The organism is Pseudomonas sp. GW823-FHT06E10 (assembly GCF_058794995.1).
In genome coordinates this window covers 115,344-173,014 of the sequence record NZ_JBXAHJ010000013.1, presented here as the reverse complement: position 1 = coordinate 173,014, position 57,671 = coordinate 115,344, and the positions used below count along the sequence as shown (strand labels likewise).

Annotated in this window: 44 protein-coding genes, 1 other RNA gene and 3 pseudogenes (2 of these 48 cut by a window edge); 29 read left to right on the top strand and 19 right to left on the bottom strand. The window is 58.8% G+C overall.

What is annotated here, in order from left to right:
• Positions 1 to 770 carry the 5' portion of an AraC family transcriptional regulator GliR gene (gene gliR / locus AC1Q6Y_RS20970; RefSeq protein WP_492625081.1) on the bottom strand. It extends 259 nt beyond the left edge of the window, so only the first 770 of its 1,029 coding nucleotides appear in the window; the start codon lies at positions 768 to 770; the stop codon falls past the left edge of the window.
• Between the two features lie 210 nt (positions 771 to 980).
• On the opposite strand from gliR, the gene AC1Q6Y_RS20965 reads away from it, so the two are divergent.
• From AC1Q6Y_RS20965 to AC1Q6Y_RS20940, 6 genes are all read left to right on the top strand, one after another.
• Positions 981 to 2,576 (top strand): FAD-binding oxidoreductase, encoded by a 1,596-nt coding sequence (locus AC1Q6Y_RS20965; RefSeq protein WP_492625080.1) that lies wholly within the window; start codon positions 981 to 983, stop codon positions 2,574 to 2,576.
• Positions 2,577 to 2,581: 5 nt separating this feature from the next.
• Complete coding sequence (locus AC1Q6Y_RS20960) at positions 2,582 to 4,177, top strand: glycerol-3-phosphate dehydrogenase/oxidase (protein WP_223502865.1); 1,596 nt, start codon at positions 2,582 to 2,584, stop codon at positions 4,175 to 4,177.
• Between the two features lie 20 nt (positions 4,178 to 4,197).
• Positions 4,198 to 5,766, top strand: coding sequence for an FGGY-family carbohydrate kinase (locus AC1Q6Y_RS20955; protein WP_090453000.1), 1,569 nt, complete (start codon positions 4,198 to 4,200; stop codon positions 5,764 to 5,766).
• 239 nt (positions 5,767 to 6,005) lie between these two features.
• Positions 6,006 to 7,295, top strand: a complete 1,290-nt coding sequence (locus AC1Q6Y_RS20950) for a phospholipase (protein ID WP_492625079.1) — start codon at positions 6,006 to 6,008, stop codon at positions 7,293 to 7,295.
• Positions 7,296 to 7,355: 60 nt separating this feature from the next.
• The gene (locus AC1Q6Y_RS20945) at positions 7,356 to 9,311 is read left to right on the top strand and encodes a DUF1302 domain-containing protein (RefSeq protein ID WP_492625078.1); all 1,956 of its coding nucleotides are present in this window, start codon (positions 7,356 to 7,358) and stop codon (positions 9,309 to 9,311) included.
• A gap of 134 nt (positions 9,312 to 9,445) precedes the next feature.
• Positions 9,446 to 10,819: a DUF1329 domain-containing protein gene (locus AC1Q6Y_RS20940; protein ID WP_492625077.1), complete on the top strand. Its 1,374-nt coding sequence runs from the start codon at positions 9,446 to 9,448 to the stop codon at positions 10,817 to 10,819.
• Between the two features lie 205 nt (positions 10,820 to 11,024).
• On the opposite strand, the gene AC1Q6Y_RS20935 is transcribed toward AC1Q6Y_RS20940, so the two are convergent.
• Both AC1Q6Y_RS20935 and AC1Q6Y_RS20930 read right to left on the bottom strand, forming a co-directional pair.
• A complete protein-coding gene (locus AC1Q6Y_RS20935; protein WP_429520837.1) occupies positions 11,025 to 11,729 on the bottom strand; it encodes a methyl-accepting chemotaxis protein in 705 nt (234 codons plus the stop codon).
• Positions 11,730 to 11,930: 201 nt separating this feature from the next.
• Positions 11,931 to 12,809 (bottom strand): annotated as a pseudogene (locus AC1Q6Y_RS20930) (methyl-accepting chemotaxis protein); the annotation flags it as partial.
• A 394-nt stretch (positions 12,810 to 13,203) separates the two neighbouring features.
• Here AC1Q6Y_RS20930 and pmrG point away from each other — a divergent pair.
• The 13 genes and pseudogenes from pmrG (at position 13,204) to AC1Q6Y_RS20865 (ending at position 30,260) form a co-directional block, all read left to right on the top strand.
• The gene (gene pmrG, locus AC1Q6Y_RS20925) at positions 13,204 to 13,875 is read left to right on the top strand and encodes a lipopolysaccharide core heptose(II)-phosphate phosphatase PmrG (protein WP_492625076.1); all 672 of its coding nucleotides are present in this window, start codon (positions 13,204 to 13,206) and stop codon (positions 13,873 to 13,875) included.
• Between the two features lie 31 nt (positions 13,876 to 13,906).
• Positions 13,907 to 14,734, top strand: coding sequence for a phosphatase PAP2 family protein (locus tag AC1Q6Y_RS20920; protein ID WP_492625075.1), 828 nt, complete (start codon positions 13,907 to 13,909; stop codon positions 14,732 to 14,734).
• A 513-nt stretch (positions 14,735 to 15,247) separates the two neighbouring features.
• On the top strand, positions 15,248 to 15,511 hold the full coding sequence (locus AC1Q6Y_RS20915) for a hypothetical protein (protein ID WP_492625074.1): 264 nt from the start codon (positions 15,248 to 15,250) through the stop codon (positions 15,509 to 15,511).
• Between the two features lie 343 nt (positions 15,512 to 15,854).
• A pseudogene (locus AC1Q6Y_RS20910) lies at positions 15,855 to 15,988 on the top strand (IS5/IS1182 family transposase); the annotation flags it as partial.
• Positions 15,989 to 16,070: 82 nt separating this feature from the next.
• On the top strand, positions 16,071 to 17,990 hold the full coding sequence (locus AC1Q6Y_RS20905) for a type I restriction-modification system subunit M (protein ID WP_492625073.1): 1,920 nt from the start codon (positions 16,071 to 16,073) through the stop codon (positions 17,988 to 17,990).
• Positions 17,987 to 19,339, top strand: a complete 1,353-nt coding sequence (locus AC1Q6Y_RS20900; protein ID WP_492625072.1) for a restriction endonuclease subunit S — start codon at positions 17,987 to 17,989, stop codon at positions 19,337 to 19,339. The genes AC1Q6Y_RS20905 and AC1Q6Y_RS20900 overlap by 4 nt, the downstream gene beginning before the upstream one ends.
• Complete coding sequence (locus AC1Q6Y_RS20895; RefSeq protein WP_492625071.1) at positions 19,336 to 20,286, top strand: GIY-YIG nuclease family protein; 951 nt, start codon at positions 19,336 to 19,338, stop codon at positions 20,284 to 20,286. Before AC1Q6Y_RS20900 ends, AC1Q6Y_RS20895 begins: the two co-directional genes overlap by 4 nt.
• A 110-nt stretch (positions 20,287 to 20,396) precedes the next feature.
• Positions 20,397 to 22,043, top strand: coding sequence for a hypothetical protein (locus AC1Q6Y_RS20890; protein ID WP_492625070.1), 1,647 nt, complete (start codon positions 20,397 to 20,399; stop codon positions 22,041 to 22,043).
• Positions 22,036 to 24,585: a phospholipase D-like domain-containing protein gene (locus AC1Q6Y_RS20885; RefSeq protein WP_492625069.1), complete on the top strand. Its 2,550-nt coding sequence runs from the start codon at positions 22,036 to 22,038 to the stop codon at positions 24,583 to 24,585. Before AC1Q6Y_RS20890 ends, AC1Q6Y_RS20885 begins: the two co-directional genes overlap by 8 nt.
• A 40-nt stretch (positions 24,586 to 24,625) precedes the next feature.
• Positions 24,626 to 27,814 carry a type I restriction endonuclease subunit R gene (locus AC1Q6Y_RS20880; protein ID WP_492625068.1) on the top strand — a complete coding sequence of 1,063 codons (3,189 nt, stop codon included), beginning with the start codon at positions 24,626 to 24,628 and terminating at the stop codon, positions 27,812 to 27,814.
• A gap of 280 nt (positions 27,815 to 28,094) precedes the next feature.
• Positions 28,095 to 28,307, top strand: coding sequence for a hypothetical protein (locus AC1Q6Y_RS20875; protein WP_492625067.1), 213 nt, complete (start codon positions 28,095 to 28,097; stop codon positions 28,305 to 28,307).
• Positions 28,273 to 28,860: a restriction endonuclease subunit S gene (locus AC1Q6Y_RS20870; protein ID WP_492625066.1), complete on the top strand. Its 588-nt coding sequence runs from the start codon at positions 28,273 to 28,275 to the stop codon at positions 28,858 to 28,860. The genes AC1Q6Y_RS20875 and AC1Q6Y_RS20870 overlap by 35 nt, the downstream gene beginning before the upstream one ends.
• A 5-nt stretch (positions 28,861 to 28,865) precedes the next feature.
• Complete coding sequence (locus AC1Q6Y_RS20865; protein ID WP_492625065.1) at positions 28,866 to 30,260, top strand: N-6 DNA methylase; 1,395 nt, start codon at positions 28,866 to 28,868, stop codon at positions 30,258 to 30,260.
• A gap of 198 nt (positions 30,261 to 30,458) precedes the next feature.
• Here the strand turns inward: AC1Q6Y_RS20865 and AC1Q6Y_RS20860 are convergent, their stop codons facing one another.
• The 13 genes and pseudogenes from AC1Q6Y_RS20860 to AC1Q6Y_RS20800 all read right to left on the bottom strand — a co-directional run bounded on the left by AC1Q6Y_RS20860 (position 30,459) and on the right by AC1Q6Y_RS20800 (position 45,193).
• On the bottom strand, positions 30,459 to 32,111 hold the full coding sequence (locus tag AC1Q6Y_RS20860) for a DUF6119 family protein (RefSeq protein ID WP_492625089.1): 1,653 nt from the start codon (positions 32,109 to 32,111) through the stop codon (positions 30,459 to 30,461).
• Between the two features lie 265 nt (positions 32,112 to 32,376).
• Complete coding sequence (locus AC1Q6Y_RS20855) at positions 32,377 to 32,652, bottom strand: hypothetical protein (RefSeq protein ID WP_492625064.1); 276 nt, start codon at positions 32,650 to 32,652, stop codon at positions 32,377 to 32,379.
• Complete coding sequence (locus tag AC1Q6Y_RS20850; RefSeq protein ID WP_492625063.1) at positions 32,649 to 33,629, bottom strand: integrase domain-containing protein; 981 nt, start codon at positions 33,627 to 33,629, stop codon at positions 32,649 to 32,651. The genes AC1Q6Y_RS20855 and AC1Q6Y_RS20850 overlap by 4 nt, the downstream gene beginning before the upstream one ends.
• Before the next feature lie 951 nt (positions 33,630 to 34,580).
• On the bottom strand, positions 34,581 to 35,570 hold the full coding sequence (locus tag AC1Q6Y_RS20845) for a tyrosine-type recombinase/integrase (RefSeq protein WP_492625088.1): 990 nt from the start codon (positions 35,568 to 35,570) through the stop codon (positions 34,581 to 34,583).
• A 48-nt stretch (positions 35,571 to 35,618) separates the two neighbouring features.
• A pseudogene (locus AC1Q6Y_RS20840) lies at positions 35,619 to 35,838 on the bottom strand (integrase arm-type DNA-binding domain-containing protein); the annotation flags it as partial.
• Between the two features lie 187 nt (positions 35,839 to 36,025).
• Positions 36,026 to 36,422, bottom strand: a transfer-messenger RNA (tmRNA) gene (gene ssrA, locus AC1Q6Y_RS20835).
• A 94-nt stretch (positions 36,423 to 36,516) separates the two neighbouring features.
• Positions 36,517 to 36,795 (bottom strand): PA2433 domain-containing protein, encoded by a 279-nt coding sequence (locus tag AC1Q6Y_RS20830; RefSeq protein ID WP_492625062.1) that lies wholly within the window; start codon positions 36,793 to 36,795, stop codon positions 36,517 to 36,519.
• A gap of 334 nt (positions 36,796 to 37,129) precedes the next feature.
• On the bottom strand, positions 37,130 to 37,402 hold the full coding sequence (locus AC1Q6Y_RS20825; RefSeq protein WP_492625061.1) for a PA2433 domain-containing protein: 273 nt from the start codon (positions 37,400 to 37,402) through the stop codon (positions 37,130 to 37,132).
• Positions 37,403 to 37,594: 192 nt separating this feature from the next.
• Positions 37,595 to 40,405 (bottom strand): FAD-binding and (Fe-S)-binding domain-containing protein, encoded by a 2,811-nt coding sequence (locus tag AC1Q6Y_RS20820; RefSeq protein WP_492625060.1) that lies wholly within the window; start codon positions 40,403 to 40,405, stop codon positions 37,595 to 37,597.
• Entirely contained in the window at positions 40,402 to 41,073 is a 672-nt protein-coding gene (locus tag AC1Q6Y_RS20815) for a LutC/YkgG family protein (RefSeq protein WP_150812845.1), read from the bottom strand. Before AC1Q6Y_RS20815 ends, AC1Q6Y_RS20820 begins: the two co-directional genes overlap by 4 nt.
• Positions 41,070 to 42,527, bottom strand: a complete 1,458-nt coding sequence (locus AC1Q6Y_RS20810; RefSeq protein WP_090453019.1) for a LutB/LldF family L-lactate oxidation iron-sulfur protein — start codon at positions 42,525 to 42,527, stop codon at positions 41,070 to 41,072. Before AC1Q6Y_RS20810 ends, AC1Q6Y_RS20815 begins: the two co-directional genes overlap by 4 nt.
• Entirely contained in the window at positions 42,524 to 43,348 is an 825-nt protein-coding gene (locus AC1Q6Y_RS20805; RefSeq protein ID WP_492588596.1) for a (Fe-S)-binding protein, read from the bottom strand. The genes AC1Q6Y_RS20810 and AC1Q6Y_RS20805 overlap by 4 nt, the downstream gene beginning before the upstream one ends.
• Positions 43,349 to 43,498: 150 nt before the next feature.
• Positions 43,499 to 45,193, bottom strand: coding sequence for a lactate permease LctP family transporter (locus tag AC1Q6Y_RS20800; protein WP_057716490.1), 1,695 nt, complete (start codon positions 45,191 to 45,193; stop codon positions 43,499 to 43,501).
• A 261-nt stretch (positions 45,194 to 45,454) separates the two neighbouring features.
• On the opposite strand from AC1Q6Y_RS20800, the gene AC1Q6Y_RS20795 reads away from it, so the two are divergent.
• Entirely contained in the window at positions 45,455 to 46,222 is a 768-nt protein-coding gene (locus tag AC1Q6Y_RS20795; protein WP_492625059.1) for a GntR family transcriptional regulator, read from the top strand.
• A 115-nt stretch (positions 46,223 to 46,337) separates the two neighbouring features.
• Here AC1Q6Y_RS20795 and smpB read toward each other — a convergent pair whose 3' ends face one another.
• Positions 46,338 to 46,820, bottom strand: coding sequence for an SsrA-binding protein SmpB (smpB, locus tag AC1Q6Y_RS20790; protein WP_008057382.1), 483 nt, complete (start codon positions 46,818 to 46,820; stop codon positions 46,338 to 46,340).
• 118 nt (positions 46,821 to 46,938) lie between these two features.
• Between smpB and AC1Q6Y_RS20785 the strand changes: the two genes are divergently transcribed.
• The 3 genes from AC1Q6Y_RS20785 to AC1Q6Y_RS20775 are packed head-to-tail and all read left to right on the top strand — an operon-like array spanning position 46,939 to position 49,091.
• Positions 46,939 to 48,342 (top strand): sodium-dependent transporter, encoded by a 1,404-nt coding sequence (locus tag AC1Q6Y_RS20785; RefSeq protein ID WP_492625058.1) that lies wholly within the window; start codon positions 46,939 to 46,941, stop codon positions 48,340 to 48,342.
• A gap of 7 nt (positions 48,343 to 48,349) precedes the next feature.
• Positions 48,350 to 48,784: a type II toxin-antitoxin system RatA family toxin gene (locus AC1Q6Y_RS20780; RefSeq protein ID WP_057716487.1), complete on the top strand. Its 435-nt coding sequence runs from the start codon at positions 48,350 to 48,352 to the stop codon at positions 48,782 to 48,784.
• Positions 48,777 to 49,091 carry an RnfH family protein gene (locus AC1Q6Y_RS20775; RefSeq protein WP_492625057.1) on the top strand — a complete coding sequence of 105 codons (315 nt, stop codon included), beginning with the start codon at positions 48,777 to 48,779 and terminating at the stop codon, positions 49,089 to 49,091. Before AC1Q6Y_RS20780 ends, AC1Q6Y_RS20775 begins: the two co-directional genes overlap by 8 nt.
• Before the next feature lie 61 nt (positions 49,092 to 49,152).
• Here AC1Q6Y_RS20775 and AC1Q6Y_RS20770 read toward each other — a convergent pair whose 3' ends face one another.
• Positions 49,153 to 49,680, bottom strand: coding sequence for an outer membrane protein assembly factor BamE (locus AC1Q6Y_RS20770; RefSeq protein ID WP_057716485.1), 528 nt, complete (start codon positions 49,678 to 49,680; stop codon positions 49,153 to 49,155).
• Positions 49,681 to 49,777: 97 nt separating this feature from the next.
• Between AC1Q6Y_RS20770 and fur the strand changes: the two genes are divergently transcribed.
• Positions 49,778 to 50,182 (top strand): ferric iron uptake transcriptional regulator, encoded by a 405-nt coding sequence (fur, locus tag AC1Q6Y_RS20765; protein WP_003197684.1) that lies wholly within the window; start codon positions 49,778 to 49,780, stop codon positions 50,180 to 50,182.
• Between the two features lie 76 nt (positions 50,183 to 50,258).
• Here fur and recN read toward each other — a convergent pair whose 3' ends face one another.
• Entirely contained in the window at positions 50,259 to 51,932 is a 1,674-nt protein-coding gene (recN, locus tag AC1Q6Y_RS20760) for a DNA repair protein RecN (RefSeq protein ID WP_492625056.1), read from the bottom strand.
• A 240-nt stretch (positions 51,933 to 52,172) separates the two neighbouring features.
• Here recN and grpE point away from each other — a divergent pair, with 240 nt between their 5' ends.
• The 5 genes from grpE to carA form a co-directional block, all read left to right on the top strand.
• Positions 52,173 to 52,739 carry a nucleotide exchange factor GrpE gene (grpE, locus tag AC1Q6Y_RS20755; protein WP_015093431.1) on the top strand — a complete coding sequence of 189 codons (567 nt, stop codon included), beginning with the start codon at positions 52,173 to 52,175 and terminating at the stop codon, positions 52,737 to 52,739.
• A 65-nt stretch (positions 52,740 to 52,804) separates the two neighbouring features.
• Positions 52,805 to 54,757 carry a molecular chaperone DnaK gene (gene dnaK, locus AC1Q6Y_RS20750; protein WP_224795452.1) on the top strand — a complete coding sequence of 651 codons (1,953 nt, stop codon included), beginning with the start codon at positions 52,805 to 52,807 and terminating at the stop codon, positions 54,755 to 54,757.
• 295 nt (positions 54,758 to 55,052) lie between these two features.
• Entirely contained in the window at positions 55,053 to 56,177 is a 1,125-nt protein-coding gene (gene dnaJ, locus AC1Q6Y_RS20745; protein WP_150812840.1) for a molecular chaperone DnaJ, read from the top strand.
• Positions 56,178 to 56,187: 10 nt separating this feature from the next.
• On the top strand, positions 56,188 to 56,991 hold the full coding sequence (dapB, locus tag AC1Q6Y_RS20740) for a 4-hydroxy-tetrahydrodipicolinate reductase (protein WP_057716481.1): 804 nt from the start codon (positions 56,188 to 56,190) through the stop codon (positions 56,989 to 56,991).
• A gap of 259 nt (positions 56,992 to 57,250) precedes the next feature.
• A protein-coding gene (carA, locus tag AC1Q6Y_RS20735) for a glutamine-hydrolyzing carbamoyl-phosphate synthase small subunit (protein WP_046038697.1) crosses the window boundary here: on the top strand, positions 57,251 to 57,671 show its 5' portion. It continues 716 nt past the right edge of the window; 421 of the gene's 1,137 nt are visible here — the first part of the coding sequence; the start codon lies at positions 57,251 to 57,253; the stop codon falls past the right edge of the window.

Genomic DNA, 57,671 nt, shown 5'->3' with positions numbered 1-57,671 from the left:
ACCTGCTCCTTGCGCGGCAGACCTTCCTTGAGCAATTTTCGCAGGATGCTTTTGACCCGCTGTTCCAGCGAAGCGTCCTCCAGTGTGGCCATCAACCCCTGGGCATGTTCTTCCAAGGTGCGCAGCAATTGCGCATCGGCCTGGCGCAATGGCAACTGCAAATACGGCAATGGGACAATCAGCGCCGAATAAGGCTGGTCGAACAGTACCGGACAGTCGAAGAACTGCTCGTACTGTGCCAGCGTCGTGTCGGCCGGACAGGCATGTTCCAGCCAGACGGCAGCCGGTGACATTTGCGTGTCGGCGATCCAGCGCGCGTATTGCAGCCAGGAACCGAGCACGTTTTCCACCAGGTGTCGGCGAATTCGCGGGCGTTGATGGCGGCATGACCAGATCAGGTGCACGTCGCTGCCCTGCACCTCGGCGCGGCTGACGCCCATGTCTCCCACCAGCTTCTCGAACGGCATGATGCGGCTCATGGCGTCGCCCAGTGTCGCGCAGTTCATGGTGATGTAGCCCAGCACGCTCCAGGAGTTGGGCAACACAAAACGCGCGGCGTTGAGACCGAACAACGCATCGCCCGAGTGTTCGCAGAAATAATCGAGCAGCCGTTCATGGGCCTCACCCGGCAACCGCAGGCTGTTGTCACTCAACTGCTGTGCCTGCAACCCGGCAGCCGCCAACGCAGGCTCGATGGCCATGCCCAGTTGTTCGGCATGACGCAGGTATTTGAGCAGCGGCGGAACTGAAGTGAAGCCCAGGGATTGCATGATCGTATTCCTTTGATCAAGGCCCGCGTGCGCGGATGAATGCCCTGAAAGGTAATTTGAAACCACGGCTAAAGTAAATGGCTGACGCCTGCGCGACGTTTGACTCAATTGGCTACTCGAACTGGCCGGATGCGACCGTGACACTTTTCGGCGGCTGACTAGTATGGGGGCCTGAAATATCACTGATCAGAACCGCAAAAGGACACACGCATGCGACGCTGGAACGGCTGGGGAGATGCAACCACGGTGGTCGAACTGCCGGCCCAGGGCGCGAGTTTTCTCGCCCAGCGGGTGGGAGACGGTCGAGCGCTGCCCGATGCGACGCTTGAGACAGCATTGGCCCGCGTGCCCCCGTCGCGGTTGCAGCAACACTTCCTGTACAGCGTGGATGCCCAAGATCGTTTGCTGCATGCGCGAGGGCAGAGCCTGCCGGACTGGCTGGCGTTGCGTGAAGGCGCGCTGGGGAATTATCCCGACGCCGTGGCCTATCCCGTGAACGCTGAACAGATTCGCCGGTTACTGTTGCTCGCCCATGAACAGGATCTGTGCCTGATTCCTTATGGCGGTGGCACCTCGGTGGCCGGTCACATCAACCCGCCGAGTTCCGCGCGGCCGGTGGTGACGGTTTCCCTGGCCCGCATGAATCGCCTGCTGGACCTCGACGAACAGAGCCTGATGGCCACCTTCGGTCCTGGCACCAGCGGACCGCAGGTGGAAAGTCAGCTGCGCGCCCACGGCTACACCCTGGGGCATTTCCCGCAGTCGTGGGAGCTCTCGACCCTGGGTGGTTGGGTCGCCAGCCGCTCTAGTGGCCAGCAGTCGCTGCGCTATGGGCGGATCGAGCAACTGTTCGCCGGCGGGACCCTGGAAACCTTTGCCGGTCCATTGGAAATTCCATCTTTTCCGGCTTCGGCGGCCGGTCCTGATTTGCGCGAAGTGGTGTTGGGCTGTGAGGGCCGCTTCGGGATCATTTCCGAGGTGAAGGTACGGGTCAGTGCTCTGCCCGCCGATGAGCGTTTCTATGGTGTGTTTCTGCCCGATTGGCCCAAGGCGCTGCAAGCCATCCGCCAGTTGGCCCAGGCGCGGGTGCCGCTGTCGATGCTGCGCCTGTCCAACGCGGTGGAAACCGAAACCCAGCTGGCGCTGGCCGGTCACCCGCAGCAGATCGCCTGGCTGGAAAAGTACCTGGCCCTGCGCGGCGCCAGTGAGGGCAAATGCCTGCTGACGTTCGGCGTGACCGGCAATCGACGACAAAATGCGCTGTCCCTGCGCCAGGCCCGGCAGCACCTCAAGGCGTTCGGCGGGGTGTTTACCGGCACCTTGCTCGGCAAGAAGTGGGCGCAGAACCGTTTTCGTTTTCCCTACCTGCGGGAAAACCTGTGGAACGCCGGTTACGTGGTGGACACCCTGGAAACGGCCACTGACTGGAGCAACGTCGATAACCTGCTCACGCTGATCGAAAACAGCCTGCGCGACGCCTTGGCTGCCGAAGGCGAGCGGGTGCATGTCTTCACCCACCTTTCCCATGTCTATGGCGAAGGATCGAGCATCTACACCACCTATGTGTTTCGCCCGGCGGCCGACTACCCCGCCACCCTGGCGCGCTGGCAGGCGCTCAAGCAGGCGGCCAGCCAGACCATCGTCGACAACCACGGCACCATCAGTCACCAGCATGGCGTGGGCAAGGATCACGCGCCGTACCTGCGGCGGGAGAAGGGCGCGCTGGCGATGGACACCCTGCAGGCATTGAGTCGGCACTTTGATCCGGCCGGGCGATTGAACCCTGGCACGCTGTTGCAGGAGTGACGGTCATGAGCCTGGACTGGAACGCGGCGTGGCGACAGCGGGTGCTGCCGACGCTGGCGGATGAAACCTGGGACCTGATCGTCATCGGTGGCGGCATCAGCGGCGCCGGTATCCTGCGCGAAGCCGCGCGCCGAGGGTGGCGTTGCCTGCTGTTGGAGCAGCGCGATTTCGCCTGGGGCACCTCCAGCCGCTCCTCGAAAATGGTCCATGGCGGCTTGCGCTACATCGCCAAGGGCCAGTGGCGCCTGACCCGCGACTCAGTCCGCGAACGCCAGCGTCTGCTCGACGAAGCGCCGGGGCTGGTGGAGCCGATGAGTTTCATGATGCCGCATTACCGTGGCGGTTTTCCCGGACCGCGGGTGCTGGGTGGTTTGCTGTCCATCTATGACGCATTGGCCGGGCGGCGCAGCCATCACTTCCATGACGCGCAACAACTGCGTTATCTGGCGCCCGGGGTGAAGGAAGATGACCTGCTGGGCGGCACCTGTTTTGTCGATGCGCTGACCGATGATGCCCGTCTGGTGATGCGTGTATTGGGCGAGGCCCGGGCCGATGGCGCCGTGGTGCTCAACGGCGTGCGCGTACAGCAATTGCTGCGTGAAGAGGGGCGCGTTTGCGGGGTTCAGGTCGAAGACTGCGAAGGGGGCGGGTTACTGACATTGCGTTGTGGTGCGCTGGCCGTGGCCACCGGCGCGTGGGCCGAGCGCTTGCGCCTGCCCGATGCCCCTCGCCAGTTGCGGCCGTTGCGTGGCAGTCATTTGCTGTTGCCGGGCTGGCGCCTTCCAGTGGCGCAAGCCTTCACCTTCCTGCACGAGCGCGACCGTCGACCGGTGTTCGTTTTCCCGTGGGAGGGTGCCACGGTGGTCGGCACCACGGACCTCGATCATCACGGCGATCTGGACCAGAGCGCGAGCATCAGCTTTGATGAGCTCGACTATCTGCTGGCGGCCTGCAGCCAACAGTTCCCCCAGGCCGAGGTGGTCGCCGCCGATGTGCTGTCGACCTGGTCGGGCGTGCGCCCGGTGGTGGGCAGTGCGGCGGGTGAGCATCAAGACAAGCCGTCGAATGAAACCCGTGAGCATGTGCTGTGGCAGGAGCCTGGTTGCGTGACCCTGGCCGGCGGCAAGCTGACCACCTTTCGCCCGCAGGCGATTGAAGTGCTCAAGGCCTGCGCAACCATGCTCGAGCGCCCCTTCAATGATGACGCCGCGCCGGTGTTCGCCGCCGTACCGCCGCTGGCGATACCGGGGCTCAGCGCCAACCGGTGGCGGCGCCTGGCCGGGCGGCATGGCCGTGACCTGCCGAGGCTGGCGCAACTGATCGCGGAACTCGGCCATGACACCGTCGGCGGCACTGACACCTTGTGGGCGGAGCTGGCCGTTGCCTGCGATGGGGAAATGGTCCTGCACCTGGATGACCTGCTGCTGCGCCGAACCCGCCTGGGCCTGTTGCTGCCGCGCGGTGGCGAGGATTATTTCGCTGCCATTCGCCAACTCTGCCAACCGCGACTGGGTTGGGACGATGAGCATTGGCAGCAGGAATTACAGCGTTATCGGGCGTTGTGGCAACGCCATCATGGTTTGCCGGATGCCGCGCATTGATGCCCATTGAAGAGAGCTCCATGGATAACCACCCGAACAAGCGTTACCTGTTGGCCATCGACAATGGCACCCAGAGCGTGCGCGCGCTGCTCTTCGACCTGCAGGGCAATCTGCTGGGCAAAGGCAAGGTCGAGTTGCAGGCCTATTATTCGACTCAACCCGGCTGGGCCGAACAGGACCCGGAGTATTACTGGGCAAAACTGGGTGAGGCCTGCCAGCAGTTGTGGCAGCAAACCGGCATCGATCGCTCACAGATCGCTGGTGTATCCCTGACCACCCAGCGCGGCACGGTGATCAACGTCGATGCTCAGGGCAAGGCGCTGCGCCCGGCGATCCTGTGGCTCGATCAACGCCAGGCCGAAGTCAAGGGTGGCATCAAGGGACCGTGGGGCTGGCTGTTCAAACTGGTCGGCGCGCAAGCCACAGTGGACTACTTTCGCGCCCAGGCCGAGGCCAACTGGATCGCCCGCCACCAGCCTGAGGTCTGGGCGGCGACCGACAAGTTTTTGCTGCTCTCGGGGTTTCTCACCCATCGCCTGTGTGGGCGCTTTGTCGATTCGGTGGGCTGTTGCGTCGGTTACCTGCCGTTCGACTTCAAGCGCTTGCGCTGGGCCGCCCCCTCCGACTGGAAATGGCAGGCGCTGGCGGTGCGCCCCGAACAACTGCCAAGCCTGCACAAGCCCGGTGAAACCCTCGGCTACATCAGCGCCGAGGCCAGCCGCCACACCGGCATTCCCGAGGGGCTGCCGCTGATTGCCGCGGGTGCCGACAAGGCCTGCGAAGTCGTGGGTTCCGGCGTCGTCGACCCAGGCACCGTGTGCCTTTCCTACGGCACCACGGCGACGATCACCAGCACCCGGTCGCGCTACCTGGAAATCGTCCCGTTGATTCCGCCTTACCCGTCCGCAGTGCCGGATCAATACAACTGCGAGGTGATGATCTATCGCGGCTACTGGATGGTCAGCTGGTTCAAGAACGAGTTCGGCCTGCGGGAAATGCAGCAGGCCAAAGCCCAGGGCGTGGAGCCCGAGCAACTCTTCGATGCGCTGGTCGACGCCGTGCCGCCGGGCTCCATGGGGTTGATGCTGCAACCCTACTGGTCGCCCGGTATCCGCGAGCCGGGTGTCGAAGCCAAGGGCGCGATGATCGGCTTCGGCGACGTGCATACCCGCGCACACATTTACCGGGCGATCCTCGAAGGTCTGGCGTATGCCTTGCGTCAGGGCATGGAGAAAATCGAGAAGCGTTCGAGGGTCTCCATCACGCGCTTGCGCGTTGCCGGAGGTGGCTCCCAGAGTGATGCCGCGATGCAACTCACGGCGAACATTTTCGGCCTGCCGGCCGAGCGTCCGCATGTCTACGAAGCGTCCGGCCTGGGCGCGGCCATTTGCTGCGCGGTGGGGCTGGGGCTGCACGCGGATTTCCCCACGGCGATGGCCGCCATGACCCGGGTCGGTGCGGTATTCATGCCGCAACCCGAGGCGCAGCAGATCTATGAGCGACTGTACAAAGAGGTTTACCTGCGCATGTATCGACAGCTCAAGCCGTTGTACCAGAGCATCCGCAAAATCACTGGTTACCCCGCTTAGGAAAACACCCGGGAACCCTGTGGGAGCGAGCTTGCTCGCGATAGCGGTGTGTCAGTCAAAGTAACTGTTGGCTGACCCACCGCTATCGCGAGCAGGCTCACTCCTACAATGTCCGGGGGTGATTTCATGTCACCTCATGTGGCGCTATCGGAGACCTTTTCTGGTGAGATTGGACAGTGTCAGGGGCAGGGTCGGTTGTTAGGCTCAACCCCCACAGCACATCCAATAAGAACCAAGCAATGAAGCTGACATTCCTCCTGTTGCTGCTTTGTGCAACGGCCCCCACAGCCTGGGGCTGGTCGAACCATACGGTGGGCAGCTACCTGGCGTTGCAGGATTTGCCGGCCTTGCGTGATGCGCCGCAGGTCGAAGTCGAGCCGCTGGAACAGTTTCTTTCGCAGCAATACCAGGCCGTGAGTGCGCTGCTCGATGAGCAGGAGCGCTTCGCCCGCGAGCACTTCGCCCAATACCCGCCGCGCCCCGACAACCTGCGATTGCCAGTCGTGCCTGGGGGCAATCTGCGCCACGACTTCCTCAGCGCACTGCGCATCAACCCCAGGATTCATCTGGCGATGGTCATCCAGCCGATGCCGGGCAAGGATCTGCCCGAGCGTGAACACCTCAAGGCCGAACAAGTCATGGTGCAACAGACGCTTTCACCGTGGAATCGCCAGCGCTTCATCGTTGTCGCTGACCACGAACAAGTCGCGCCCCTGGCCGTGTTGGCCAGCGCTGCCGATGAGCCGGATTACGGCCACGACATCAACCTGTTCAGTGACAACCCCGGCGAAGTCGGCGCGTTGTACGGCTTCGGCCCGCAGCCTTTCGGCGACGCCCGGTTTCAGTACAGCTCCCAGGCGCCGTTCCATATGGGCTTCTTCCATGAAAGCCCGGTGGTGTACGCCGCTGCCGGGTTTCTTCAGCGCAGCTGGCCGGACTGGCGCGCCTACCAGTACATGGGCTTGGCGCGACTGGCGTTTGCCACTGGCCATCCTTATTGGGGCTATCGATTTCTCGGTTGGGGCCTGCACCACGTTCAGGACCTGACCCAGCCTTATCACGCCAAGCCGCTGCCGGGTGTCGAACTGGCGAGCCTGCTGGTGCTGGAAGGCAAGGCCCTGGCCGGCTTCGATGCGGACAAACATGCCGCCATCGAACGGGTCGCCACCCGACACATGGAAGTGGAGAAGTATCAGTCGACCTGGCTTCGTCGCCTGCTGCGCGCCGGCCAGGCACACCCGATGCTCGACGCTTATGCCGACTCTGCACAGGACGCCCATTACCCACCGTATTCGGTGGACTACCTGCGTGAAGTGGTGAGTGCCGAGTCCATCGACGAATCCACGGCGTTTGATGAAGCCATCGGCCAGTGGTTGGACACGGCACCGACCACCAGCGATTTCAGCAGCGGTAATCAGCTGCAGCGCGAAGACTTCGACCATCCGGCACTCAACCGGCAGCTGTTCAAACTGCTGGGGCATTTCGGCGCCCACAGCCGGATTTACGCCCGTGCGGGATTGGCGCCATAGCCATCGCAGCCACACTTTCAGAACACAAAAACAATAAAACCAGGGAAAGAGGAACGGATCATGAGCACTCGATTTCGCCTGTCTGGCGCGGCGCTTCCCGGCGTGGGCCTGGCAGGGCTGCTGCAACTGTGCGCGGTCGACGGCGTGCAGGCCAAGGAGTTCAGCGTGCTGGACAACCAGATCACCGGTTCATTCGACAGTACCTTGTCCTATGGCCGCTTGTGGCGGGTCCAGGGTCGGGACAAAAACAACGACGACGTCAACACCAACGACGGCAATCGCAACTTCGACACCGGGTTGGTTTCCGAGGTGTACAAGATCACCTCGGAGCTTGAGGCCAACTATCAGAACTACGGGATGTTCGTGCGCGGCACCGCGTTCTATGACACCCAACTGATGGACAAGCGCAACGATTACTACCGCAACAACAACCCGTCGCAACCCAGTCAGAGTTTCCCGCAGGACGACCACTTTACTGACCAGACCCGCGATATCGCCGGCAGCCGGGTGGAGATGCTCGATGCCTACCTCTATGGCAACTGGGACGTTGCGCAGATGCCAGTCACGGCCCGTGTCGGGCGCCAGGTGTTCAACTGGGGTGAGGGGATTTTCTACCGTGGCGGGGTCAACACCACCAACCCGGTGGACGCGGCCAAATACCGTTTGCCCGGGGCTGAAGTCAAGGAAGTGCTGGTGCCGGTGGAAGCGCTGAGCTTCAACATCGGCCTGACCGACAGCCTGACCATGGAAAGCTTTTACCAGACGAACTGGAAGGAAACCCGCATCGACCCGGTCGGCACGTTCTACTCGCAGACGGACCTGTTCGCCGACGGCGGCAACACCGCCTACAACAACTTTACCGGTACCGCCCTGGACACCCCGGTGCCTGGCTTCGGCAACGTGATCGATCTGTACAGCGCGCTGGGCAACAACCCGCTGCTCAGCCAGGCCCTGAGCGCCACCGGCCTGTACGCCAACGGGGTCACCCCGGCCTTTGGCAACACCGTCAAAGTGGCCTCGGTCGGCAAGGATTACAACGCGCGCAACGACGGCCAGTTCGGTTTCGCTTTTCGCTACATCGTAGAAGAGCTCAACAGCACCGAGTTCGGGTTGTACATGGTCAACTACCACGCCAAGGAACCGACCATTTCCGCCGATCTGGGTGGGTACAAGGGCATCGACATGAACGCCCTGACCAACCTGTTGGCCGGTGTTGCCGGCAGCCAGGCGGGGCAACTGGCCAACGGCCTGGCGACCATGGATGTGCTGGGCAATATTCAGGCGCATCGGCGCTACGCCGAAGACATCCGCATGTACGGCTTCAGTTTCAACACCACCCTGGGCCAGGCGTCGGTTTTCGGTGAAGTGGCCTATCGGCCGAACCTGCCCATCGGGGTCGCCGCCACCAACGACCTGATCGGCGACCTGGCCAACGGCGCCGCCGCAGCGGCAGGCGGCCAGACCATCAACATCGGCGGGCAGCAAGTCACGCTCGACAGCCAGATCAATAACGCCGAGCGGGTGGAAGCGTTCAACACATCCATGGGCACCATTTACAACTTTGGCCCGAGCCTGTCATTCGACTCGATGTTCGGCGTATTCGAGCTGGCGTCCGAGCACCTGCGCGGCAGCAGCCTGCAATACACCGCTTATGACGGCAGTACCCGTTACTACGCTGGCACCGGTAACTTTTCCTATGTGTCCGGCGGCGAACGCAGCGATCAGGTCAACCGCAACTCCTACAGCTACACCGCGATGCTCAACGGCACCTGGAACGACGTGTATGCCGGGGTCAACGTCTCGCCTTATGTCGTCTACAAGGATGACTTCAAGGGCAACAGTTACCAGGCGGGCAACATCATCGAGGGCCGCAAGGCCTACACCCTGGGGATCAAGGCCAACTACCAGAACAAGCTGGAGGCCGAGCTGCAATACACCGAGTTCTACGGCGGTGGGCAGGACAACGGCCTGCGTGACCGCGACAACGTCGGCTTCAACCTCAAGTACTTCCTTTGATTGCTACACGCAGACCCATTGTGGGAGCGGGCTTGCTCGCGAAAGCGGTGTATCAGGCGACATCTGTGCTGGATGTGCCGCCCTCTTCGCGAGCAAGCCCGCTCCCACAGGTTTTTGTATTTCGGAGAACGTCCATGTTTGACCTTCCACAACTGACCAAGACCACGCTGGCGCTGCTCCTGAGCCTGGCCGCCGGCAACGCGCTGGCCGCGATCTCGCCCCAGCAGGCCGAGCAATTGAAAACCACGTTGACACCGCTGGGGGCCGAGCGTGCCGGCAATGCGGCCGGGACCATTCCGGCCTGGAACGGCGGCATCACTCAGGCACCGGCGGGCTACAAGCCGGGCCAGCATCACCTGGACCCGTATGCGGCGGACAAGCCCCTGTTCACCATCACCAAGGCCACCCTTGAACAGTACAAGGCCCACCTCAGCCCGGGTCAGATCGCACTGTTCAACAGCTACCCCGACACCTTCCAGATGCCGGTCTATCCCTCTCGCCGCTCGGGCGCGGCGCCGCAGTGGCTGTATGACAACACCTTGAAAAACGCGACCTCGGCCAAGCTGCTCGATGGCGGCACCGGTTTTGACGATGCCTATGGCGGTGTGCCGTTCCCGGTGCCCAAGGATGGCATCGAGGTGCTGTGGAACCACATCACCCGTTATCGCGGTATCTATGTGGTCCGTCGTGCCTCCGAAGCGCCGGTACAACGCAACGGCAGCTTCGCGCTCGTGACCTCGCAGCAGGAGGGGCTCTTCAACTATTACCGTCCGAGCGGGCAGTTTGCCGACCTGAAAAACATCCTGTTCTATTACCTGGCGTTCGTGAAGAGCCCGGCCCGGCTGGCGGGCGGTGCGGCGTTGGTTCACGAGACCCTGGACCAGCTCAAGGACCCGCGTCAGGCCTGGGTCTACGACGCGGGCCAGCGCCGTGTGCGCCGGGCGCCGAACCTCGCGTATGACACCCCGATCGCCTCATCCGACGGCCTGCGCACGGCGGACGATACGGACCTGTTCAACGGCTCGCCAGACCGCTACGACTGGAAGCTCAAGGGCAAGCAAGAGGTCTACATCCCCTATAACAATTACAAGGTCGGCAGCCCTGAGGTGAAGTACGAGCAGTTGCTCACACCGGGCCACCTCAACCCGCAATTCACCCGTTATGAGCTGCATCGGGTCTGGGTGGTCGAAGGCACGCTCAAGCCGGGCGCGCGGCATATCTATTCCAAGCGCGTGCTGTTTCTTGACGAGGACAGTTGGGGCGCCGCATTGGTGGATCAATATGACGGGCGTGGGGAGTTGTGGCGGGTGTCGATGGCCTACCTGAAAAACTTCTACGACCTGCCCACCACCTGGAGTGCGCTGGACGTATTCCATGACTTGCAGGCGCGTCGTTACTACGTGCAGAACCTGGATAACGAAGAGCCGGGCACAGTGGACTTTGCCCAGCCGGTGCCCGAAGACGCGTACTTCATGCCGTCGGCATTGCGCCAGCGCGGGACGCGGTGAGGGCGTAAGTCTTGGAAAGTTGCAGTCAGTCAGACCTCAATCGCGGAAAACCGGTCCTGTAGGAGCGAGCTCGCTCGCGAAGTACCTGCCAGCGCCGCGGTCATTCAGAATGCACGCGTTATCGTTGACCACCATCGCGAGCAAGCTCGCTCCTACAGGACGAGCCTGTTCGCGATTGGATGGTCGATTCAGCGAGCGATGAACGTCAGACGCGGAAGTGGCTCACCATCTGCTGCAATTGACCACCCAACCGCGCCAGTTCAATGCTGGACTTGGCGGTCTCATCGCTCGCCGCAGCAGTCTGCTCGGACACATCGCGCACGTTGATGATGCTGCGGCTGATCTCTTCGGCCACGGCACTTTGCTGTTCGGCAGCGGCGGCGATCTGCTGGTTCATCGACTGGATGTTGGACACCGTGCGGGTGATGTTCTCCAGTGACTCGCCGGCCTTGCGGGTGAGGGCCACGCTGCTGTCGGTGAGGACGCGGCTGTTGTTCATCACGGCGGACACTTGTTGCGTGCCGTTCTGCAGACCGGCCACCAGGCCTTCGATTTCCTCGGTGGATTTCTGCGTGCGCTGGGCCAGGCCGCGGACCTCGTCGGCCACCACTGCAAAACCACGACCGGCTTCACCGGCACGGGCCGCTTCGATGGCGGCATTGAGTGCCAGCAGGTTGGTCTGTTCGGCGACGGCCTTGATCACGTCCATGACGCTGCCGATCTTGTCGCTTTCCTGTTGCAGCACACTCATGGCTTCGGTGGAGCGCACCACTTCGCTGGCCAGGCGCTCGATCTGGGCGATGGCTTCGTTGACCACTTTGTCGCCTTCACGGGCTTCGCCGTCCGCCGCTGCAGCGGCTTGCGAGGCTTCTTCGGCGTTGCGCGCGACTTCCTGCACGGTGGCGGTCATCTCGTGCATGGCGGTAGCGACCTGATCGGTCTCGACTTTCTGGCTGTTGACCCCGGCACTGGTCTGCTCGGTCACGGCCGACAGCTCTTCGGCGGCGCTGGCGATCTGGGTCACGCCGTCGCGGATGCCGCTGATCAAGTCGCGCAGGGTTACGCCCATACGAGCGATGCCTTGTTGCAAGACGCCGAGTTCGTCGCGACGGGTGACCAGCACATTGTGGGACAGGTCACCGCTGGCGATGCGATCGACCACCGCCAGGGTTTCGCGCAATGGGCGAGTGATCTGGCGAGTGATGACCACGGCGGCAATGACGCCCACCAGCAGTGCCAGCAACGTGCTGATCAGTTGCAGGGTACGGGCCTGGGCACTTTCGGCATCACGGCGGTCGAGCTGGATCTGATACAGCTGATCGCTCTGGGACACGATGGCGGCGCCCTGTTCGGTCATTTCCTTACGCGCCTGCACCGCGTCATTGCTGGCGGCCTTGTAGGTCTGCAAGGCGCTGCGGTAGTTGCCCAGCGCGGTTTCCAGCTGACGCAAGGCGTCTTGTTGGGAATCGGCGAAATGCACGTTCAGCGGTTTCAGGCTGGCGATGGTGGCGTCCAGTTGACCGACGGCTTTTTGCTCGGTCTCGGCATTGGTACTGGCGGTGTAGCCACGCACTTCGTACCGCGCCAGCAGGAACGCTTCCTTGGCAGCCGTTATGGCCTGGAACTGTTCGAAACGCTGGTCGCTCAGCGGCATTTGCTGCACGCGGGTATTGATGTCATTGATCAGCGTGTTGGCGGTTTCGGCGTTGGCACTCATGGCGTCGCGGGCGCTGTTGCCGGCGCGATAGGCGCTGCGCATCTTGCCCAGGGACGTCCTGTAGGCGTCGATGACGGCGCCTTGCTCGCGCAGCAGCTTGAGGTTTTCCGGGCTCTTGAACTTCGCCAGCAGGGCTTGCTGCTGGGCCGAGAAGGCGTCGAGGGTGGTCTGCACGTTCTGCGCGGCGGTTTCGTCGCCGTTGGTCAGCATGTATTGCAGGCGAACCACGCGCAGCTTGGTCAGGCCGGCGTTTAGCTGGGTGATGTCGCTCATCCAGTTGCTGCGGTCGATCAACCCGCCCAGGCTGGTCCAGCCGGTCAGGGCCAGGACGCAGGTCAGTGCCAGGACCAGGCCAAACCCCAGGCCCAGTTTCAGGTTCACGCTGATGTTGCCGAACCAGCTATTCATCTCATTCCTCCAGGAACTTGGTACTTCTTTATCGTCGGTTGGCTGGAAGATTGTTTTTTTTGGAAGCCGCCAAGCGGTGTAAGCAGGATGTATCGGCAGCAATCCCGGGAGCTGAAAGGTTTTTTCCACACGGTTCTGTAACAAGACGTTTACAGCGCCTTTAAGCTTTTTTTCACATGGGTTTCACCAGCCACCGACGCGGGTTTCCTTAACCTGCCGGTATCTGATGAGGTAGTGCGTGCCGGCGAGGCGGCTTGATGTGGAATTAAGACTGAGTCTTTTTGGGGTTAAACGCTCGATCGATCTGAACCGCTTCGCCCGTTATCGCAACGCTGCGGTGGTGTTGGTCTCGGCGTTGCTGGTGATCCCGTTGGTGCTGTTCTTGCTGCGACCTGCTGCCGTTGCGGACCTGGCTCACGGCAATGTGACCGGTGCACAGGCGTTGATGACCGGGTGGGCCAAGGGCGACCTGATCGTTCTGGTGCGCCACGTCGAGCGCTGCGATCACTCCTCGGCGCCTTGCCTGGTTGGCAACGATGGCATTACCGAGCGCTCGCGCAGTGTCGCCATGGGTGTCGGTGCGCATTTCCAGAACCTGGGCCTGGACAAGGCCGATATCTACAACAGCCCGATCCTGCGTACGGCGCAGACCGCCGGTTTCATGTTCAACAAGGTCGGCACGGGCGAAGACTGGCTGATCGGTTGCAGGGGCACCATGCTGCGCGACGCATTGGCGCACAAGGTGGCCGGACGTAACCTGATTCTGGTGACCCACAGCGAATGCATGGACCAACTGGAAAAAGACCTCCATGTGCCGACCTCGACCCTGGGTTACGGAGCTTCTTTGTTTATCTCCGCCGAAACGCCGCAGACTCCGCGCATGCTTGGCTTTATCGAAGCATCGGATTGGCCGACGGTGACGACCCGTTGAAATTCACCATCCCTTTGAATCAGGACTGAGCATGCAGACCGCTTCCCGCTTTTACTGGGTGAATTTTGGTATCCCGCTGGCCTGCGCGGTCGCGGTATTCCTGATGTTCGACATGACCGGCATCGACATCGCCTTCAACAATTACTTTTTTGATCCGGTGACGCAGACGTACCCGTTGGACCAGGTCCATCTGTTCGAAAAAATCACCCACAAATGGGCGCGGATCATTCCGAACTGGACCGGAGAAATAGCGATTATCGGTGCCTTGCTGTCGTTTCTCTGGCCGCGCCTGAAGGCTGAAAAGCACTCGAAAATCATCGCCTTCCTGGAAAAAATCAAAGTCGCACCGGTGCTGCGCTTTGCCAATCGCCATCGACGCGACTTTCTCTACGTGGTGTTCGCGTTCTCCATCAGCACCGGGGTCATTCACTACCTCAAGGGCCACACGAGCGTGTATTGCCCGATCGAGACGACCCTGTACGGCGGCAAAATGGAGCACATTGAGTGGTATGAGAATTTCGACCTGTTGAAAGTCGCTGGCGAGGGGCGTTGCTGGCCGGGCGGACATGCGTCGGGCGGTTTCACCATGCTGGCGTTGTACTTCGTGGCTCGCCGTTATCGCTGGCGCTATTCGAAAGCGATCATGTACGGCTCGCTGACCCTCGGTTTCATCTATGGCACCACACGGGTATTGCAAGGGTGGCACTACATGTCCCACACCTTCTGGGCCGGGATCTTCGTATGGCTGGCGTGTTTACTGACGGCGCTGGCGTTCTACGGGCGAGCGAGGCTGGAACAGCCCGTGCTCTCCAAAGTGCAACAACCGGTGGCGGCGACTCAGATCCAGGCAGCGAATTGAATTGGTGTCGAACCGCAAAACCCGCATCTCGAAAGGGGGGGCGGGTTTTTTGTTGCTCGAGGAAACCTTCAGTAAGTCTCGAATTGCGAATTCGCAGACAAAAAAAAGCCCGCGGGAGGGCGGGCAAACCGTAGTTTCTTGAATGAGCGAGTGCAATGTACAGGCAGTAACGCAACCGTGGGGTGAAGAAAAATTCATCTGGATCAAAGCCTTGTACCAGAGCTTGCGGCATAGCTACGGCAAATGATCCGCGGCAAAGTCTGCTTCCGACCGGTTTGTCTGTCAGGCATCGACTCGACGCCACTACCTGGAAACAAGGAGGTTCGGGTCGGTGCCCATATTGCAACCATGCACATAGCGGCATTGCGCGACTGTCCATGTGACCCTATCGTCAGATTTTACCTGCCACAAAGTGTTTTTGTGAGTTGTGGGCGTACGATGTAACTCACGTTTTAGCTGAATGCCTGGGGGAGCGAACGAAGCGACCGAGCGATGTTGAATTGGAGAAAAATCATGATTCGCAAGCACTACTTGAAAGCCCTGGCGACGCTGCTCATCGCCGCTGGCGTGCAGTGGGTGACGCTATCCGTCTACGCGACCGAGCAGGGTGAACAGCGGCGTGAAGCTCGCGATACCAGGCAGGAAGGGCGATCCACTGCCCGGCAAACCAAGGATGAATGCAGAAAGGGCAATGACAAGAGCAACGTGGAATGTCGCCAGGACAAGCGCAGCACCAAGCAGGATACCCGTCGCACAGCCCGGGATATCAAGTACTGATCGTTGGCGTGGGTCCTGTTTCAGACGGTTGCAGGGCTTGCGATACAGCCAGAAACAACAAAGCCCGCACTGGGCGGGCTTCGTTGGTGTCTCAATTGGTGGGCCGGGGTGATCTGAATCGTTTCCCCAATAAATTGATTTAAAAGGCTATTTTTTGTTTGAAAATGTGTTTGGAATACCGTTTGGAATAACGCAAGTATCGGGTTGACGACGCAGAGAGGACGGTAGGTGCCGAGTTGCATCCCTACTGTTGCGCTCTCCTAGGGCACCTCTGAACAAGTCAGCGCTGGTTAGATGAGCTGTGCTGAGTTGCCCTCCATCAATCCTCAATAGGCGCCACCCGATGAGTCGGATGAGCTTTCCGATTTGGAGTGCGCCCATAAGCGCAAGCAAACCTGCCGTGAGCGCTTCCTGGCAGAGATCGATGAAATCAGCACCTTAGCCGTTTGCCGATACTGGCTCGAAGCTATCCAACCGGTTAAGGTGTGGCATTGATCACATATACCTCGCAGGGATGCGGCGAGCACGCCCTCCCTGCTTCTGTGTAAGGAACGTGCGCGTGAACCAGCAGACCCTGGCCCCCTTCATCTGGAATATCGCAGATCTGCTTCTGGGAGCCTTCAAGCCCTCCGAGTACGGCCGCATCATCCTGCCGTTAACTGTACTGCGTCGTCTGGAATGTGTGCTGGAACCCACCCGCGGCAAGGTACGCAGCCAGTATGAGGCAATGAAGGCCAGTGGCGTGGACATGGACCTGATCTTGCCGACCACGGCCGGTGCAACCTTCTACAACGTCTCGCAGTTTTCCCTGAACAGCGTGGGCTCCACCAGCACCCGCGCCAACCTGGAAGACTACATCGCCAAGTTCTCCGCCAACGCCCGCCAGGTGTTCGAGCACTTTGCCTTTGACCGGTGGCTGGAGAAGCTGGAGAAAGCCAACCTGCTGTACCTGGTCACGCAGAAGTTTGCAGCAGTCGATTTGCACCCGGACAAAATCAGCAATCACGAAATGGGGCTCGTCTTCGAGCATCTGATCCGCAAGTTTGCCGAGTCATCCAACGATGATGCCGGGCAGTACTTTACCCCGCGCGATGTGGTGCGCCTGGCCACCACCCTGGTGTTTGCGCCGGATCATCAGGCACTCAACGGCGATGGTGTGGTGCGCACCGTGTACGACTGCGCCGCCGGCACGGGCGGCTTTCTGTCTTCGGCCATCGAGCAGGTCTACGAGTGGAACCCCAATGCCCGCCTGGTGCCCTACGCCCAGGAGCTGAACCCGGAAACCTACGCCATCTCCGTGGCGGACAAGCTGATCCAGGGCTACGACACCCGTAACATCAAGCTCGGCAACACCCTGTCCGACGATCACCTGCCCCATGAGCAGTTCGACTACTGCCTGGCCAACCCGCCGTTCGGCGTAAAGTGGGAGAACGTCCAGAAGCAGGTGCAGGCCGAGCACAGCCAGCAAGGCTTCGCCGGCCGCTTCGGCGCGGGCCTGCCTCGCGTGGGCGATGGTTCGCTGCTGTTCCTCATGCACCTGCTGTCCAAGCGTAAACCGCTGGAGTTGGGCGGCAGCCGCATCGGCATCGTGCTGTCCGGCTCGCCGCTGTTCAATGGTGGTGCTGGTTCGGGCGAGTCGGAGATTCGCCGCTGGATTCTGGAGAACGACTGGCTGGAGGCAATCATCGCCCTGCCAAACGACCTGTTCTACAACACCGGCATCGGTACCTATATCTGGGTGCTGTCCAACCACAAAGACGCGCTGCGCAAGGGCAGGGTGCAGCTGATCGACGCCAGCGCCATGCATGCGCCGATGCGCAAGAGCCTTGGCAGCAAGCGCAAATACCTCTCGGACGAGCAGATTGCCGAGATCGCCAAGCTGCACGAGGCCTTAGAGGAAGGCCCGAACTCCAAGATCTTCGCCAACACGGACTTTGGCTACCGCCGCATCACCGTCGAGCGCCCGCTGCGCCTGCGCTTCTCGGCCACCCCGGACAAGCTCGCCGCCTATCAGAACACCAAGGGCGCCGATCAGATTGAGGCCTTTGCCGGCGTGCAGGGCGAATTCGACAGCCTGGCGGCCTTTCTCCTGGCCGCCGGCATCAAGAAGCTCGGCAAGGGCGCACTGAAAGCCGCACTGACCTGCTTCGGTGAGCGCGACGCCAATGCTCAGCCGGTGCTGGACGACAAGGGCAACCTGCAGGCCGACTCCGACCTGCGCGAGTTCGAAAACGTACCGCTCAGCCAGAGCATCGACGACTACTTCGCCCGCGAAGTGCTGCCCCATGTGCCGGATGCCTGGATCGATACCGGCAAGACGGATGCGAAGGACGGCCAGATCGGCATCGTCGGCTACGAGATCAACTTCAACCGCTACTTCTACGTATACCAGCCGCCACGCCCGCTGGCCGAGATCGATGCTGACCTCAAGGCCGTGGAGGCCGAGATTGCCGCGCTGCTGGGTGAGGTAACGGTATGAGCCATTACAAGCCCTATCCGGCCTACAAGGATTCCGGGGTGGAGTGGTTGGCAAGGGTGCCGGAGCATTGGCAGGTCAAGCAGCTGAAGTATCTGGCTTCACATATCGGGAGTGGGAAAACCCCGTCGGGCGGTGCCGAGGTATATCAAGATGCCGGAGTACTGTTCCTCCGCAGCCAGAACGTCTATGAAGATGGCCTTCGGCTGGATGACGCCGCTTTCATTTCCGATGAGGTCGACGAAGAAATGAAGGGATCTCGGGTGATGCCGGGTGATGTATTGCTGAACATAACCGGTGCATCAATTGGTCGTTCCTGCCAGGTGCCTGAGGTATTTGAGCGAGCCAATGTGAATCAGCATGTGTGCATTATTCGTGGTGAGCCGCCTGTAGCCTCAAAGTGGATTTCGCTTTGCCTTCCGAGCAAGGCTGTCCAAGCACAGATTGATTTTTCCCAGAACGGTGCAGGCCGAGAGGGGCTCAATTTTGAGCAAATCGGCAACATGTTTATTGCGCTACCGCATGCAGAAGAGGTCGATGAGATTGCAAGCCGCCTCGACCGCGAAACCGCCCGCATCGACGCGCTGATTGAAAAGAAAACCCGCTTTATCGAACTGCTGCGCGAAAAACGCCAGGCGCTGATCACCCACGCCGTCACCAAGGGCCTCGATCCGAACGTGAAGATGAAAGACTCCGGCGTGGAGTGGCTGGGAGAGGTGCCGGAGCATTGGGTGATTAAACGCTTCCGTGACATCTGCATCAGCATTTCCACAGGGCCGTTTGGTACGGCACTGGGTAATGAGGACTACGTCACGGGAGGAATTCCCGTGATCAATCCATCGCACATTGTTGATGAGCAATGCAGTCCAGATCCGGATATCACAGTGTCGGCAGACACTGCAGAACGGCTGAGTTTCTGGGCAATGCGCGCAGGTGATTTGGTTACTGCGCGTCGTGGAGAGCTTGGTCGTGCTGCGGTTATCTTTGATGAGCAGGATGGCTGGATCTGCGGTACGGGATCGCTACGAGTGCGTCCCAATCCTAGTCAGGTCCTCACTGGATATCTCCACACTGTCCTACAGTCGCGATATGCCCGTGAGTGGCTGAATCTGGCGTCTGTGGGGGCAACGATGGCGAACCTCAATGAAGGCATTCTTGGCAGTCTCCCTTTGGCGCTTCCTCCTTCAACCGTTGAGCAAGAACAGCTCTTGTCATCTCTGGCGACTCAGAGTCAACGTCTAATCAAGATTGAACAGAAGGCGACGTTCAGTGTGGCTCTTTTGAAAGAGCGCCGCTCGGCTCTAATCACCGCCGCCGTCACCGGCCAGATCGACCTGCGGGAGGCGGTATGAACCAGGGCCGTAGCCTGCGTCTGTTTCTGGTGGATGGCACGCCCAATGGCCTGCTCACCGCCGAGATCATGAACTGGACCGGCCATGTGCTGACCGGCCCACGCTCCAAATTGGCCGAGCTGGTGCAGCGTCCCGAATGTGCGCGCACCGGCGTCTACTTTCTTGTCGGCCCCGACCCGGACGACAGCCTGCGTATCCGGGTGTATATCGGCGAGTCTGATGATGTGGCCCAGCGTCTGAAGCAACATAACCGTCCGCAAGAGCAGGGTGGCAAGGACTTCTGGGAGCGTGTCTGTCTGATTACCAGCAAGGACCAAAACCTGACCAAGGCCCATGCCAAGTATCTGGAGAGCCAACTAATCCAGATCGCCAGTCAAACCGGTCGCTGTGTAGTAGGCAATGGCACAGCGCATAGCTACACCAACTTGCCTGAGTCGGACCGTGCGGACATGGCGTTTTTCCTCGAGCAGATCCGCATCGTGCTGCCAGTGCTGGGCTTCGACTTCCTGCGCGAGCTGATCAAACCCTCCAAGCTCGTTATGGCACCAGTTGAGCAACCGGTTAGCCAGTCGCCGCGTTTTGCATTACAGCTTCCAAAGAGCAAGGAGCGTGCGCAAGCACAAGAGGTTGATGGTGAGTTCTTTGTACTGAAGGGGTCCCGAGCTCGAGCTCAGTGGGTAGGAACGGCGGATCACAACTACCGGAACCTGTACCAGCAGTTGGTAAGTGACGGTGTCATGATCAGTGACGGAAGTGAGTACCTAATGTTCAAGGACGATTATGCCTTCAGTAGCCCGAGTGCCGCAGCAGCGGTTGTGTATGGTCGTGCAGCCAGTGGTCGAATATCTTGGCTGGTTGAGGGTAGTGGCGAAACTTATGCCGCCTGGCAGGACAGCCAACTGAGTGGTATTGGTGTGAAGGCAGAAAATGAGTTGCTCAATGAATAAGATCGAGCAGCCGCAGCGGTTGTTCGTGTTGGACTACGAGAACATCAGCGTATACGCCAGGTAATTTAGATTCGGTCTTTGGATTTGTCGAAGTAAGGGATTAGGCGTCGATGAAACTCACCACCAGCTGGTTGAAACCACCCTATGCAAGTGGCGGTATTGATCACCTCGGCACTCAGGCGCCCTGCGTAATGATCTATGGCCAGTTACTGCCTGGCATTACCAATGTCACTGATCGGGCGCGCTATTACTCGTTCTATCCTTGGTTGGTATGGTCCTATGACCAGCGTTATGCGAAGAATGACTACAACCACTTTGTCGAGCGGTTTCGGCGTGCAGACTGCCTATTCACCCTGATTGCCGAGCAGCACGCACAGGTGACCGACCACAACAACGAGCGACACGGCGTCGCTATGGTCGGTCGCACCAAGCTGGTTCCCTCACTCGCCAGTCTGAAAACCGGTGAACCACTGCGGCTATCGCTCTACGCGACGACCGAGGAAACGCCACAGCGCTACTTCATGAATCGGCTAGGTGGTCTTTCGCAGTACTACGCGGGCACTCTGGCCGATCTGCAATTGATGGAGTCGTCCGGCCGTTCCTGGAGTTTCTATAGCAGCCAGTATGGCGCGCCACTGGCGCAGAGTGTCGATGCGTCTGTACCTGGTGAGCGGTTCTGGCAGGTTGTAGAAAACGACTTGGTGACACTCGAAGAGCTCGACGAGCTGAGCGGTTTCTGTGCCTGCAACGTTGCTGGCAGCCTACGCGAGCATCAGCAGCTCACTGATATTTTCTTCGATACAGGCAACCGCTATTCAGAGGAAGGCTCTCAGCGACGCCGAAGCCTGGGTCTGATTCAGCAACTGGCGGAAGCCCTGCCGAACGGATGGGATCTGACCGAGGATGTGTTCCGAGCCTGTGTCTATAGCGTCACTCTGCCTAATGGTGCTGCGTGGGAAATTCCCGATGCCTTGCGATCCACTCAGGCGCACTGGGCTGTCTATGTGCGCAATGACCTGATGTCGGTGGCCTTCCAGACGATACTCGCCATCTGCCTACAGGAACTGCAACCGCAATCGGCGGCGCAGCGGCGGGTATTTCATAGCGTCGAGATGTTCGCTGACTGGTTTGCCGGCTCGGCAACTGTTGCCGGAGTACTGAGTAATCTGGGGGCGGGGAATTTTGGAGATCTGGTTGCCAGCAGCAGGGCGAACGCTCCGGCGCTCACTGACTGGACAAACGACGCGCATGAGATTCAGCTGGGTTGGCAGTTGATTGGTGGCTGGCAGCCGGGCGTGGATATTGCGCCGCTGCTTTCAAACAGCCTGAGCCTGCTGGCAATGTTAGTTGCTCGCGATGATCCAGGGGCGCAGCCGTATTCAGGGTTGGCAATTACTTATGAGGCACTCAGGGACTATCCGATCAACCTCATCAGCTTCCGCAGCCGTGGTGTCGGCTGGATGACGATGTCTCTCGAGCATGTGGTTACCGATCTGGTCGTTTGGTGTCTGGATACCCATCTTCGAGTGGCACTGCGCAAGCTCCGACAGTCCAACCGCTCGACCTTCCATTTGCGACCGTCCGAGCGAGGCCTGGAAGTTGTGGGTGACCAGGTCCCGCCGCCATCCCAGACCACTCCTCGTTTCCGGCAGGCGGTGCAGATTCTTCGCGACCTTGGAATGCTGGCGCGTGATGACAGCCACATGACCAGGCTGACTGCATCTGGTCGGACGCAGATGGAGGTTGCCAGTGTCTGACGACGTCTCCCTTCTAGACGTGATCAAACGTGGAGGTTACGAGGCCTCGTTGATCACCACCTTCAACGCGACTCTGCCTTTCTACGAGGAAGTGTTGCTGCGCAAGCTGGTAGCAGCTGGATGCCGGCATAACGTGGTGCTGATGGATCGGGGCCAATGTGCAGCCTCATGGGAAAGCCAGGCGACCCGGCCTCGTCTGGCTGGTCATGCCTACACGCTGCTACCGATTGGCGTGAGCGGCGCGTTTCACCCGAAGGTCTGTCTGTTGCTGGGGGCAAAGAAGGCATCAATTCTGGTCGGCAGCCACAATCTCACGCTGTCGGGGCTCGGTTTCAACCGCGAAATCACCAACTGGATCGAAGTTGGCGGTGCCAAGGATGGTGATGGTACCGCCGTTCTCAAGGCTGTCTGGCTGATGCTCCGTGAGTGGATCGAGCTGGAACGCGGCAAGGCTCCTGAACCTCTATTGGAATCGGCGCTGGCAATTGGCCGTTTCATCAGCCCTTTGATTGCCACGGCTGGAGACATGGGCTCGCCTGCGGTGCTGGCGCAAGGTTCGAGAGGGCTGGCGCTGATCGATCAAGTTGCTGAGCGGATTACAGCCTCGGTCAGGAGGATTGCGATGCTGGGGGCGTTCTTCGATCGGGAGCTGGCTCTGCTCAAGGAGTTAAAGGCCCGCTGGCCCGCTGCAGATATCGTGGTGGGTATCGATCCCGACTCGGTCCAGCATCCCGGCAGCTATGACGGCGAAATCGTTCGGTATGTGGATGCGCGAGAGGTTGCTGATCGGGCCGGCTATCTACATGCCAAGGTGCTCTATCTTGAAACGCATGGCGCTGCGGCTGATGTGTTTGTCAGTGGTAGTGCGAACCCCAGCCGTCCCGCCTGGATGGATGCTGCGAATGGCAATGTCGAGGCCGTAGTGCTCCAGGCAGGCATTGCCGCCCGACGCGCTGCTGAGGCCACTTCGATGCTCACCCTGTTCGAGTTGCCCGAGCTTGCGCCAGAGGCGCTCGCTGCGATCCAGGAGCGCAACAAGGCCATCGAGATCGAGCAGCAGCCATCGTTGCCACTGCTTTCGGGCTTTTCGGATGGGGGTAGTGGCCTGATACGTATCAGTTATCGAGGCGAACAGATGTCGGTAACTGCAGCCGTAGTGCTTGGCCCGAATCAGGAGAAGATGGAGACGCTTGCCCCACTGGAACTACGTGACGACGAAGTCGTGTTAAGAACCAATGTTGAGGTGACAGACATTCGCTCCTGTCTGTTGGAGCATGGCGGCAAGCCGATCGCCCGGGCGATGATTCTGCACCCCTCGATCATTGATGCGAGCTCCCGGTCCTCCAGGCAGTACCAGATTCGTTCGGCACTCAGCGAGCTGGGCTCGAGTGAGGCCGATATTTCGAGGGTCATCGCCACCGTTGAGCGGGTGATCTTCGCGAAGCAATCTGATCACGAGATCCAGATGGCAATCCGCGAGTGTCGGGATAAAAAGGATGCGCTTCCAGTTGAGGACGGGCCGACATCGTTGGTGATCAGTGTGAGCGACATGGCTCGGATGAAGCGCAAACAGCGTGTGTTGAAATCCGGTGATTTGGCTTATCTGATCGATGTGCTCATGCGACGCCTGAGCGACGGTCTCGAGGTGCAGAGTGTCGAGGTCGACCGGGCTGGGCGGAGCGAAGAGGAACAGGTTGGCCAGGAGGACGATGGCGGCGATGAGACGAGCGATCCAGTCGAGAAGCCTCAGTTCTGGGACGCTGAAATTGCCCTGGCCGTTGCCAGGAAGGCAAGGGCGTTGAGCAGAAAAATGGTCGAGCAACTGAAGCTGGCCAGTCAGGACGAGTCAAGGAAAGTCAGTGCGTCGATCCAGCTGATTGCGGTACTGGCACTGATTCGTGAGCTACGCCATCTCGACAAGCAGAAACGCTGGCGAGCAACCGGGCAGGATCTCGTGGAAGAGCGAGATCGTCGTTATCTCCTCGATGAAAGCATTAGGTATTTACTCGGTTCGGGGTCGCGGCTCCTCGAAGTGATCGACAAGTCGATCGACGACGATGCCGATGAGACGATGCAGCTAACTACCTTGCTGGTTTGGCTGGCTTGGGACCTGGGTGATGAATTGACGGCCAAGGTCAGCCTAATGTGGGGTACGGATGAAAAACTCCGTAGGTTGCAGGCGAATGCGGTGTTCCTGAGGCTGATGCCGTCAATCGCTGCAGACCAGGATGCCAGTGCAGAGCTGCGCGAAAGCATTCAGCGAACACTCAAGCCAACTCCGAGCGCCTCCATTCAGGCAGAGCAATGGCTAATCCTGCATCTTGCTTATGGTTTCTCTTGGTCGCAGGGACAGAAGGAGACCGACGAGTTTGAGCTCGGCGGATACTGCAGGATTTATGGTTTGGATGATCAGCCGAGGGTCATCGTTGAGCTTGATCAGAATAACGTCGGCTTTTGGGATTTCGATGATGTACGGAAGTTTAAGCGTGACCGAGTAGTTGCGCTGAGGCCGACACAGCCAGCAAGTTACGCCCCGAATTGAGCTGTAGCTGGATAACCAGTAGAGAAGCGAGACTGAATATATGAGCCACATCCACCATGAATGCGAATTGGAACGCCATATCGTCGAGCAGCTTGAGGCTGCCGGCTGGTGGGTGGGCAAGTCCGCCGAGTATGACCAGGTTCGGGCGCTATTCCCTGGGGATGTGCTGGGCTGGCTGGAGGACAGCCAGCCTGCGGCCATGGCCAAGATCCTCGCCATGAATGGAGCAGGCACGCGTGATGTGGTGCTGGATCGACTGGTCAAGCAGCTGGAGAACAAGGTCGATGGAGGCACGGTAAATGTGCTGCGCTATGGCTTTGCAGTGGCCGGCGGCGGAGCCCTGGCCATGAGCCAGGCGCTGCCCGAGGACGCGCGCAACGACACGGTGATCGCCCGCTATGCGGCCAATCGGCTGCGCGTCGTGCCACAGCTGCGTTACTCGTTGGACAAGGCCGACGAGATCGATCTGGCCTTCTTTATCAACGGCATTCCAGTGGCCACGGTGGAGTTGAAGACCGACTTCACCCAGTCAGTCCAGGCCGCCATGCAGCAGTACTGCATGGACCGCCGTCCTGAGCGCAAGAGCGGCGGCCTGGAGCCGCTGCTCACTTTCAAGCGTGGCGCGGTGGTGCATTTCGCCATGAGCGATAGCGACATACGCATGACCTCCAAGCTGGCCGGCGACTCGACCTTCTTCCTGCCATTCAACCGGGGCAACGATGGCGCCGCCGGCAACCCTCCGGGTGACAACGGTAGCTACCCGGTGAGCTACTTTTGGGAGCGGGTGCTGCAAAAGGACAACTGGCTGCACATCTTCCACCGCTTCGTGCTGCAGGAGCGTAAGGAAGCCCAGGACGTCAACGGCAAAACCTACTTCAAGGAGGGCCTGATCTTCCCGCGCTTCCATCAGTGGGAAGGCGTGACCAGGATGATCGACGCGGTGCGGGTAGAAGGGGCAGGGCAACCGTATCTGATCCAGCACAGCGCCGGCTCGGGCAAGACCAATACCATCGCCTGGACCGCGCATTCGCTGATTCGTGTGCGCCGTCCGGACGGTGAGCCGTATTTCCACAGTGTGATTGTGGTGACCGACCGCCAGGTGCTTGACCAGCAGTTGCAGGATGCCATCCAGCAGATCGAGCACCAGGCCGGCGTGGTATGCGCTATCGATCGCCAACAGTCGAATCTGCCCAAGAGCCAGCAGTTGGCCAAGGCCATGCTCGATGGTGTGCCAATTATCGTTTGTACCCTACAGACGTTCCCCTATGCGCAGAAGGCCATCCTCGGCGAGCAGAGCCTGCGCAATCGCCGTTTCGCGATCATCATCGACGAGGCGCACAGCTCCACTGGGGGCAGCACGGCGGATGACCTACGTTATGTACTGACTGGGCAGAGCGAGGCTGAGTGGGAAAAACTCTCCAAGGCGGAGCGGTTGTCCGTGTGGCAGAGCTCGCGCTCGCGCCCAGGCAATGCTAGCTACTTCGCCTTCACCGCCACGCCCAAACATTCGACGCTGAGCCTGTTCGGCCGTCCGAGCAATCCGGCGCAGCCGGTTGGCACCGACAACCCGCCCGCACCGTTCCATCTCTACACCATGCAGCAGGCCATCGACGAAGGCTTCATCCTTGATGTGCTGAAGAACTACACCAGCTACGAGGTTGCGTTCAAAATCGGCAGCGAGATGGTCGATGACAAGCGCGTGGACGAGAAGAGCGCCGGGCGCAAGCTGGCCAAGTGGCTGTCGCTCAACCCGGTGAATGTGGGGCAGAAGGTCGAGCTGATCGTCGAGCACTTCCGCAAAAACGTGGCGCACCTGCTCGGCGGCCAGGCCAAGGCCATGGTGGTGACCAGCTCGCGTGCTGCAGCGGTGAAGTACCACCTGGCGCTGGAGGAATACTGCAAGCGCAAGGGCTACGACAACGTGCTGGCGATGGTGGCCTTCTCAGGTGAGGTGCCTAATACGGATGTGGAAGAGCCCAGACTGCCCAAGGATCACCAGTTCAGTGAAACCAACCTGAACCCCGGCCTGCATGGCCGCGATATGCGCAAGGTGTTCGACACCCCGGACTACCGGGTGATGATCGTCGCCAACAAGTACCAGACTGGTTTCGACCAGCCCAAGCTGGTGGCCATGTACTTGGACAAGAAAATATCCGGTGTGGAGGCCGTGCAGACCCTCTCGCGTCTGAACCGCACCTTCCCCGGGAAGGACAAGACATTCGTCATCGACTTCGCTAACAAGGCCGACGAGATACTCGCGTCGTTCAAGACCTTCTATCGTGATGCCCAGGTGGCCGACATCCAGGATCCGAACATCGTCTACGACATCAAGCAGCGCCTGGATGGCATGTTCATCTATGAGCAGGCTGAGGTGGAGGCTTTTGGTGATGCCATCGTCGATCCGAAGGTGACGCACCAGAAGCTGTTCTCGCTTACACAGTCAGCCACCGACCGCTTCAACGGAAAGCTGAAGACGCTCAACGATGCCATCGACCAGTGGGAAAAAGCCTGGGAAAAGGCCCATGACGAGGGCAGCGACAAAGATATGGAGTACGCCGACGTGCAGCGTGCGGAGTACTGCAAGGCGCGCGATGAGCTGATGATCTTCAGCGAGAGCCTGACCAAATTCGTGCGCAGCTACGAGTACATAGCCCAGTTGATTGACTTCGACGACCCAAGCCTGGAGGCGTTTGCCAGCTATGCGCGCCTACTGCGTAAGCGGCTCAAGGGGATCACCGCCGAACAGGTGGATCTGGGTGACCTTAAACTCAGCCACTACAAGATCAAGAAGGGCAGCAACCTCAGTGGCGTCGCCGTGCTGGCTGAAACTCCTGGCCTCTACGGTATGACCGATAACGGCCTGCGCGACGCCCGCGACCGCGAGAAAAAATACCTCGCCGAACTGATCGAGAAGCTCAACAACGCCTTCGGCAAGGACATCACCGACACCGACCAGGTGGCGTTCGCTGTGCACGTTTCCGAGAAGCTGCGCGCTGATAGCGTGGTGATGGCCCAGGTGCAGAACAACACCATGGAGCAGACCATGAAGGCCGACCTGCCTTCAAAAGCCATCTCTGCCATCGCCGCCGCCATGAGCAGCCACACTAGTATGGCGACCAAGCTGCTCAGCGATGAATCGACGCGCGAGGTGTTCCTGACAGTGGTGTACGAGCTGTTGAAGAAAGATCCTGGGGCAGAGCTCTTTGACCTAGCGAGGCCGAGTAAGTAGAGATCGGCTAGTCCTCAACCTTGAGGGGGCAAGCGGCTTTGAAAGCTATTTGCTGTCGAATCGCTGGACGCCCCTCTGGATTAGGTAGGGTGCATTTCATCTCGTAAGGCTTGTCTCTTCAAGCTGACCTTTTTGCGTACAAAAATGCAGAATGCATAAATACTGCATTGACGGCTCACTGGCATTCCCTTAGCATGGCCTTCAAGTCGACTGCAGTATGGTTGCATTCTGCGATTGCGACGGATCGAATTGACTATTGGCAGACACGCAAGGAGATTGAATGAAACGAAAACGATTGAAATTAGCCCCCCCGACGTATCTTTCCCTTGTGGTCTACCTTGCTCTCAGCCCCAATATCGAGGTCGGCTTCAATCGTTCGTGGCAGGTACATGCTGATGGCAGTGAAACTAGAAACCTGCAAGTAGATATAAAAAAATTTGAACATGGGAAGTTAATCAATGGTGGCGAAAAAAATACTCTCTCATATCGCTGATGTCTCATTAGGTCAGACTTTTCGGGAGCGGGCGGAGACAGACAGCCCCGAAAGCGGCGTTAGGTTGATTCAGATAAAGGACGTCCGGGAGGGGGAGCTGAATGATATAAATTCCCTCCCTTATGCTGATATCGAGCCCTCTAAATTGAAGGTTAAGCTCCAGGTCGGAGATTTGCTATTGCCGCTGAGAGGTATGCGAACTGAAGCCATGGTGTTTAGAGGGGAGAGCGGTAATGTCACCACAACAAACCAAGTCGCCATAATTCGCCCGAGGCAGGATGGAGGGGTGAGTTTGGAGTACCTTCATTGGTTTTTTAATTCAGCTAAGGGTAGTGTTTTACTTGAGTCCATACGAACCTCCGCAAGCATACCCAATATAAGTGTTAAGAATTTACTTGAAATATCGGTGCCAGTTCCAAGCCCGAAAAAGCAAAAGCAAATCGTTGATATTTATCATAATTGGTGTGCGCAGAGGGATACGTTGCGTGAGTTGATTTTTAATGGAGAGAATATGGTGGCAAGTGCTGCGCACGAAATATTGGGTGGAGACTGATAGGTATGGGTATTTCGTTTGCTGGTTTGAAAGCGTTTGTGCTGGAAAGTATTGAGCGTATGCGCTTGAGCGGAACGGATCTGGATGCAGTAAAGGTTTTGTTGCTCTTTATGGTCTGCAAAAAAGCACTTGATGAGGAGCGGAGTATTCAAGCGAGAGAGGGCTTGGTTAAAGACTCGGATATTGATGAGTTGAGCGATGTGGAGTCGTTGGCATCGGTTATTACGCGGATAGTTGAGAGTAAATCAAGTTCGTTTTTCTCAGATTCCATTCTAAGTATTTGGAGTGAAATACAGCCTGTCCTCAGCTCTGATATGTCGGAGAGGAGTGAGTTGGTTAGGCTCTGGGATGAGTTTAGGTGTTTTTCTTTTAATGAGTGTAATCACGAAGATGGGTTGGCCGCATTTTTTGAGTGGTTCTTGGTAGAGTTGGCTGAGCGAAATTCTAATAAGGGAGGGTATTTCTTTACTCCTGACGGAATAGTAAGTTTGATGGTCCAGCTTCTCGATCCTAAAAGTGGAGAAAAGCTATATGACCCGGTATGTGGCTCCGGAGAGTTTTTGATAGGGGCTATCAATAAAGTTAAGGAGTCATCGGAAAGGAATTGGCTGTATGTTTTAGGGCGGGAACGGTCTGCTGAGACAGCTTTTATAGCAATGGCAAATGCTTATGTCCACGGAGTTAGTGTGGATAGTATAGAAGTTTGTGATGCGCTAGCCCGTATGGATTATGAAGAGAAAATTTACGGAAGGTTTGACTTGGCTCTTGCAAATCCGCCTTTTTCACTTCGTCATTGGGATGGCGAAAGATCCGTTGACTTTCTGCGCTATGGGTTGCCTCCTCAAGCTAATGCGGATTTTGCATTTATCCAGAATGTCCTTTTCAGTTTGAATAAGAATGGTCGAGCAGCAATGGTTGTGCCTATGGGGGTTCTATTCAGAGGGGGAGTAGAGAGGGAAATCAGAAGGAGGATGCTGTTAGAGAATAATGTGGATGCCGTTATTTCAATTCCTGCAATGTCATTTTATGGTACTGCCATACCGGCGAATATTTTGATAATGAGGAAGTCTTCAGCCTTCAGTGATGTGCTATTTATTGATGGGTCAAGTTTTTTTTCGAGAAGTCAACGCCTGAATCGTCTGGGGAAAGATGCGATAGATAAAGTTTCAAGATTGTATGCAGAGCGAAAAAATATTAATGGTCTTGCTTGTTGCGTTCCTGTTAAGGATTTGGAAGAGAATGACTGGAATCTGACGGTTTCTAGATATGTTGCGCCTCCTGCTGTAGAGGCAGTGGAATCTATGGCTACACTATTGGAGCGACAAGAAAAATTGCAGTTCGAGCTAAGCGTATTGCAGCAAGAGATGAGATTGCTGCTGAGTCGAGACAGTATTGATTAGTTTAAACCGTGGGTTTCTGGCTTGCAGCACGGTGGTTGAGCCGAGGAGAATTTTACTGACCCGACGTTTGCCGTGGGTTTGAAGTGGCAATTTATAGCAAGCAACTTGAAACTTTGATTTCAGGTAATAATCTGGAGAGAGTAATTGCGGATCTGTCGCGGTGTGCTTGCCCTGCAGACCTGCTGCTTTACCCTATCTCTACTCTTCTCCTTCGTCTTGCTCGTTGGCAGGTTTGGCTATGATCTCCAGCGCGACGGGAATATCGAGCTGATCAATGCGGTCCACGGCCGCCTGAAGACTCACCTTGCTGAAAAAAGGCAGATCGAGTTCACCATTCTTGTAGGGTTTGCGCATTACGCCATAGACGACGGTGTAGTCGGCTCGGACGACACGACCATTGATTGCAGGCAAGAGGCGTACAGCCTCGCTACGAAGCCCTCGCACTACGCTGCGCAGCTTCTTGCGAAAATCTGCATCGCTCACAAGCGCCTCCGCGCTCACCACACCTTGTGACCAAAGGTGGCTTATTGGCCCCGAAGAGTGGCCGTCCTTCAGATGGATAAACTGTTTATCGCTGGACAGAAAATCGCACGGTTCGATGTTGGCATAGCGTACCCCCTGCGGATTGATTTTTACCTGATCCAGGCATAGCAGGTCTTCACGATGCTCAACGAGATTTGCAATGAGCTCTCGCTCGTTCCGACACTCGGTCGGCCCTATGATATCTACCCGAGGGATAGCCTGGAAACGAGCTTCGACCTGTCGTTTGAAATTGCGGTCTACGCTGTACCAGTGCCCAGCGAAAAGCACGTAGCTGCGATCCTCGTCATCCGCTCTGAGGTTGGTTTCGAAGGTAAAGCAGTGGTATACCCGCCACTGCTCCTTGAACACCTCAGCATCTGGGGCCTTGGCTTTGATGTAGTGGCGCTCGCGGATGTCATCAATCGTACCATCGAACTCACAGCGATTTAGTTCCGCCACATAGTCTTCGATCGACAGGCTGTGAAAATCTGTACCACTGCTGCCGAAGCCGTTGTAATGAAGGAGACAGCCTTCCTCATAGTCAACAATCTCTGGGGGGGCCATATGGAGCTCACTCTCATCCCCTGCTCGCAATGAGTTAATTGCCTCGAACAAGTGGCCGTCGAGGGTAGCGAGAGTCTCCTTTATCCGCACAACCTGCATGTTGTCGATCCACGGGAATCGCTGCTTGTACGTATCGCTTCGATAGACAGCCAGTACCTGCTCGCACTTATCCGCCAGAGTCTCTGACGTTAGTTTGCACGTAATCGAAAGAGTGTCACGGCCGGCTGCAAATCTTGCGAAGGACACATCACTGGGAGTACCACCCGCTACACGCGCGAGGTCTCTTAGAACATCTACTCCAAAGTCCTGCAAATCACTGTCTTTGCTAGCCTGCACTCGCTTCTGGAATGTGACGGCATCTGGTGTCGCCAGGTCCAGCGTCCGCAGTCCATCACGCGGCACTGAGTTAAGCGTGACCTTAAGGCCAAACTGGCGTTCGAATGCTTCGTCATTAAGAGCAAAATGAATATGCCCGAAGCAGATGGCGAAAATGCGGTCATCTGTAGGCAAAAACAGGACGCCTCCGGCACCGCTAGCAATCAGGTTCTCAGGCTGAGGCCCTGCTTGCTCTTCCAAGAACCCGAGCCAGCTTGGACGGCTCGTGAATAGTTGGCCCACAAACAGCTCGCCACCTTCCACTAACGGCCAGTCGCTACGCCTGAGCTGGACTCTTCCAGTACCGGGCGAATACTCGTCCTTGAACGCCTCCGCAATATCAAACTCCTCGCGTAGGAGCCGAATTGATAACGTCCTGACTTTTTCCACGTTAGGCAAAGCACTATTCCTTGTGTGTCAGCCAATGTCAGAGAACCAATTTAGCGTAGCAATAGGCCATCAAGCTGTCCAATCTACGTCGCGACTGTTCAATTCCTTGTCGAGTATCCATTCAGTCAGTATTGGCTTGGCCTTCCTAGCGAAGTTAAAGCTAGTTTGACCTTCGGAGCAGAACTTAAATCGCTTCATCCACGCATCTCGGTGACGGCTCCTGGCCGATTCTGGCCGCCGCTCGCAGCGGAGGCCCTATTTCTTTTCAAAGATCGAAAACCCATGACGTTTCTAGGTGTCGGGTGATCAGTCGAACAGTGAGCAGATAGTAATATCGTGTGCCCTCACCGCGATGTTTCAGGCTATGTTTGAGAAACCAAGCTAGATGCTTCCGTTTCCATCCCCAAGGCGACTCGCGCTGCCATCGCTGTACGATTGCAGCCTGGATAATCTTCGCTTGGCGCAAGTGTCGCTGCCGCGTCGCGTGAGATCCAGTCAGCGCGGCAGCCAAGAACACCTCCATATCAAACGCCTTGGTCATACCCGTCCCCCGATGTAGGCAGCGACTACTTCAATCCGGCCATGCCCTAGCTCATAGCTGATCTGTATGCGAGCCTCACGGTCGAGGCGCGGATCGATGGCATAGCAATGACCACCATTAATCGGTGCAGGATGCTGGGTAATCTGCTCGTAGCGCTCACAGGCATACGCCGCGCGCAACTCATGAAATCCTTTCAGGGCGTTTTTATGCAGGACGTCCCGCGATGCCCCGGCTACTCGTTGCAACACGTTCGCATAGCTCTCGCTTGGCGCGATCATGTTACGGCTACCTTTCGGCGATACCTTTGCCGCAAACCTCAGTGCATCCCGAATATGTTGATCCACTGCAATCCATCGTGGCGCAGATGCACCACCTCGGCCGCCTTTCGTGCCCTCCTGGATATTGATCTTGCCGAGCCTGTCAGCCTCACGGATCAATCTGGGCAAATCAGCCAATATTGTTTCGCGCAACCGCATCCCAGTGGTACGTGCCATCTGAATCATCGCCCCCGCGCGTAGCTGTTCACGATTACAAAGCACATCGACAATCTGCTGCACCTGCGCGCGATCCTGCCCTTGCGGCACCGACTGGCGAACCCTGGTGCGCTGCATACCCAACGCCTTGCTCGGGCTTGGTAACTTCACGTACTGATCACCGCGAAGCGCCGCCATGGTCCTGTTAACGCTGGATAGCCGGTTTTGTGCGGTACTGACGGCGAGGTCACCGCGCCCAACCACGTCGCGTAGATACGCCGCATAGTCGGCCAACACCTTCCGATCAATCTGCCGCGCATCATTGATACCGGGCCCCTGTTCGGAGTGGCACCACTTCACGAATGCCAGCCACCGATCACAGTGCGCTTTAACCGTGCCGTAGTGGCCACAGCCGAACATATCTTTCAGCGCCTGCGGTCCTGCATAGCTCAACTGCCTGCCGTAACCGAAATTACGACCATCGCGCCTACCCACTAATGCCATGTCGGTCACCTCACTTTTCGTTCTCCCGTCCTTGCCCCACGTCTTCCCGCCAAGAATGCTGAGTGTTATCAGGGATCAAGGCCCCTGCGACCTGTGGGGGGTGTCCACTACGCGGGACTGGCGGCTCCTTACGACCGGGAGCAAGGGCATCTCATGATCTGGCCTCCTGAGCACCGATACCGGTGGGCGGGTGGAGGCTGCACTGGCTGACGAGACCGGTGCCGCGAGATCCTGAGCCGGGTGGAAGCAGTAATGCGATGACCGGGGCATGCCTGACTGTCAATCAGGTGCAGTCCATTTCCTGGTCTGCGGCGCCATCATCTACATCGCTGTTGCTGGTGACATCAGCGTTTGTCACGCCGATTGTCACGAGGAGGGTTGCGGCAAAGCCCCGTTCTATATGGGCTGCAGCAGTGGTGGGAGCGCCCGTCTCTTTCCAGGAGAAAGAGACGGGCGCAGGTTGGCGCAAGATTCGGCCAAGCGGATAGGTTGCTGCAGGGCAGCGGAGTAGGAAGTGTTGTCTGGCGCACGAGGGCCATGATCTGAAGTAGGCATCCATCACCGGGGAGGTGACCGGGCGAGCTGCCGGATGCGAATCGCCATTTGGGGGGAGAACCACCACGAGAGCGGCGTGACCTTCAAGGTTCGGGCCACCTGGGTTGCTGTCATCGACAGCGCTTGCACGGCCAGTTCTACGCTTGTGGATAAACCCGGTCAAGGTTCAAAATTCAGCGCTACTTTGGACTTGAAGAACGGTTATCCACTGGTGGAATTCCGTGGTAAATCCTGGACAACGTGGTCGCTTTTAGCTCTTCAAAGTAAGGTCCATCCAAACAGGGCGGCTTTGCAGCCCTGTTTGGATGGACCCGCGCTGAGAAGCGGATAAGCGAGGCTGCTCGCCCTGAATCTTGAACGCTCAGTTGTTGCTGCCGTTATTGCGCCTGCATAGCGCTAGCGTATCGGCACCACGTTCTTGTCTCTGACTTGACCGTATGCAGAGGCGAGCAGGCTACCGGTGGCGGCCTTCTGGATGTACTCACTCCACCAAGCCATCATCGGGCGTCGGCGCTCGATGTAGTCGGCTCGGTTGTAGGCGCTGCGCACCTCATCCTTGTCGACATGCGCCAGTGCGACCTCAATAAGCTCCGGGTCCCAGCCATGCTCATTCAAGATGGTGCTGGCCATCGAGCGCATGCCGTGACTGACCAAGCGATCCTGGAAGCCCATGCGTTTCAACGCCATGTTGGCGGTCTGGCTATTGGCATGGGTGCGCGGATTTCTGTCTGCCGGGAAGACGTATTCGCGATGGCCGCTGTGAGTCTTCAATGACTTCAACAGTGCGACAGCGTGATCACTCAACGGGATGCTGTGTGGGCGGCGCTTCTTCATCCGCTCCGGTGGGATATTCCAGACACGCCTTTCAAAGTCGATGTCAGCCCAGCGAGTAGTCGCCGCCTCGGCAGGGCGAGTCATGGTGTGCAACTGCCATTCGATCAGACAGCGGGTGGTGCGTTTGATACTCGCATTCGCGATCTCCAGCATGAGCTCGGGGAGTTCTTCGGGCGGGAGCGCGGCCATGTTTTCTTTCTTGGGCTTCTTGAATACTGCCCTGATACCGCTGAGAGGGTTGGCGAAGATCAGGCCGGAGTTCACACCGTAGGTCATGATCTCGTTTAGCCGCTGGCTAAGACGCTTGACTGTCTCCAGGCTGCCTTTCGCTTCGATTGGACGAAGCAGCTCGATCACCATAGGCGCGGTAATTTTCGCGAGTGGTGTCGTCTTCAAGTCGGGGAGCACGTGCAGCGTGAGCGATCGCCAAATGTCCTCGGCGTAGGCCGGGGTGACCGAGTCTTTTTTGAGCTCGAACCAGGCGGTGGCTACGTTCTCGAAGGTGTGTTCCGTTTCTGCGCGCTTGGCTTCATTCAGCGTATTGCGCTGCACCTTCGGATCGATGCCTTGGGCGAGCAGCTCGTGCGCTTCGACTGCTTTTTTTCGTGCGTTCGCCAGTGACAGTTCGGGGGTAGGTCCCGAAGCCGATATTGATGCGCTTTTTGGTGGGCGGTTCGCGGTAGTTGAAATTCCACAGCAACGAGCCGTTGCTGCGTACGCGGAGCTGCAAACCGTCACCGTCAGTGAGGACGTAATCCTTGGACGCGGGTTTGACTCCCTTGAGCTGTCGATCGGAGAGGCGAAGGTTTTGGGCAGGCATGAGATTGTCCTCAGGCACTGATTCGGTATTCCAAAGATTAGCACCGGATGGCCTGGAATACCGTTTGGAATACCCGAATGGCTGGAACTCAAAAAAACTCAGAAGACCGCAAAAGCGATGGAAACCGCGTTTTTACTGGGTTTCAGGCACAAAAAAAGACGTCCGTGGACGTCTTTAGATGATGAAATGGTGGAGCCGGGGGGATTTGAACCCCCGTCCGCCAGTACTCCGCTGTCGGTACTACATGCGTAGCCGTGTCTATTAAGTTAACCCTCAGCGACCCGACGGGCAGGGTGCTTTGGGCGAGTTGTGTAAGTTTTAGCCGCTTCGTCCACAACGTACTGCACGGCGATTCTGTTCTATATGACAATCACTTTGGGTTTACAGACATCCCCTGGTGATTGCTGGACCCGAAGGTACCAGAAGCTCAGGGCTAAGGCTGCTTACGCAGCGAGAGCGAATTCCTGGCCGTAGTTATCGTCATTGGCAACTATAAGTAGTTGCAACAGTGGATTTACGAGTTCTGTTACCAACTCGGCATGCACCTAAAGTTTCGCAACCGGCGTCGAATCCTAAACGGCCCCGAGCCTGATGCTCTGTGAATCAAGTGAGCAGCAGGCATATACAGTGTACGTCATCACGCCCCGGAAGGCCAACCTGAAGGTTGGCCACCACAGATCATGGGTTTGGTTGGGTGCTCTGTCTGTCAGCGAGCGCCAATGCCTGGGTGGCCTCGGTGACGCATTTTTTGTCGTCGCCGGAGGCTTGTGAGGCTTCGGCGCTGGACATCAGTCTTTTGATCTCCATCGTAGTGTTTGCGGAGTTCGCCGGCAGCGCATTCACTTTGCCTTTGAGCTCTTGCAGCTTGCTCGTACAGAGGTTGTTGTCCGCAGCAAATACAGGAGAGGCCAGCATGGCAGCAGCAATGAACAGGCCTGCGAGTGTGGTGTGTTTCATGGGTATCTCCTTGAGCTGATGGTCTCGGTGCTGTCGTATGAGTAGACGGCCAAGCCGAGCCCGAAAAGTCCGCCCGATCTGATGGGGCCTACCTCAAAGACTACGATTCAACGCAAGAATTCGGTTTTCTCAGAAAATGTGTCGAGCTTCTGCAGCGATGCGGGCGGTTACACGTATCCAGACCCCCAGATGCAACAAAACCCGCAACTGGCAGGTTTTGGTTTGCTTCGTATCGGGCACGGCCGGGCTTTGAGCTCCCGGCTGCCAGTACTCCGTTGTTGATGTACGCCAACGCGGCCCGAAAGGCCAACCCGAAGGTTGGCCTTGAGCCGAGTTACTTGGCGCCTTTTTTCGAGTCGGTGACGGCCTTGATAATGTCGTTGGTCTCGGCGATGCAATCATCAATGCCTTCCTTGGTGCCTTTTGCCTGGTCGGCTTTGGCTTGCTCGACGGAGGCTTTTACCTGGTCAGTCATTTCCGGAGGAATCTGTGCCTTGCCGTTTTCGATGGTTTTCAGGTTGACCGCGCAAAGGTCTTCAGCGGCAAATGAAGTGGAAGTCAGCATGGAAGCAGTAACGAACAGACCTAACAGCACAGAACGATTCATGTGTTTCTCCTTGAACTGATGGCCAGGCATTGCTGGCCATCAAATCGGTCTACCGAGTGTTGGGAAAGTCCCGCATTGGCGGGACTTGATCAGTGGACTGCGGCGACACGTCAGGGTTCTGTTTTACTGTGTTGATGCCCACAAGAAACGACTAGACAGGCGCCTGAATGCGCCTTTCTTGAGGCCTCGTCATCAGGTCACCCTGGCCTGGGTAACGCGGTCCACCAGATAGACTAGTCCGTGGTAGTCGATTCCGCCGTGTTGTGTCAGGCCAATCTCGCAGGTACGGCTGGTGGAAATCCCCTCGCTGCACTGCTGCACCGCATCCTTGAGCGTGCGCAGCGAATGGGCGTTCAGCTCCGGCGTGGTGAAGCCCTTGTCGCCGGCAAAGCCGCAGCAGTGAATACCTTCGGGAATGACCACGTTTTTGCTGCACTTGCGCGCCAGGTCGATCAACGCCTGACTTTCGCCGAGGTGCTGAGTGCTGCAGGTCACGTGCACGGCGATCGGCGCCTCCTGTGGCGTGAAGTCCAGGCGATCCATCAGGTGTGTGCGGATGAAGCGCACCGGGTCGTACAGGTCCAGACGGACTTCCCCAAGGTCTTGAACCAGGCGCAAGGTGCAGGGGCTGGTGTCGCAGTAGATCGGGTCGAGCCCGCCACGGCTGGCGTGGAGCAGGGCGCCGATCAGTTCCTGTCGTTTGTGCTCGGCTTGCTCGGCGTAGCCTTTGGAGGCGAATGGCTGACCGCAGCACAGGTTGTCGAGGTTGTCCGGGAACACCACCTGGTAGCCGGCCTTTTCCAGCAGGCCTCGGGTCTTGTCGTGCAGCGACATTTGCTCCGTATCGCCCGCTGCCGGGCCCATGGCGCGGGATACACAGGCCGCCAGATAGACCACGCGCGGGCGCGCGTCCGTCACCGTCGGGCTGAAGCGAATCGGCCGTTCAGGCTGGGGCATGGCGTTGGTCCATTGCGGGACCTGACCCTTGGACAGGCGCGTCAACGTCGCCGACAACTTCGCCAATCTCGGTGCCCCCAGCAACATCCGCGCACCATTGGCCACGTGCAGGGTGAAGCGTGCACCTTGCAGTGCCGTGGCGAAATGTCCTTCAAGCCAGTTAGCGGTTTTCGTATGTGTCGCCTTCCGGCTGCGCAGCTTTTTCACCAGCTCGCCGGTATTGATGCCTACAGGGCAACGTTGTGCGCACAGGCCGGTGGCGGCGCAGGTATCGATGCCTTGATAGTCGAAGGCGGCTTCGAGTTCGGACGTATCGATGCCCGCGCGTTTCTTCGCCTGAATGTCGCGCCAGATCACGATGCGCTGACGCGGGCTCAGTGTCAGGCCTTTTGACGGGCAGACCGGTTCGCAGAAGCCGCATTCGATGCACTTGTCCACAATCTCGTCAGCCGCGGGCAAGGGCTTGAGGTGCTTGAGGTGGATCTGTGGATCTTCGCTGAGCACCACGTCCGGGTTGAGAATGCCATTGGGGTCGAGCAGTCGTTTGAGCTGCCACATCAACTGGTAGGCATCGCTGCCCCATTCCAGTTCAACGAACGGCGCCATGTTGCGTCCGGTGCCGTGTTCAGCCTTCAGCGAACCGCCGAACTCCACCGCCACCAGTTGCGCCACGTCGTCCATGAACGCCTGATAGCGTGCGACTTCTTCCGGGCTGTTGAAGCCTTGGGTGAAGACGAAGTGCAGATTGCCTTCCAGGGCGTGTCCGAAAAGGATCGCTTCGTCATAGTGATGTTTGTCGAACAGTTCGATCAGGCGGTTGACGCCGATGGCCAGTTGTTCGACCGGGAAGGTGACGTCTTCGATGATCACCGTGGTGCCGGTCTTGCGCACGGCGCCGACGGCGGGGAAGGTGTCCTTGCGGATGGCCCAGAGCCGGGCGTTTTCTTGCGGGTCTTCGGTGAAGTCGACCTGCTTTTCTACCGGGAACGCCTTGAGCGACGCCATGATCTGCGCCAGTTGCTCGTGCAGCAAAGTGGACGACGCGGCGCGGGATTCGATCAGCAAGGCGCAGGCATTGTTCGACAGATGTTGTACGAAAGCGGGCATGCCGGGTTTGTTCTGTACCGAGCGCAGGCTGCGCCGGTCCAGCAGTTCCACGGCCGACACCGGTTGGCTTTTCAACACGGTGACCGCATTGCAGCAGGTCTCGACATCCGGGAACACAATCAGGGCCGAGGCTTTATTCGGATGGTCGATCACCGTGTCGTAGGTCACGGCACTGATGAACCCGAGCGTGCCTTCGGAGCCGACCAGCAAGTGGCTCAAGATATCCACAGGCTCGTCGAAATCCACCAGTGCATTGAGCGACAGGCCGGTGGTATTTTTCAGGCGGTATTTGTGGCGAATTTTCGCAGCCAGCTCGGTATTTGCGCGGGTCTCGCGGCCCAGGATCGCCAAGCGTTCCAGCAGCGCGGCGTGGCTTTGGCGAAACGCCGTGACGCTGGCGGCATCCTCGGTGTCGAGACGACTGCCATCGGCCAGCACCAGACGAATGCCGGCCAGGGTGTGATAGGTGTTTTGCGCGGTGCCGCAGCACATGCCGCTGGCATTGTTGGCGACGATCCCGCCGATCTTGCAGGCGTTGATCGAGGCCGGGTCCGGACCGATCTTGCGTCCGAACGGTGCCAGCCAGGCATTGGCCTGGGCGCCGATCACCCCCGGTTGCAGGCGGATTTGCGTGCCTTGGCCGCGGATCTCGCGACCGTTCCAGTTGTCCCCCAGCACGATCAGCACCGAGTCGCTGATGGCTTGGCCGGACAGACTGGTACCGGCGGCGCGGAAAGTCACCGGCACCTGATCCCGTTGCGCCAGTTGCAGCAGTGCCACCACTTCGTCTTCGGACTCGACGCGGATCACCAGTTGCGGAATCAAACGATAGAAGCTGGCGTCGGTGCCGAAGGCCAGGGTCGACAGCGGGTCGTCGAAACGTCGCTCTTGGGGAATCAGTTGCTGTGCGTCACGCAGGAAAGCGGCCGGTAGACTCATTGGTCCTCCAGGATCAGCACCACCAGGTCTTTCGGACCGTGGGCGCCGTACGCCAGCACTTGCTCGATGTCGGCGGTCTTCGACGGGCCGGACACCAGCAGTGCGTTAGTCGGCATGCCCTGGGCCCATTCGAATTCCTGTTGCACCTGATAGAAGTTGTCGCGAATTTCACTGGCCTTGAGCAGGGCGAAATGCACCGGTGGCGCCAGGCTCATCAGGCGCGGTTCTTCCCGGGTCGGCCAGAGAATAAGGCTGCCCGTGGCAGCGATGGCACCGAGGGTTCCAGTGATGCTCGCCGGGGTGTCGTTGAACAGCTCGGCTTTCCATTCTTCAATCGGGCGGTCGTAGGCTTTCAGCATTGGCAGGCCGGGATTATTCGCCCAGTGCTGCGTGATCCTTTGACCGTGGGGCGTTGTCGGTGCGATCAGCAGGCTTGGCAACTGGCGGTCCTGCAGCAACTGCGCGAGTAGCGTCGGCCACTCTTGGCCGGACGTCAGATGAATTTCCGTGTGCACCGCTTCCATCAATTTGCGCAGCTGCGCAATGCGCTGCTCTGGCGCGTAGGTGTAAGGCTGGGTCACCAGATCGACATCGAAGTTGTCGGCCACCGGCGTTGTGCCTGTCAGGCTTTTACGCAGTTTGGCGAGGATATTTTGTTTGGCGCTCATCGGCGGTCTCCCTGTTTGGCCAAGTGCTCGCGGGCCATGTCATGCAATGAGCGGGCAGCGGGTTTCGGTGCGCTGTGGTTTTGCGTCCACGGGCCGACATTGCTCGGCGTAAGGGCGCGCAAACGGGTGGCAAAGAAACCGAACAGGCGATAGAGCGTCGGCGAACTGTTGAGCTTGGCCCAGGCGTTCCAGATGAATCGCTCCTTGCGCGAATACTTGCTGCCCTGGCCGCGCATCACTTGATGGGGGCTGTCCGGGGCCTTGACGTTTTCTTCCCGCAGGCGCCGCAGCAAAGCAGGGATCGGGATTTTCACCGGACACACTTCACCGCAGGCACCGCACAGCGACGAGGCGCTCGGGTGATCCGGGACTTTCGCCAGGCCGACCATGTGCGGGGTGATGATTTTTCCGATAGGCCCGGGGTAAACCTCCCCATAGGCATGACCGCCGATTCGGGTGTACACCGGGCAATGATTCATACAGGCGCCGCAGCGAATGCAGTTCAGGGTCTGGCGCAATTCGCTGTCGGCAAAGGCCTGGCTGCGGCCGTTATCGAGCAGTACGAGGTGCACTTCCTGTGGGCCGTCGAGTTCATGTTCCTTGCGTGGGCCGGAGATCATGTTGACGTAGGTGGTGATCGGAATGCCCAAGGCTGAACGGGTCAGCAGCGACAGCAACGGCACCACATCACGCAGGTTTTCCACGACTTTTTCGATACCGGTGACGGCGATGTGCACGGGTGGCACCGTGGTGGTCATGCGACCGTTGCCTTCGTTTTCCACCAGCAGCAGGGTGCCGGTTTCGGCCACGGCGAAGTTGACACCGGAGACGCCGATGTCCGCTTCGAAGAATTTCTGCCGCAGGACTCTGCGGCCGATCTGAATGAGTTGGTCTACGTCCTTGGTGTATTCCACGCCAAGTTTGTCGTGGAACAAGGACGCGACCTGACCGGCGTTCTTGTGGATTGCCGGCATGATTATGTGTGAAGGCTTCTCGTGGTCGAGCTGGACGATGTACTCGCCCATGTCCGATTCCAGGCATTCAATGCCCTGTTCAGCGAGGACATGGTTCATCTCCATCTCTTCGCTGACCATCGATTTACCCTTGATCACTTGCCGCCCCTCGTGAGCGCGGATGATCGAGAGGACGATGCCATTGGCCTCGTCCACCGTTTCCGCCCAGTGCACTGTCACACCGTTGCGGGTCAGGTTCTGTTCCAGTTGCTCGAGCAGGTCGGGCAACTTGGAGAGCGCGCGGGCACGGATTGCATTGCCCAGTGCGCGCAAGTGTTCTCTTTCATGGGCATCGCTGAAAGCGGCTGCCCGTTTGGTCATCAGTGAATCCATCGCCTTGCGAAAGTTGCTTCGCAATTGCGGGTCACCCAGTGCGTTGTGGGCGCGGGTGCGGAAATCTTCTTCTACGGCAACCGTAGGAATAATCGTCGAGGTGCTCATTTCACACCTCCGGTTCGCTGCCAGAGGAAGCTGGCCAGATGCTGACCGCGCAACGCTTCCTGCTGTTTTTCCAGCGAGCCGTTGATGTTCATCAAACAGCCGCAGTCGGCACTCAATACCTTGTGCGCGCCGGACTCCTTCAGCGCCCGGGTCTTGTCAGCCACCATCGCGCCGGAAATGTCTGGCATACGGACGCTGAATGTCCCACCAAAGCCACAGCATTCACTTTCGTGATCGTGGTTGACCCGCTCCACATTGCTCAACTGCGCCAACAACTCGCGGCCGTGCAGGTGGGTGTTCATTTCACGGCGTGCCGAGCACGAGGTGTGCAGCGCCACTTTCACGGGCTCGCCGCCGTCCTTGAGCTGCACCTTGCAGACAAACAACAGGAACTCGGCCAGCTCGTAGGTTCTGGCCGCCAGGGCCTGGACCTGTTTCAACGTTTCCGGCTCGTCCTTGAACAAGTCGGCGTAATGTTCGCGCAGCATGCCTGCACAAGAGCCTGACGGCACCACCACCGGATAGTCGCCGGCAAACAGCGCCAGTTGCGAGCGCGCCACGGTCCGAGCCTGTTCGGTGTAACCCGAGGTGTAGGCCGGTTGGCCGCAGCAGCTTTGCCCTTGCGGGTACTCGACACGAATGCCTTCGCGCTCCAGCAGGTGGATCGCATCCATCCCGGCTTCCGGGTAGAACAAATCGACCACGCAGGTCCCGAACAGGTAGACCCGTGACGGTTTCTCGCTGGGGTATTGCCGAGGCTCGGGCAGTGGCGGGGCGACACGGGTCGCATTCGGCACGGCGTTGTAAAAAAGCTCGCTCATCAGGCGGTCTCCGGGTGGTCCCGGTTATTCGTCTGTTGAGGCTGCTGAATATAGAGCCGGTAGCTTTCAGCAGCCTTACAGACCGGGGTGTGAATAGCGGACGCCGGGGGCGTGGCCCGGCGTCGGTTTTTATCGTGTTGCTTGTAGCCCTTAGTGCACCAGCATGCCGGTGAACCAGTAGGCCTGGGCCAACGTGATCAAGCCGACAATCGTTGCAAAGAATAGGCTGTGCTTGAGGGTGAAGCGGAACAGATCCGATTCTTTGCCCACCAGGCCGGTCGCGGCACAAGCCACGGCGATCGATTGTGGCGAGATCATCTTGCCGGTCACGCCACCACTGGTGTTCGCCGCCACCAGCAAGGTGTCGTTGACACCGATCTGATGCGCAGTGGTCGCTTGCAGCGAACTGAACAGCGCGTTGGACGAGGTATCGGAACCGGTGAGGAATACGCCCAGCCAGCCGAGGAACGGCGAGAAGAACGGGAACGCTGCACCGGTGCCTGCCAACACCAGGGCCATGGTCGAAGACATGCCCGAGTAGTTGGTGACGAAGGCAAACGCCAGCACCATGCCGATGGACAGGATCGGCCAGCGCAGTTCGTAGAAGGTCTCTTTAAAAGTGGTCAGACCAGTTTTGATATTGATCTTCAGCACCAGCATCGAGATCAGCGCCGAGAAGAAAATCGCCGTGCCGGTGGCGGAAATCGGGTCCAGTTTGAACACTGCCGGAAGGGCGGTTGGCGCGACTACGATCGGTGCGACCTTGATCACCATCTGGTCCAGGTGCGGGATGGCGAAGTTGAATACGAAGCTGTACATCGAACCGCCGGCGGCGAACATCGCCTTGAACGGCTTCAGGGTCCAGATGGTGACCAGTACGGTCAGGATCAGGAACGGCGACCATGCCTTGAAGATTTCCCCAAGGCTGTAGGGCGAAGCCACAGTGGTGCGCTTCTGGCCGAAACCACCGACGCTGGCGCTCACCACGGAGGCCGAGACAGCGCCGACGATGTGTTGGCCGGCGGCGCGTTTTGGTTGCCAGACTTTCAGGAACAGGGTCAGGGAAATCAGGCTGGCCAGGGCCGAGGTGATGTCCGGCAGTTCCGGGCCGATGAAGTTCGAGGTGAAGTACTGGGTGACGGCAAAGCTCAAGCCGGCCACCAGCGCTGCCGGCCACGTTTCCCGTACGCCGCGCAGGCCGTCCATCATGAACACCAGCCAGAACGGCACGAACAGCGACAGCAGCGGCAGTTGGCGGCCGGTCATGGCGCCGATCTTGAACGCGTCGATACCGGTCACTTGCCCGGCAACGATGATCGGAATGCCCAGGGCGCCGAAGGCCACCGGCGCGGTGTTGGCGATCAGGCACAAGCCGGCGGCGTACAGCGGGTTGAAGCCAAGTCCTACCAGCAGTGCAGCGGTAATCGCCACGGGTGCGCCAAAACCGGCTGCACCTTCGAGGAAGGCGCCGAAGCAGAAACCGATCAGCAGAACCTGCAGGCGCTGGTCATCGGTGATCGACAGAACCGAACTGCGGATGACTTCAAACTGCCCGCTCTTGACCGTCAGTTTGTAGAGGAACACCGCTGCCACGATGATCCATGCGATCGGCCACAGGCCATAGGCGAAGCCATACCCGGCGGCGGCGAACGCCATGTCGACCGGCATCTGGAAGGCGAAGATCGCCACCAGGATCGATAAAGCCAGGGTGATGCTGCCGGCCACATGTCCTTTGAGGCGGAACACGGCCAAAGCCAGGAAGAAAAATACGATGGGGATGACGGCGGCGAGTGCGGACAAGCCGAGGCTGCCAAGCGGGGTATAGAGCTGTTGCCAGGTTTGCATATGGGGTGGCCCCTAATTGTTGTTGGTCAGGCACTGATCAGCGTTCTTGGATAATTGGTAAGACCAATTTACAATCGCTGTTGGCTAGGGTAAAAGCCTTGTAGGCGGTGTGTCAATTTGCCGCCCTAAAACTTTTGTCGAATGCAAAGTCCGCAGGTCGCCTGCCTGGTAAGACCAAATGCGTTGTGGCAGGTGCTGGCGCGGCGCCGATAGGCCAGAATAGAGCCCCGGCGAGCCGTCGGATCGTGGAGTAATCGAGTTATGGGGTTTGATCAGATTCGTCAGCGCCGTTTGTCTGACGATATTGTCGAGCAGCTTGAGGGCATGATCCTCGAGGGCACGCTGAAAGCGGGTGAGCGCTTGCCGGCCGAACGTGCGTTGGCCGAACAATTTGGTGTGTCACGCCCTTCGTTGCGCGAAGCCATTCAGAAGCTGACCGCCAAAGGCCTGCTGGTCAGTCGCCAGGGCGGCGGCAACTATGTGGTGGAGTCGCTGGGTAGCACCTTCAGTGATCCCTTGTTGCAGCTGCTGGAAAGCAACCCCGAGGCACAGCGCGATCTGCTGGAGTTTCGGCATACGCTGGAAGCGTCTTGCGCCTACTACGCGGCGTTGCGTGCCACCGATGTGGATCGCGAGCGACTGACCGCGGCATTCAACGAATTACAGGACTGCTATTCGCGTCACGAAGAGGTGAGTCGTGCCGAAGAGGGGGCGGCGGACGCAAAGTTTCACCTGGCGATCGCCGAGGCCAGCCACAATGCCGTGTTGCTACACACCATTCGCGGGCTGTTCGACCTGCTCAAGCGCAACGTGGTGACCAACATCGGTGGCATGTACAAACAGCGCACTGAAACCCGCGACATGCTGATCACGCAGCATCGGGAGTTGTATCAGGCGATTATCGAAGGGCGGGCGGAGCAGGCGCGGGAAGTTTCCAGCCGACACATTCTGTATGTGCAGGAGGTACTGGAGGAGGTGCGTCAGGAAGTGCAGCGCGTGGCCCGGGCGGAACGGCGCAAGGGAATGTAGCTAGTCGGCTCCATATCATTTGTGAGGTTGCTTTCGCGGGCAAGCCCGCTCCCACAGGTACACCGAAACCCTGTGGGAGCGGGCTTGCCCGCGAAGGGGCCTCAAGGCGAAAGAGTCAGTCTTCCTTGCCCTTGTTGCGCACCGCACGCTGCAACTCGCGACCGGCGTCGCGTTCGCGCTCGGTATCGCGCTTGTCGTATTCCTTCTTGCCCTTGCCCAGAGCGATCTCGCACTTGACCATGTGCTTGCTCCAGTACCAGGACAGGCACACGCAAGCGTAACCCTTTTGCTGCACGGCCGCGGCCAGCTTTTCCAGCTCGCGCCGGTTGAGCAGCAATTTACGGGTGCGCACCGGATCGGCAATGACGTGGGTACTGGCGGTCGTCAGGGGCGTAATGTGGCTGCCGAGCAGCCAGGCTTCGCCATCCTTGAGCAGTACGTAGCTGTCAACCAGCTGCAGTTTGCTTGCCCGCAGACTTTTTACTTCCCAGCCGGCCAGGACCAGACCAGCCTCGAAACGATGTTCGATGAAGTAATCGTGTCGCGCCTTTTTGTTTTGCGCGATGGTCCCTGTTGGGTGTTTCTTCTGTTTAGCCATAGGGGCGGCATTATAGGGAGTTGCACGCGAGTCGGCTACGGTGTTGCTACGTGCTTGAGCAGGTTGATTGAATCCCGGACAATGCGGCCTCTTTTTTGAACGCTTGGGCGTGATAACGATGTCGACAGACAAGGTTTCTGTCCACGGCAGTTGGGCTAGCCGCTGGGTCTTCATACTCGCCGCGACCGGTTCGGCCGTGGGGCTGGGTAGTATCTGGAAATTCCCGTACATGGTCGGCGTCTATGGCGGCGGCGCCTTCGTGCTGATGTTCCTGGCCTGTATCGCATTGATCGGCGTGCCGGTCATGCTGGCGGAAACCCTGATCGGCCGGCGTGCCCGGCAAAGTCCGGCCAATGCCTTGAAGATACTGGCGGTCGAGGCGGGGCACTCGGCCAAATGGTCCTGGGGCGCGTTTGCCGGGATGATCACGGCATTGCTGATCCTGTCGTTCTACAGTGTGGTTGGCGGCTGGTCGCTGGACTACATCATCGACATGGGGCGTGGCGACTTCCAGGGCGCGACGCCTGATCAAGTGGGGGCTTACTTCGGCAATGTGATCGCCGATCCCTGGCGCCTGACACTTTGGCACACGATTTTCATGCTGTTGTCAGCGGTGGTGATCGCCAAGGGCGTGGTTGCCGGGCTTGAACGCAGCTTGCGAATCATGATGCCGTTGTTGTTCGTGATGATCCTCGTGTTGCTGGGCTACAGCATGACCACCGGGCATTTCATGGAGGGCGTGCATTTCATGTTCGACTTCCACCCGGAAAAGGTCATGGACGGCTTGTTGCCCGCGATGGGGCATGCGTTCTTTTCCCTGAGCGTGGGCGTTGGCTCGATCATGATCTACGGTGCGTACATGCCGAAGAACTCATCGATTTCAGGGACGGTTGTCGGCGTGGCGCTGCTCGACACCTTCGTTTCCCTGGTGGCCGGCCTGGCGTTGTTTCCGATTGTTTTCGCGGCGGGCCTGAATCCGAGCGAAGGGCCGGGGCTGATGTTCGTCAGCCTGCCGTTTGCCTTCGGTAACGTAGCGTTCGGGCAATTGATGGGTGTTGTGTTCTTCGTGCTGGTGGCGGTCGCTGCCTGGAGTTCGGCGATTTCCCTGCTGGAACCGATGGTGGCCTACCTGGTCGAGCGCACTAAAGTGAGTCGTGCCTGGGTCACCTTCTGGCTGGCGTTCAGCTGCTGGTTTGTCGGCCTGGGTACGGTGTTCTCCTTCAATATCTGGAAGGAGGCCAAGTTCTTCGTGAACGAAGGCGGGATGTTCCACCTCTACCAATGGGGAGCGACCGGTGGCCTCGACTTCTTTGGTGTGATCGATTTCTTCACCTCGCGACTCATGCTGCCGCTTGGCGGTTTGTGTTTCGTGGTGTTTGCGGGCTGGATCATGGGGCGTGAAGCGGTGCGCGACGAGTTGTCGATCCGTAACCCTGCGCTGTTTGGCCTGTCCTTGTTCTTGATGCGCTATGTGGCGCCCATCGGCATTCTCGTAGTGTTTGCCGCCCAGCTGTGGAAGTGATGCTGACATGACGACACACATTTCACGTTCGGCCTTGCTGCCGTACCCGGCGCAAGCGCTGTATGACCTGGTCAACGACGTGGCGCGCTATCCGGAGTTTCTGCCGTGGTGCTCGTCCGCCGAAGTCCTGGAGAGCTCACCTGAGCATATGCGGGCGAGTGTCGGCGTGGCGAAGGGTGGCCTCAGTCAGCATTTCGTGACGCGCAACACGTTGATTCCGGGGCAGTCGATCGAAATGAACCTCGAAGAGGGTCCTTTCACCCAATTGCATGGCATCTGGGTATTCAAGGCGCTGACCGACAAAGCCTGCAAGATCAGCCTCGATCTGTCATTCGATTATGCCGGGCCGCTGGTTCGCGCCACCTTGGGGCCGCTGTTCAATCAGGCGGCCAACACTTTGGTGGATGCGTTCTGCCAGCGCGCCAAGCAGATACATGGTTGAGGTCATGATTGAAGTCGAGGTGGTCTACGCGGCCGTAGACCGTCAGGTGCTGCTGACAGTGGCCGTACCTGTCGGAACGACCGTGCGGGCGGCCTTGCTCAGGTCGGCCGTGGCTGAAGAGTTTCCGGCGCTGAATCTGACCCATTGCCCTGTGGGGATCTTCGGCAAGGTGGTCGCTGACCCGGAGAGTCGGGTAGTCCAGGCCGGGGATCGCATCGAGATTTACCGCCCGTTGCTGGCCGATCCGAAAGAGGTGCGCCGACTGCGCGCGGCGAAAGCTGCCGAGGCCAAAGCGCGGAATCAGTGAGTGGCTTGAACGCCAGACAATAAAAAGCCCGGGCATGCCGGGCTTTTTATTGCGTCGCAAATTATTGCGGCGAGGTGTCCAGTGGCTCCGGCGTCGGGACCGGAACGGTTTCTACGCCATCGACGTCCTTCTGGATCTGATCCAGCAACGAACCTGGCTTGACCGGTTTTTCCGGTTTTGGCTTCTCGACGTTTTCTGCCGGGGCAGCCACTGTCGTGCCGCTGTCCTTGCCGAGAATGGCTTCGTCACGGCTCACGCCTGGCATGAAATCGCCGGAGAGGCTGACAAGCTGATCATTTGGGTTGAAGATAACGCTAATGCGTTCCTGTTGGCGTTCACCGCCACCCGGTTGCAGGCTGTACAGATAATCCCAGCGATCGGCATGGAACGTGTCAGTCAGCAGAGGGTTGCCCATGATAAACCGTACTTGCTTACGGGTCATTCCCGGGCGTAACTGGTCTATCATGTCCTGCGTGACGACATTGCCCTGCTGGATGTCGATTTTGTAAACCCCGGGGAATGAACAACCGGCGAGTGCGAGCAGTCCCACAAAGGTGAAACTGGTTAGCAAGAGCTTGGTGTTTTGCATCGGTGGGCGACTTCCACTATCTTGGCTGGGACAACGTAAACGCCGATCATACCCGCATTAAGAGAAGCTGCGAAGCAGCATCGCGAGAAAGCTGACCATGGTTGAAAATAGCGAACTACGCAAAGCCGGCCTCAAAGTGACCCTGCCACGGGTCAAAATTCTGCAAATGCTCGATTCCGCCGAGCAGCGCCACATGAGTGCCGAGGATGTCTACAAGGCCCTTATGGAGGCTGGTGAGGACGTCGGTCTGGCCACGGTTTACCGTGTTCTGACCCAGTTCGAGGCAGCTGGCCTTGTGGTGCGGCACAACTTCGACGGAGGCCATGCGGTCTTCGAACTGGACGACGGAAAGCATCACGACCATATGGTCAACGTCGAAACCAGTGAAGTGATCGAATTCTTCGACGAAGAAATCGAGCGGCTTCAGAAAGCAATCGTCGACAAGTATGGCTTCGAGATGGTTGATCACAATCTGGTGCTGTACGTGCGCAAGAAAAAGTAAGCATGTCGCGCGAACATTCAGTTCGCGAAACGAACGAAGGCGACCCCAGGGTCGCCTTCGTGCTTTCTGCCTTTATTCAGGCTTTTGCGGCCACCACCATTTTTTTGGCATGCGCCAGGGATTCCTTGGTGAGGTCGATGCCGCCCAGCATCCGTGCGACTTCTTCGACGCGGTCGTTTTTGCTCAATCTGGAAACGGCCGTGCGGGTGGCATCTTCGCCGCGCACTTTATGCACAAATAGATGTTGATGGCCTTGCGCTGCCACTTGCGGCAAGTGGGTCACGGTCAGTACCTGCCCGCGCTCGCCGAGGCGACGCAACAGCTGGCCGACGATTTCCGCAGTCGGACCACCGATACCAACGTCCACTTCGTCGAATACTAGAGTGGGAACGCGAGATGTCTGCGCGGTGATCACCTGGATCGCCAGGCTGATCCGTGACAGCTCGCCTCCGGATGCAACTTTTGCCAAGGCTTTCAATGGTTGGCCCGGGTTGGCGCTGACCAGTAGTTCAACCTGTTCAAGTCCGTTAGGGAGTAGCTCGTCGCTACTGTTTGGGCGCAGCTCGATGGTGAAGCGCCCGCCAGGCATGCCCAGGCGCTGGATCTCCTGTTCCACGGCGCTGGCCAGGCTACTCGAGGCTTGATGACGCAGGTCGCTCAGTTCCCGAGCCTTTTCCTGATAATGGCGAGCGTATGAAGACAGCTCGTCGCTCAGCCGCTCGATGGATTCGTCGTTGGCGTTGAGGGTTTCGATTTCATCCAGCAGTTTCTGCTGCATCTCGGCAACTTCGGTCGGCTGGATGCGATGTTTGCGCGCCAGGGTGTAGATCGCGTCGAGGCGCTCTTCAAGGTATTGAAGGCGCGATGGATCGGCGTCGAAGTTGTCGAGGAAGCGGTTCAGTTCACCCACGGCCTCTTCAACCTGGATCTGTGCACTGGTCAACAGGCTGCTGGCTTCGCCCAGCGCACCGATCGAGCTGTTCACGCTCGACAGGCGGTTGAGGCTGGCGGTCAGGGCGTTCAGTACATTCCCGGAATCACTTTCACTGCATTGCTCGACGACTTGCCGGCAGATCCCGAGCAAGGTCTCGGCGTTGGTCAGGTTCTTGTGTTCCTGCTCGAGCTGCTCCAGTTCGTTGTCGCCAAGGCCAAGGTTTTCCAGTTCTTCGAGTTGATAGCTGAGCAACTGATGGCGGGCGCGTTGCTCATCGCCGGAGTTGGAGAGTCGCTCCAGTTCCTGGCGGGTCTGGCGCCAACACTGGGCGGCGAGCTGAACCTGGCGGGCAAGGTCGGTCGCGCCGGCATATTCATCGAGCAGGCGGCGGTGAGTATCGGTCTTGAGCAGGGATTGGTGTTCGTGCTGGCTGTGAATGTCGATCAGCAGCTCGCCCAGCGCCTTGAGGTCGCCAAGCGGGCAGGGCGTGCCGTTGATGTAGCCGCGCGAACGTCCTTCGGATGTGATGACCCGGCGCAGGATGCACGGGCCGTCGTTTTCGAGGTCGCGTTCGGCCAGCCAGGCGCTGGCTTCCGGAATGTCGACCAGATCGAAGGTGGCCAGGATATCGGCCTTGTCGGCGCCGGGGCGGACCACGCCGCTGTCGGCGCGATCACCCAGGGTAAGGCCCAGCGCGTCGAGCATGATCGACTTGCCCGCGCCGGTTTCTCCGGTGATCACGCTCATCCCGCGATCGAGTTCGAGATCGAGATGTTCAACGATGGCGTAGTTGTGTACGGACAGGTGCACCAGCATATGGGCCGCTCCCAGGTGTTAGGTCTGGTTATTTATACAGTGTTTTGTTTCGGGCTGACAATGCCCCTCGTTAGCTCGATTCGCTCGGACCGACGAAAGCCTTATCGCGACCGGGAATGACAAAGCAGTTGTTTTTTGTAGGGTTAATCGTCGGCCCCCCTTGAAGCCGGATTTTGCGGCCCCATATAGCTGGGCAGACGCGCGAGTTGAGCTCGCGGACGAAATTGAAAGGAGAGATCTATGGCTGACGAACAGACAGTGGATACGCAAAACCCAGACGCCAACCAGGCGCCCGAGGCTTCGGGTGATGACCTGGCGGCTCGTGTACAAGTGCTCGAAGAGCAACTGGCAGGCGCTCAGGATCAGGCTTTGCGTGTAGCCGCCGATCTGCAGAACGTCCGCCGTCGCGCCGAGCAGGATGTGGAGAAGGCTCACAAGTTCGCGCTGGAAAAATTCGCCGGCGACCTGCTGCCGATCGTCGACAGCCTGGAGCGTGGCCTGGAACTGTCCAGCCCGGACGACGAAAGCATCCGTCCGATGCGCGAAGGCATCGAGCTGACCCTGAAAATGTTCCACGACACTCTCAAGCGTTATCAGCTTGAAGCGATCGATCCGCATGGCGAACCGTTCAACGCCGTTCAGCATCAGGCAATGGCCATGCAGGAAAGCGCAGATGTCGAGCCGAACAGCGTTCTGAAGGTGTTCCAGAAGGGCTATCAGCTCAATGGTCGCCTGTTGCGCCCGGCGATGGTCGTGGTCAGCAAGGCGCCTGCGCCGGTTTCGCCTTCGATTGACGAGCAGGCTTGAAATCCGCCGCGAGGCCCCCATTTATAAGTCAAGCGTTTAAGTGCTACCGCAGTTAGCCACCACTGCTGCGGCAACCAAATCAAAGTTTCGGGAGAGTGAACATGGGCAAAATTATCGGTATCGACCTGGGGACTACCAACTCCTGCGTCTCCGTGCTGGAAAACGGCAAGGCAAAAGTTATTGAAAACGCTGAAGGCGCGCGTACCACGCCGTCGATCATCGCTTACGCCAACGATGGCGAAATCCTGGTTGGCCAGTCGGCCAAGCGTCAGGCCGTGACCAATCCGCACAACACCCTGTATGCGGTGAAGCGTCTGATCGGTCGTCGTTTCGACGAAGAAGTCGTGCAGAAAGACATTCAGATGGTCCCTTACAAGATCGTCAAGGCTGACAACAGCGACGCCTGGGTTGAAGTGAACGGCCAGAAAATGGCACCGCCACAAATCTCGGCTGAAATCCTGAAGAAGATGAAGAAGACCGCCGAAGACTATCTCGGCGAGACCGTGACTGAAGCGGTGATCACCGTTCCGGCCTACTTCAACGACAGCCAGCGCCAGGCGACCAAAGACGCCGGCCGCATCGCTGGCCTGGACGTAAAACGTATCATCAACGAACCAACCGCAGCTGCTCTGGCTTACGGCATGGACAAGGCCAAGGGCGATCACACCGTGATCGTTTACGACCTGGGCGGCGGTACTTTCGACGTTTCCGTGATCGAGATCGCTGAAGTCGATGGCGAGCACCAGTTCGAAGTACTGGCCACCAACGGTGACACGTTCCTGGGCGGTGAAGACTTTGACATTCGTCTGATCGACTACCTCGTCGACGAATTCAAGAAAGAAAGCGGCATGAACCTCAAGGGCGACCCGCTGGCCATGCAGCGCCTGAAAGAAGCTGCTGAAAAAGCCAAGATCGAACTGTCCTCGAGCCAGTCGACCGACGTGAACCTGCCGTACATCACTGCAGACGCCACCGGTCCTAAGCACCTGAACGTGAAGATCTCCCGCGCCAAGCTCGAAGCGCTGGTGGAAGACCTGGTTCAGCGCACCATCGAACCTTGCCGCATCGCAATGAAAGATGCCGGTATCGACGTTGGCGCGATCAACGACGTGATCCTGGTGGGCGGTCAGACCCGTATGCCACTGGTTCAGAAGCTGGTAACCGAGTTCTTCGGTAAAGAAGCTCGTAAAGACGTCAACCCGGACGAAGCGGTTGCCATGGGTGCTGCCATCCAGGGTGCGGTACTGGCCGGTGACGTGAAGGACGTTCTGCTGCTCGACGTCAGCCCGCTGACCCTGGGTATCGAAACCATGGGTGGCGTGATGACCGCGCTGATCGAGAAAAACACCACGATTCCTACCAAGAAATCGCAAGTGTTCTCGACTGCCGACGACAACCAGGGCGCCGTGACCATTCATGTGCTGCAAGGCGAGCGTAAGCAAGCCGCACAGAACAAGTCCCTGGGCAAGTTCGACCTGGCCGACATTCCACCAGCTCCACGTGGCGTGCCGCAGATCGAAGTGACCTTCGACATCGACGCCAACGGCATCCTGCACGTAGGTGCGAAGGACAAGGCTACCGGCAAGACTCAGTCGATCGTGATCAAGGCCAACTCCGGTCTGTCCGACGAAGAAATCGAGCGCATGGTGCGTGATGCCGAGGCTAACGCCGAGGAAGATCGCAAGTTCGAAGAGCTGGCCGCTGCCCGTAACCAGGGTGATGCACTGGTTCACTCGACTCGCAAAATGGTCTCCGACGCCGGCGATAAAGTGACCGCTGAAGAGAAGACTGCAATCGAAGCTGCCGTAGTTGCCCTGGAAGCCGCCGTTAAAGGCGACGACAAGGCTGCTATCGACGCCAAGGTTGAAGAGCTGTCGAAAGTCTCCGCTCCAGTGGCGCAGAAGATGTACGCCGAACAGGCTCAGCCTGCTGAAGGCGCGGCACCGCACGACGACAAGGCGGAAAAGGCTGACGACGTTGTCGACGCCGAGTTCGAAGAAGTCAAAGACCACAAGTAAGTTGTTGGTCGGCCGGTTGACTGCCTTTAGGCGGTGACTGGTAGGATGTCGCCGCGCGGGAGCTTGCTCCCGCGTTGGCGTATCTGGAATACGCGAATTTTTACAGCATGCGACAGCGTTCACGTGCTGGTGGTATGGCCGGAAATGCTCCTGCTTTTCGTGCCGCAAGTACCGCAAGAATCAAAGACCAGGATCGTTGAATTGACGTGAGTTGGGTCCGGGCCTGTATTGGGGCTCAACGAGTTCGGCAAACTCAGGAGGGTTTTGTCGGACGTCCTCAAGAGTGCAAAGACTTATGGCAAAGCGTGACTATTACGAAGTGTTGGGTGTTGAGCGTGGCTCAAGCGAAGCGGACCTGAAGAAGGCTTACCGTCGCCTGGCGATGAAGCACCACCCGGACCGTAATCCCGATGACAAGGCGTCGGAAGAGATGTTCAAGGAGGCCAACGAGGCCTACGAAGTGCTGTCCGATTCCAGCAAGCGCGCGGCGTACGACCAGTACGGCCATGCCGGTGTCGACCCGAGCATGGGTGGCGGCGGTGCCGGTTTCGGCGGTCAGAACTTCTCCGACATCTTTGGTGATGTCTTCAGTGACTTCTTCGGTGGCGGTCGCGGCGGTTCCCGTGGCGGTGCTCAGCGCGGCAGTGACTTGCGCTACACCCTGGAGCTGGATCTCGAAGAGGCGGTGCGCGGTACGACCGTGAATATTCGCGTTCCGACGCTGGTCAACTGCAAGCCTTGCGACGGCTCCGGCGCCAAGAAAGGTTCTGCGCCGGTGACCTGCCCGACTTGCGGCGGTATCGGCCAGGTGCGCATGCAGCAAGGTTTCTTCTCGGTGCAGCAGACCTGCCCGCGCTGCCATGGCCAGGGCAAGATCATTTCCGATCCGTGCGATTCCTGCCACGGCGAAGGTCGTATCGAAGAGTACAAGACCCTGTCGGTGAAAGTGCCGGCCGGTGTCGATACCGGTGATCGCATTCGTCTGTCCGGCGAAGGCGAGGCGGGTGCCCAGGGTGGCCCGACTGGCGACCTGTACGTGGTGATCAATGTGCGCGAGCACTCGATTTTCCAGCGCGATGGCAAGCACCTGTTCTGCGAAGTGCCGATCAGCTTCGTCGATGCGGCGCTGGGTGGTGAGCTGGAAATTCCGACCCTTGATGGTCGGGTCAAGCTGAAGATCCCTGAGGGGACCCAGACCGGCAAGCAGTTCCGTGTGCGCGGCAAGGGTGTCGCGCCAGTGCGTGGCGGTGGTGCTGGCGACTTGATGTGCCGCGTGGCGGTCGAGACTCCGGTCAACCTGAGCCGTCGCCAGCGTGAAATGCTCGAGGAATTCCGTAGTTCGCTGGCGGATGACAACAGCCATTCGCCAAAAACCACCGGTTGGTTCGAAGGCGTGAAGCGCTTCTTCGGCGATTTGTAAGGAGACAGGCATGCGACGTATTGCAGTGATGGGCGCCGCCGGGCGCATGGGCAAGACCCTGATTGAAGCCGTGCAGCAAACCCCGGGCGCCGGTCTGACGGCGGCGGTGGATCGTCCCGACAGCACGTTGGTCGGCGCGGATGCCGGTGAGTTGGCTGCGCTGGGTCGTATCGGCGTGCCTCTGTCCGGTGATCTGGATCGGGTGGTCGACGAGTTCGACGTGCTGATCGACTTCACGCACCCGACGGTGACCCTGAAGAACCTGGCGTTCTGCCGTAAACACGGCAAGGCCATGATCATCGGTACCACCGGTTTCAGCGTTGAAGAAAAGCAGTTGCTGGCGGAAGCGGGCAAGGACATTCCGATTGTCTTCGCGGCCAACTTCAGTGTCGGGGTCAACCTGTGCCTGAAGTTGCTCGACACGGCCGCTCGCGTATTGGGCGACGATGTCGATATCGAAATCACCGAAGCTCACCATCGGCATAAAGTCGATGCGCCGTCCGGCACTGCCGTGCGCATGGGAGAGGTGATTGCCGATGCGTTGGGTCGCGATCTGAAAAAGGTGGCGGTGTATGGTCGTGAGGGCCAGACCGGCGCTCGTGATCGCGAGACCATTGGTTTCGCCACTGTACGCGCTGGCGACATCGTCGGTGATCACACCGTGCTGTTCGCCGCCGACGGCGAGCGTGTCGAGATCACACACAAGGCATCCAGTCGCATGACGTTCGCCAAGGGTGCGGTGCGTGCCGCATTGTGGCTGGACGGGCGCGAGCCTGGCCTTTACGACATGCAAGACGTGCTCGATCTGCGTTAAGATGCACCCGAAATCGGGCTCGCGCACAGCGTTTGAGCCCGGTTTTGTTCCGCCAAGCGACGTCCTGTCGCATTCTCCAGCCTTTAAGGCTCATTGGCGGTAGACCAAAAAGGCCTTTTTCTGTAAGCTACAGCTTTAGTGTGTCCACTAAAAGCGCGCAGAATAATTCAGTGAAGAAGCGGGGTGACGTGTCCATACGTCACTCCGCTTTTTTACAACCTGCGATCGCCCTTTCAGGCTTTATTTACGGGAGGTCTTCTTGACTAAGCCAGCCATACTCGCCCTTGCTGATGGCAGCATTTTTCGCGGCGAAGCCATTGGAGCCGACGGTCAAACCGTTGGTGAGGTGGTGTTCAACACCGCAATGACCGGCTATCAGGAAATCCTTACCGATCCTTCCTACGCCCAACAGATTGTTACCCTGACTTACCCGCACATCGGCAACACCGGCACCACGCCGGAAGACGCCGAATCCAACCGCGTCTGGTCTGCCGGCCTGGTCATCCGTGACCTGCCACTGGTGGCGAGCAACTGGCGTAACACGATGTCCCTGTCCGACTACCTGAAGGCCAACAATGTTGTGGCCATCGCCGGTATCGACACCCGCCGCCTGACGCGCATCCTGCGTGAAAAAGGCGCACAGAACGGCTGCATCATGGCTGGTGACAACATTTCCGAAG

Excerpts from the sequence above, each read along its gene's own strand:
- AC1Q6Y_RS20770 (WP_057716485.1), bottom strand. The coding sequence starts at position 49,680 with ATGCAAAACACCAAGCTCTTGCTAACCAGTTTCACCTTTGTGGGACTG.
- AC1Q6Y_RS20950 (WP_492625079.1), top strand. The coding sequence starts at position 6,006 with ATGAAGCTGACATTCCTCCTGTTGCTGCTTTGTGCAACGGCCCCCACA.
- AC1Q6Y_RS20955 (WP_090453000.1), top strand. The coding sequence starts at position 4,198 with ATGGATAACCACCCGAACAAGCGTTACCTGTTGGCCATCGACAATGGC.
- AC1Q6Y_RS20830 (WP_492625062.1), bottom strand. The coding sequence starts at position 36,795 with ATGAAACACACCACACTCGCAGGCCTGTTCATTGCTGCTGCCATGCTG.
- dnaJ (WP_150812840.1), top strand. The coding sequence starts at position 55,053 with ATGGCAAAGCGTGACTATTACGAAGTGTTGGGTGTTGAGCGTGGCTCA.
- AC1Q6Y_RS20865 (WP_492625065.1), top strand. The coding sequence starts at position 28,866 with ATGGGTATTTCGTTTGCTGGTTTGAAAGCGTTTGTGCTGGAAAGTATT.
- AC1Q6Y_RS20810 (WP_090453019.1), bottom strand. The coding sequence starts at position 42,527 with ATGAGCACCTCGACGATTATTCCTACGGTTGCCGTAGAAGAAGATTTC.
- AC1Q6Y_RS20960 (WP_223502865.1), top strand. The coding sequence starts at position 2,582 with ATGAGCCTGGACTGGAACGCGGCGTGGCGACAGCGGGTGCTGCCGACG.
- AC1Q6Y_RS20870 (WP_492625066.1), top strand. The coding sequence starts at position 28,273 with ATGGTGGCGAAAAAAATACTCTCTCATATCGCTGATGTCTCATTAGGT.
- fur (WP_003197684.1), top strand. The coding sequence starts at position 49,778 with ATGGTTGAAAATAGCGAACTACGCAAAGCCGGCCTCAAAGTGACCCTG.
- AC1Q6Y_RS20940 (WP_492625077.1), top strand. The coding sequence starts at position 9,446 with ATGTTTGACCTTCCACAACTGACCAAGACCACGCTGGCGCTGCTCCTG.
- recN (WP_492625056.1), bottom strand. The coding sequence starts at position 51,932 with ATGCTGGTGCACCTGTCCGTACACAACTACGCCATCGTTGAACATCTC.
- smpB (WP_008057382.1), bottom strand. The coding sequence starts at position 46,820 with ATGGCTAAACAGAAGAAACACCCAACAGGGACCATCGCGCAAAACAAA.
- AC1Q6Y_RS20855 (WP_492625064.1), bottom strand. The coding sequence starts at position 32,652 with ATGACCAAGGCGTTTGATATGGAGGTGTTCTTGGCTGCCGCGCTGACT.
- AC1Q6Y_RS20900 (WP_492625072.1), top strand. The coding sequence starts at position 17,987 with ATGAGCCATTACAAGCCCTATCCGGCCTACAAGGATTCCGGGGTGGAG.
- AC1Q6Y_RS20895 (WP_492625071.1), top strand. The coding sequence starts at position 19,336 with ATGAACCAGGGCCGTAGCCTGCGTCTGTTTCTGGTGGATGGCACGCCC.
- AC1Q6Y_RS20825 (WP_492625061.1), bottom strand. The coding sequence starts at position 37,402 with ATGAATCGTTCTGTGCTGTTAGGTCTGTTCGTTACTGCTTCCATGCTG.
- AC1Q6Y_RS20935 (WP_429520837.1), bottom strand. The coding sequence starts at position 11,729 with ATGACCGCCACCGTGCAGGAAGTCGCGCGCAACGCCGAAGAAGCCTCG.
- AC1Q6Y_RS20875 (WP_492625067.1), top strand. The coding sequence starts at position 28,095 with ATGAAACGAAAACGATTGAAATTAGCCCCCCCGACGTATCTTTCCCTT.
- AC1Q6Y_RS20800 (WP_057716490.1), bottom strand. The coding sequence starts at position 45,193 with ATGCAAACCTGGCAACAGCTCTATACCCCGCTTGGCAGCCTCGGCTTG.
- AC1Q6Y_RS20965 (WP_492625080.1), top strand. The coding sequence starts at position 981 with ATGCGACGCTGGAACGGCTGGGGAGATGCAACCACGGTGGTCGAACTG.
- AC1Q6Y_RS20850 (WP_492625063.1), bottom strand. The coding sequence starts at position 33,629 with ATGGCATTAGTGGGTAGGCGCGATGGTCGTAATTTCGGTTACGGCAGG.
- AC1Q6Y_RS20945 (WP_492625078.1), top strand. The coding sequence starts at position 7,356 with ATGAGCACTCGATTTCGCCTGTCTGGCGCGGCGCTTCCCGGCGTGGGC.
- AC1Q6Y_RS20795 (WP_492625059.1), top strand. The coding sequence starts at position 45,455 with ATGGGGTTTGATCAGATTCGTCAGCGCCGTTTGTCTGACGATATTGTC.
- AC1Q6Y_RS20880 (WP_492625068.1), top strand. The coding sequence starts at position 24,626 with ATGAGCCACATCCACCATGAATGCGAATTGGAACGCCATATCGTCGAG.
- AC1Q6Y_RS20785 (WP_492625058.1), top strand. The coding sequence starts at position 46,939 with ATGTCGACAGACAAGGTTTCTGTCCACGGCAGTTGGGCTAGCCGCTGG.
- AC1Q6Y_RS20920 (WP_492625075.1), top strand. The coding sequence starts at position 13,907 with ATGCAGACCGCTTCCCGCTTTTACTGGGTGAATTTTGGTATCCCGCTG.
- AC1Q6Y_RS20805 (WP_492588596.1), bottom strand. The coding sequence starts at position 43,348 with ATGAGCGAGCTTTTTTACAACGCCGTGCCGAATGCGACCCGTGTCGCC.
- grpE (WP_015093431.1), top strand. The coding sequence starts at position 52,173 with ATGGCTGACGAACAGACAGTGGATACGCAAAACCCAGACGCCAACCAG.
- dapB (WP_057716481.1), top strand. The coding sequence starts at position 56,188 with ATGCGACGTATTGCAGTGATGGGCGCCGCCGGGCGCATGGGCAAGACC.
- AC1Q6Y_RS20775 (WP_492625057.1), top strand. The coding sequence starts at position 48,777 with ATGGTTGAGGTCATGATTGAAGTCGAGGTGGTCTACGCGGCCGTAGAC.
- AC1Q6Y_RS20820 (WP_492625060.1), bottom strand. The coding sequence starts at position 40,405 with ATGAGTCTACCGGCCGCTTTCCTGCGTGACGCACAGCAACTGATTCCC.
- AC1Q6Y_RS20815 (WP_150812845.1), bottom strand. The coding sequence starts at position 41,073 with ATGAGCGCCAAACAAAATATCCTCGCCAAACTGCGTAAAAGCCTGACA.
- AC1Q6Y_RS20780 (WP_057716487.1), top strand. The coding sequence starts at position 48,350 with ATGACGACACACATTTCACGTTCGGCCTTGCTGCCGTACCCGGCGCAA.
- AC1Q6Y_RS20915 (WP_492625074.1), top strand. The coding sequence starts at position 15,248 with ATGATTCGCAAGCACTACTTGAAAGCCCTGGCGACGCTGCTCATCGCC.
- AC1Q6Y_RS20890 (WP_492625070.1), top strand. The coding sequence starts at position 20,397 with ATGAAACTCACCACCAGCTGGTTGAAACCACCCTATGCAAGTGGCGGT.